Source organism: Clostridioides sp. ZZV14-6150 (assembly GCF_020657875.1).
GTDB lineage: Bacteria > Bacillota > Clostridia > Peptostreptococcales > Peptostreptococcaceae > Clostridioides.
The window spans coordinates 1-57671 of the sequence record NZ_JAGWDA010000017.1 but is presented as its reverse complement, the minus strand read 5'-3'; the positions used below and the strand labels follow the sequence as shown (position 1 = coordinate 57671).

52 protein-coding genes, 1 pseudogene, 2 riboswitches and 1 other annotated feature (1 of these 56 running past the window's edge) are annotated in these 57671 nt (G+C 27.6%); of the genes and pseudogenes, 41 read left to right on the top strand and 12 right to left on the bottom strand.

What is annotated here, in order from left to right:
• A protein-coding gene (locus KGF41_RS17280; RefSeq protein WP_227828280.1) for a bifunctional metallophosphatase/5'-nucleotidase crosses the window boundary here: on the top strand, positions 1-1065 show its 3' portion. Its footprint begins 303 nt before the window's first position; only the last 1065 of its 1368 coding nucleotides appear in the window; the start codon falls outside the window, past its left edge; it ends in the stop codon at positions 1063-1065.
• Positions 1066-1331: 266 nt separating this feature from the next.
• On the opposite strand, the gene KGF41_RS17275 is transcribed toward KGF41_RS17280, so the two are convergent.
• The 4 genes from KGF41_RS17275 to KGF41_RS17260 form a co-directional block, all read right to left on the bottom strand.
• Entirely contained in the window at positions 1332-1547 is a 216-nt protein-coding gene (locus tag KGF41_RS17275) for a hypothetical protein (protein ID WP_227857014.1), read from the bottom strand.
• A gap of 75 nt (positions 1548-1622) precedes the next feature.
• Entirely contained in the window at positions 1623-1976 is a 354-nt protein-coding gene (locus KGF41_RS17270) for an ABC-2 transporter permease (protein WP_227854843.1), read from the bottom strand.
• Complete coding sequence (locus tag KGF41_RS17265) at positions 1973-2830, bottom strand: ABC transporter ATP-binding protein (protein WP_227828282.1); 858 nt, start codon at positions 2828-2830, stop codon at positions 1973-1975. The genes KGF41_RS17270 and KGF41_RS17265 overlap by 4 nt, the downstream gene beginning before the upstream one ends.
• Positions 2823-3206, bottom strand: a complete 384-nt coding sequence (locus KGF41_RS17260; protein ID WP_227850578.1) for a GntR family transcriptional regulator — start codon at positions 3204-3206, stop codon at positions 2823-2825. Before KGF41_RS17260 ends, KGF41_RS17265 begins: the two co-directional genes overlap by 8 nt.
• 467 nt (positions 3207-3673) lie before the next feature.
• Here KGF41_RS17260 and KGF41_RS17255 point away from each other — a divergent pair, with 467 nt between their 5' ends.
• The 12 genes from KGF41_RS17255 to KGF41_RS17200 all read left to right on the top strand — a co-directional run bounded on the left by KGF41_RS17255 (position 3674) and on the right by KGF41_RS17200 (position 14866).
• The gene (locus tag KGF41_RS17255) at positions 3674-4354 is read left to right on the top strand and encodes a DUF881 domain-containing protein (RefSeq protein WP_227828284.1); all 681 of its coding nucleotides are present in this window, start codon (positions 3674-3676) and stop codon (positions 4352-4354) included.
• On the top strand, positions 4347-5726 hold the full coding sequence (locus tag KGF41_RS17250; protein WP_227828285.1) for a GspE/PulE family protein: 1380 nt from the start codon (positions 4347-4349) through the stop codon (positions 5724-5726). Before KGF41_RS17255 ends, KGF41_RS17250 begins: the two co-directional genes overlap by 8 nt.
• 151 nt (positions 5727-5877) lie before the next feature.
• Positions 5878-6963 carry a type II secretion system F family protein gene (locus tag KGF41_RS17245; RefSeq protein ID WP_227828286.1) on the top strand — a complete coding sequence of 362 codons (1086 nt, stop codon included), beginning with the start codon at positions 5878-5880 and terminating at the stop codon, positions 6961-6963.
• A 52-nt stretch (positions 6964-7015) separates the two neighbouring features.
• Entirely contained in the window at positions 7016-7366 is a 351-nt protein-coding gene (locus KGF41_RS17240) for a prepilin-type N-terminal cleavage/methylation domain-containing protein (protein ID WP_227857013.1), read from the top strand.
• Positions 7367-7506: 140 nt separating this feature from the next.
• Entirely contained in the window at positions 7507-8358 is an 852-nt protein-coding gene (locus tag KGF41_RS17235; protein ID WP_227828288.1) for a pilus assembly protein PilM, read from the top strand.
• Positions 8359-8802 (top strand): hypothetical protein, encoded by a 444-nt coding sequence (locus KGF41_RS17230; protein WP_227828289.1) that lies wholly within the window; start codon positions 8359-8361, stop codon positions 8800-8802.
• A 14-nt stretch (positions 8803-8816) separates the two neighbouring features.
• A complete protein-coding gene (locus KGF41_RS17225) occupies positions 8817-9401 on the top strand; it encodes a hypothetical protein (RefSeq protein ID WP_227828290.1) in 585 nt (194 codons plus the stop codon).
• Between the two features lie 252 nt (positions 9402-9653).
• Positions 9654-10694, top strand: a complete 1041-nt coding sequence (locus KGF41_RS17220) for a YecA family protein (RefSeq protein WP_227840313.1) — start codon at positions 9654-9656, stop codon at positions 10692-10694.
• A gap of 80 nt (positions 10695-10774) precedes the next feature.
• On the top strand, positions 10775-11140 hold the full coding sequence (locus KGF41_RS17215; protein ID WP_227828292.1) for a hypothetical protein: 366 nt from the start codon (positions 10775-10777) through the stop codon (positions 11138-11140).
• A gap of 4 nt (positions 11141-11144) precedes the next feature.
• A complete protein-coding gene (locus KGF41_RS17210) occupies positions 11145-11462 on the top strand; it encodes a hypothetical protein (protein WP_227828293.1) in 318 nt (105 codons plus the stop codon).
• 47 nt (positions 11463-11509) lie between these two features.
• Positions 11510-13114 carry an FAD-dependent protein gene (locus KGF41_RS17205; protein WP_227857012.1) on the top strand — a complete coding sequence of 535 codons (1605 nt, stop codon included), beginning with the start codon at positions 11510-11512 and terminating at the stop codon, positions 13112-13114.
• A 123-nt stretch (positions 13115-13237) separates the two neighbouring features.
• A complete protein-coding gene (locus tag KGF41_RS17200; RefSeq protein ID WP_227828295.1) occupies positions 13238-14866 on the top strand; it encodes a Na/Pi cotransporter family protein in 1629 nt (542 codons plus the stop codon).
• A gap of 181 nt (positions 14867-15047) precedes the next feature.
• On the opposite strand, the gene KGF41_RS17195 is transcribed toward KGF41_RS17200, so the two are convergent.
• The gene (locus KGF41_RS17195; protein WP_227857011.1) at positions 15048-15884 is read right to left on the bottom strand and encodes an alpha/beta fold hydrolase; all 837 of its coding nucleotides are present in this window, start codon (positions 15882-15884) and stop codon (positions 15048-15050) included.
• 453 nt (positions 15885-16337) lie between these two features.
• Here KGF41_RS17195 and KGF41_RS17190 point away from each other — a divergent pair, with 453 nt between their 5' ends.
• From KGF41_RS17190 to proC, 5 genes are all read left to right on the top strand, one after another.
• Complete coding sequence (locus tag KGF41_RS17190; protein ID WP_227828297.1) at positions 16338-17687, top strand: glucose-6-phosphate isomerase; 1350 nt, start codon at positions 16338-16340, stop codon at positions 17685-17687.
• Positions 17688-17840: 153 nt separating this feature from the next.
• Positions 17841-18920, top strand: a complete 1080-nt coding sequence (gene htrA, locus KGF41_RS17185) for a serine protease HtrA (protein ID WP_227828298.1) — start codon at positions 17841-17843, stop codon at positions 18918-18920.
• A 346-nt stretch (positions 18921-19266) separates the two neighbouring features.
• On the top strand, positions 19267-20175 hold the full coding sequence (locus KGF41_RS17180; RefSeq protein ID WP_227828299.1) for a trans-4-hydroxy-L-proline dehydratase activase: 909 nt from the start codon (positions 19267-19269) through the stop codon (positions 20173-20175).
• 4 nt (positions 20176-20179) lie between these two features.
• Positions 20180-22549 (top strand): trans-4-hydroxy-L-proline dehydratase, encoded by a 2370-nt coding sequence (gene hypD, locus KGF41_RS17175; protein ID WP_227857010.1) that lies wholly within the window; start codon positions 20180-20182, stop codon positions 22547-22549.
• 306 nt (positions 22550-22855) lie between these two features.
• A complete protein-coding gene (gene proC, locus KGF41_RS17170; RefSeq protein ID WP_227828301.1) occupies positions 22856-23659 on the top strand; it encodes a pyrroline-5-carboxylate reductase in 804 nt (267 codons plus the stop codon).
• A 252-nt stretch (positions 23660-23911) separates the two neighbouring features.
• On the opposite strand, the gene feoB is transcribed toward proC, so the two are convergent.
• Together feoB and KGF41_RS17160 are read right to left on the bottom strand one after the other, a co-directional pair.
• On the bottom strand, positions 23912-25858 hold the full coding sequence (gene feoB, locus KGF41_RS17165; RefSeq protein WP_227850573.1) for a ferrous iron transport protein B: 1947 nt from the start codon (positions 25856-25858) through the stop codon (positions 23912-23914).
• A 17-nt stretch (positions 25859-25875) separates the two neighbouring features.
• Entirely contained in the window at positions 25876-26094 is a 219-nt protein-coding gene (locus tag KGF41_RS17160; RefSeq protein ID WP_227433680.1) for a FeoA family protein, read from the bottom strand.
• Between the two features lie 206 nt (positions 26095-26300).
• Here KGF41_RS17160 and KGF41_RS17155 point away from each other — a divergent pair, with 206 nt between their 5' ends.
• From KGF41_RS17155 to rgaR, 17 genes are all read left to right on the top strand, one after another.
• Positions 26301-26810 (top strand): Gx transporter family protein, encoded by a 510-nt coding sequence (locus KGF41_RS17155; protein WP_227828303.1) that lies wholly within the window; start codon positions 26301-26303, stop codon positions 26808-26810.
• 77 nt (positions 26811-26887) lie between these two features.
• A complete protein-coding gene (locus KGF41_RS17150) occupies positions 26888-27049 on the top strand; it encodes an aspartyl-phosphate phosphatase Spo0E family protein (RefSeq protein ID WP_021386276.1) in 162 nt (53 codons plus the stop codon).
• A 181-nt stretch (positions 27050-27230) separates the two neighbouring features.
• On the top strand, positions 27231-27896 hold the full coding sequence (locus KGF41_RS17145) for an MgtC/SapB family protein (protein WP_227828304.1): 666 nt from the start codon (positions 27231-27233) through the stop codon (positions 27894-27896).
• A 66-nt stretch (positions 27897-27962) separates the two neighbouring features.
• Positions 27963-29747 carry an oligoendopeptidase F gene (gene pepF, locus KGF41_RS17140; protein ID WP_227850572.1) on the top strand — a complete coding sequence of 595 codons (1785 nt, stop codon included), beginning with the start codon at positions 27963-27965 and terminating at the stop codon, positions 29745-29747.
• Positions 29748-30003: 256 nt separating this feature from the next.
• Positions 30004-30837 (top strand): phosphate ABC transporter substrate-binding protein, encoded by an 834-nt coding sequence (locus tag KGF41_RS17135; protein WP_227828306.1) that lies wholly within the window; start codon positions 30004-30006, stop codon positions 30835-30837.
• 253 nt (positions 30838-31090) lie between these two features.
• A riboswitch (cyclic di-GMP riboswitch) is annotated at positions 31091-31174 on the top strand.
• Positions 31175-31749: 575 nt separating this feature from the next.
• The gene (locus tag KGF41_RS17130) at positions 31750-32427 is read left to right on the top strand and encodes a response regulator transcription factor (RefSeq protein ID WP_227828307.1); all 678 of its coding nucleotides are present in this window, start codon (positions 31750-31752) and stop codon (positions 32425-32427) included.
• A 78-nt stretch (positions 32428-32505) separates the two neighbouring features.
• Positions 32506-34521, top strand: a complete 2016-nt coding sequence (locus KGF41_RS17125; RefSeq protein ID WP_227850571.1) for a sensor histidine kinase — start codon at positions 32506-32508, stop codon at positions 34519-34521.
• 49 nt (positions 34522-34570) lie between these two features.
• The gene (locus KGF41_RS17120) at positions 34571-35251 is read left to right on the top strand and encodes a response regulator transcription factor (RefSeq protein ID WP_227433687.1); all 681 of its coding nucleotides are present in this window, start codon (positions 34571-34573) and stop codon (positions 35249-35251) included.
• A gap of 340 nt (positions 35252-35591) precedes the next feature.
• The gene (pstC, locus tag KGF41_RS17115; protein WP_227433688.1) at positions 35592-36509 is read left to right on the top strand and encodes a phosphate ABC transporter permease subunit PstC; all 918 of its coding nucleotides are present in this window, start codon (positions 35592-35594) and stop codon (positions 36507-36509) included.
• A gap of 1 nt (position 36510) precedes the next feature.
• Entirely contained in the window at positions 36511-37335 is an 825-nt protein-coding gene (gene pstA, locus KGF41_RS17110; RefSeq protein ID WP_227828309.1) for a phosphate ABC transporter permease PstA, read from the top strand.
• 18 nt (positions 37336-37353) lie between these two features.
• Positions 37354-38118: a phosphate ABC transporter ATP-binding protein PstB gene (pstB, locus tag KGF41_RS17105; RefSeq protein ID WP_227828310.1), complete on the top strand. Its 765-nt coding sequence runs from the start codon at positions 37354-37356 to the stop codon at positions 38116-38118.
• Positions 38119-38145: 27 nt separating this feature from the next.
• Positions 38146-38799, top strand: a complete 654-nt coding sequence (phoU, locus tag KGF41_RS17100) for a phosphate signaling complex protein PhoU (protein WP_227857009.1) — start codon at positions 38146-38148, stop codon at positions 38797-38799.
• A 159-nt stretch (positions 38800-38958) separates the two neighbouring features.
• Positions 38959-39831 carry an FUSC family protein gene (locus KGF41_RS17095; protein ID WP_227433692.1) on the top strand — a complete coding sequence of 291 codons (873 nt, stop codon included), beginning with the start codon at positions 38959-38961 and terminating at the stop codon, positions 39829-39831.
• A gap of 83 nt (positions 39832-39914) precedes the next feature.
• Positions 39915-41351 carry a [Fe-Fe] hydrogenase large subunit C-terminal domain-containing protein gene (locus tag KGF41_RS17090; protein ID WP_227828312.1) on the top strand — a complete coding sequence of 479 codons (1437 nt, stop codon included), beginning with the start codon at positions 39915-39917 and terminating at the stop codon, positions 41349-41351.
• 48 nt (positions 41352-41399) lie between these two features.
• Complete coding sequence (locus KGF41_RS17085; RefSeq protein WP_227828313.1) at positions 41400-42227, top strand: polysaccharide deacetylase family protein; 828 nt, start codon at positions 41400-41402, stop codon at positions 42225-42227.
• A gap of 326 nt (positions 42228-42553) precedes the next feature.
• Positions 42554-42818: a binding site (T-box leader), on the top strand.
• Positions 42819-42894: 76 nt separating this feature from the next.
• Positions 42895-45561 (top strand): valine--tRNA ligase, encoded by a 2667-nt coding sequence (locus tag KGF41_RS17080; RefSeq protein WP_227828314.1) that lies wholly within the window; start codon positions 42895-42897, stop codon positions 45559-45561.
• Positions 45562-45981: 420 nt separating this feature from the next.
• Positions 45982-46692, top strand: a complete 711-nt coding sequence (rgaR, locus tag KGF41_RS17075; RefSeq protein ID WP_227828315.1) for a two-component system response regulator RgaR — start codon at positions 45982-45984, stop codon at positions 46690-46692.
• A gap of 256 nt (positions 46693-46948) precedes the next feature.
• On the opposite strand, the gene KGF41_RS17070 is transcribed toward rgaR, so the two are convergent.
• Both KGF41_RS17070 and KGF41_RS17065 read right to left on the bottom strand, forming a co-directional pair.
• A complete protein-coding gene (locus tag KGF41_RS17070; RefSeq protein WP_227433697.1) occupies positions 46949-47272 on the bottom strand; it encodes an AzlD domain-containing protein in 324 nt (107 codons plus the stop codon).
• A complete protein-coding gene (locus KGF41_RS17065; RefSeq protein ID WP_227828316.1) occupies positions 47265-47978 on the bottom strand; it encodes an AzlC family ABC transporter permease in 714 nt (237 codons plus the stop codon). The genes KGF41_RS17070 and KGF41_RS17065 overlap by 8 nt, the downstream gene beginning before the upstream one ends.
• A gap of 761 nt (positions 47979-48739) precedes the next feature.
• On the opposite strand from KGF41_RS17065, the gene KGF41_RS17060 reads away from it, so the two are divergent.
• Together KGF41_RS17060 and KGF41_RS17055 are read left to right on the top strand one after the other, a co-directional pair.
• Entirely contained in the window at positions 48740-49765 is a 1026-nt protein-coding gene (locus tag KGF41_RS17060; RefSeq protein WP_227841239.1) for a S8 family peptidase, read from the top strand.
• A gap of 129 nt (positions 49766-49894) precedes the next feature.
• Positions 49895-51193 carry a bifunctional folylpolyglutamate synthase/dihydrofolate synthase gene (locus KGF41_RS17055; RefSeq protein ID WP_227828318.1) on the top strand — a complete coding sequence of 433 codons (1299 nt, stop codon included), beginning with the start codon at positions 49895-49897 and terminating at the stop codon, positions 51191-51193.
• A 136-nt stretch (positions 51194-51329) separates the two neighbouring features.
• On the opposite strand, the gene KGF41_RS17050 is transcribed toward KGF41_RS17055, so the two are convergent.
• Positions 51330-51575: a TIGR03905 family TSCPD domain-containing protein gene (locus KGF41_RS17050; RefSeq protein WP_227433701.1), complete on the bottom strand. Its 246-nt coding sequence runs from the start codon at positions 51573-51575 to the stop codon at positions 51330-51332.
• A gap of 148 nt (positions 51576-51723) precedes the next feature.
• Between KGF41_RS17050 and KGF41_RS17045 the strand changes: the two genes are divergently transcribed.
• The gene (locus KGF41_RS17045) at positions 51724-52590 is read left to right on the top strand and encodes a YncE family protein (protein ID WP_227433702.1); all 867 of its coding nucleotides are present in this window, start codon (positions 51724-51726) and stop codon (positions 52588-52590) included.
• A gap of 3 nt (positions 52591-52593) precedes the next feature.
• On the opposite strand, the gene KGF41_RS17040 is transcribed toward KGF41_RS17045, so the two are convergent.
• Both KGF41_RS17040 and KGF41_RS17035 read right to left on the bottom strand, forming a co-directional pair.
• Positions 52594-53130, bottom strand: coding sequence for a DUF4364 family protein (locus tag KGF41_RS17040; protein WP_009891708.1), 537 nt, complete (start codon positions 53128-53130; stop codon positions 52594-52596).
• Between the two features lie 190 nt (positions 53131-53320).
• Positions 53321-53524, bottom strand: coding sequence for an alpha/beta-type small acid-soluble spore protein (locus KGF41_RS17035; protein WP_003422115.1), 204 nt, complete (start codon positions 53522-53524; stop codon positions 53321-53323).
• 290 nt (positions 53525-53814) lie between these two features.
• Here KGF41_RS17035 and KGF41_RS17030 point away from each other — a divergent pair, with 290 nt between their 5' ends.
• From KGF41_RS17030 to KGF41_RS17020, 3 genes and pseudogenes are all read left to right on the top strand, one after another.
• Entirely contained in the window at positions 53815-54579 is a 765-nt protein-coding gene (locus KGF41_RS17030) for a polysaccharide deacetylase family protein (RefSeq protein ID WP_227828319.1), read from the top strand.
• A gap of 390 nt (positions 54580-54969) precedes the next feature.
• Complete coding sequence (gene prdC / locus KGF41_RS17025) at positions 54970-56283, top strand: proline reductase-associated electron transfer protein PrdC (RefSeq protein ID WP_227857008.1); 1314 nt, start codon at positions 54970-54972, stop codon at positions 56281-56283.
• 442 nt (positions 56284-56725) lie between these two features.
• Positions 56726-56811: riboswitch (cyclic di-GMP riboswitch) on the top strand.
• Positions 56812-57396: 585 nt separating this feature from the next.
• Positions 57397-57671, top strand: a pseudogene (locus tag KGF41_RS17020) (cell surface protein); the annotation flags it as partial.

The following is a 57671-nucleotide window of genomic DNA, read 5'->3' as shown; positions in this document are numbered from 1 at the left end:
GAAATGAAAGAATTGGGATATGATTCTGTAGTTCTTGGAAATCACGAATTTGTATCTAACTCTAAATTTTATTTAGACAATATGATATCTGATTTTAATAAACAAGGTATTGATGTATTATCAGCTAATACTTATAAAAAAGATGGGAGTAGTTACACAAAGCCATATATAATAAAAAATATTAATACCCCTAAAGGTAATGTTAAATTAGGTATTTTAGGTCTTACAATAAAAGAAGTTGGAGAGAGTGTGGATTCTAAATCTTTGGAGTTAAAAGACCAAGGAGGTTATAATGGTGAGCTATATATGAATGATTTAGTAGATGATGCAAATAAATGGGTCGATGTAATGAAAAAAGATAAAGCAGATGTTATAGTTGCTGTAGTACATTCAGGTGAGAAACCTAAAAAACCTAAAAATCCAGGAAATAGAATACAAGAATTGGCTCGAAATGTTGATGGTATTGATGCAATAGTAGCTGGACATACACATGTTCAAATTAAACAACATGACTATAAAAATAATTTAGGAGAAAAAGTTATAGTTACACAACCAGGAAAACATGGAGAATGTGTTTCTAAAATTAACTTTAAACTAGAAAAAAATAATGATAAATGGAATGTTGTTGATAAATCTAGTGAGTTATCCACGTTTGAAAAAAATCAAGAAATGGATAGAGTTAGTGAATTTTTTGGAAGTATTTTCAGTCTAGATAGCAAAACTAAAGAAATTAGCTTAGGGAAATTGCTTCCTTTTAAATGGGATAAACTATATATATTTGAACCATATACACCTGTTGAAACAATATATAAAACTGTAGGATATAAATGGAGAAATATCATACCAGCAGATAGTGAGGATATAGTACAAATGGTATTTATGAGTAATAAAAAACCTATTTGTTATATATATGGTGACTCTAATAAGACAGGATTAAGTTTAAAGGTTGATAAGTCTGAATATAAAGATAGTATTATAACAGTTTTACCTAATGATAATTTTAAAGTTCAAAAAGATGAAAAAACTTTTAAAGTGAATCTTGAACATATCAAAACGGATATATAAATAACTCATAGAAATTCTATGTTTACATAAAATATTTAATCTTCTCTTACTACTTTTTGTAAGGATTCAATTAGAAATTTTATTATGATTGAATTTTTACAATGTACAGAAGATTTATTTTTAAATATATGTACATAAATGTTTGAAATTTTTATATAATTATATTGGAGAAATATTTTAATTTATAAATAAAAGGAAATGAATTAGTAAAAATTCATTTCCTTTTTCTATTTTAGATTTTAACTTTTGATAAATTTATATTTACACTATCGTCTACTTTCGTATAGTAAGAAAGATATTTTATAAGAAACTACTAAAATAATAAAACTAGCAATAAGCCCAAGAATAGAAAATATACCTTGGTTGTATATTATAAAATCTATTACAAATGATATTTTATCAATCAATGAGGTCATTAAAACTAATGTCAATACAATAATATATGGAATTAATGACCAAAATCTTGCTTTTAGGTATCCCATCTTAAAAAAGATAGGTATTTGAACTCCTATTATAGCAGAAAAAACTAAAAAAGAGGTACTTATTCCTAGTATAATTTATTGAATATCAATAGATTTACTTTTAAAAAATAATACGACTATTGAAAGTATAGTAATTATAAATACTGTTAATACAAAGTTAATTAAAATGAAAATATAGCGACCTAAAACTATATCTCTTAATTTAATTGAAAGAGTACCATATAGGCGACTTAAGTTGTTTTTTTCTTCTATGGCAAAAACGTTAGAAATCATAAGGGCAACAAACCAAGAACAAGTAATATAAAGTGTTAATGTTGATGAGCCCATATATGAAAAAAGCATTATAACAGGTAACAAAACTAAATTCATATTAAAATAAGATTTCATTGTAAAAATATCTAGTTTAGTAAATTTAATTGAATCGGTCATCTTACTACACCTCTCTTGCTAACTTTTATAACTATATCATCAATAGTAGCAGTATCTATGATACAGTTATTATATTTAATAGTATCATTTGTATGAATTAATCCATCAAATCCAATATCTGTTTCACGTAGGCCAATAATATCTTTTTTAAGTGTTTCTGTTAAATCTTTTGGTCTTCCTTTAATTAATCTAAATTTTTCTAATAAATCTTGCAAACTTCCAGTATAAAATAATTCTCCATTATTTATAAAAGTAATATAATCAGCAACTTTTTCCAAATCAGTAGTAATATGTGTAGAAAATAACACACTTCTATCTCCATCTTTTATGTAGTCCTGTAGAATTTCCAAAAGTTCATCACGAGTTACTGCATCAAGTCCACTTGTTGGTTCATCAAGTATAAGCAACTTAGCATTATGAGAAAATGCACATGATAACATAAGTTTCATTTGCATACCTCTAGATAATTCACTTATTTTTTTATTTAGAGGTAAATTAAATCTGGTTATCATACTTTTAAAAATATCGTGATTCCAGTCTTTATAAAAGATAGATATAGCTTTTTCAGTATCTCTTATTGTCCAATTATCTGCATAAAATATATTATCAAATACAACACCAATATTCTGTTTAATAAGATTTTCATTTTTAACATTGTCCATATCAAAAACTAAAATCTCTCCTTCATCTTTTTCTAACATATTTAGAATTAATTGTATAGTTGTTGTTTTACCTGCACCATTTGGGCCAATTAATCCCATTATATATCCCATTGGTAAGGTAAAATTTATATTTTTTAGATTAAAATCATTAAAGTTTTTACTAACACCATTTAGTTCCAAATAATTATTCACCTTTTTCCACCTCCAATAATAATCTCAAAAGACTTATAATTTCTTTATCTGTCATAGACGCTCTTTGTGCTGCTTGTATTGCATTATTAAGATTTGATTCTACTTCTTGTATTAACTGTTCACGAATAAGTTCAGAACTACTTGACATAACAAAAAATCCCTTGCCTTGACGGCTCATAATAAAACCTTCTTGCTCAAGTTCATTATATGCTCTAGTAGTAGTCAAAACGCTAATCTTTAAATCTCTTGCTAGTTGTCTAAGTGAAGGTAGAATTTCATTTTCTTTTAATTCTCCTGAAAGAATTTGTTTTTTTATCTGTTCTTTAATTTGTTCATAAATGGGTAAGTTAGAACCATTTGAAATAATTATATTCAAAAAAACACCTCTTTAACTGTATATTTTCATACAAGTACAGTATAAACAGTTGGATGTTTTTTGTCAATATAAAAAATTACAATACACATTTACAATAATAATCTATATGTATGTACTTATTTTGAAAAGTTTTTAAATTAAAGTGTGTAAGCTGAAAATAAAGTATGTAAGCAAAAATATTATCAATATACATTTTAAGCTTAGTTTATATTTATTTAGCTAGACATTATACTTTAACAGATATTAAAAGTATAAGTTATCTAATTAAATTATATACTTTTTACTGTTTATAACAGAATCCTTTATATTCAATGCTAGTAGGGTGGGGACATAAGTATAATGTATGATATTATATACTAAAGATGAATTTTAACATATAACTTTGATATAATAAGCATATGTAAATGTTTAATATTTAATTAAAGAAAATTATCATATAAAAATAAATTTGTAAGGAGTAATACAGTATGAAAAAACAATATGTGTTTATAATACTAGCAAGTACTATTTTAGGTATGCTTGTTGGAACCATATTTAGAGATTATAGCAATGAAGAAACAGTTTATACAAGTAAGGATAAGTCAATAAGAAAAGAAATAAGAATAACAAGAAAATCTATAAAAGAACTGGCAAAAGAGAAAGATAAATTAGATAAAGAAATTAATTCGATGAAGAAAAATCAAAAGAATTCTAATGAAATCTCTAAAATAGAAAGTCTTAGGGAGAGTCTTTCATATTCAGATGTAAACGGTAGCGGAATAGTATTAAGTATAGATGCCATAGATGAAAAAACAGGAAACATTGCCAATAGCATAGACTACAATAAAATCTTAGTAAAAGTCATAAATGAATTAAAAGCAAATGGAGGAAAATACATAGAAATAAATGGTCAAAGAATTAATCAGTACTCAGAAGTTGTACTTGCAGGTAGCCATATAAATATAAATGGAGTTCCAGTAGCACAACCCTATGAAATAAAATGTATTGGTGATAAAGATAAACTATCTAGTTACATAGACAAAGGTAGTAAATATTTAGATAGTGTACAAAGTACTTATCCAATGAAAGTTAGTATAAAAGCTGAAGAAAATATCTCTATGAAAAAACTGAAAATACCTAATAAATTAAAGTATATAAAGGGTGATTAAGATTATATTAGAGGAAAGCAGTTTACCAATGTTAATACCAGAAAAACTTGCAAAAAAGTATAATGTATTTCCAGTAGAATTTCAAGATGACAATCTAGTAGTAGAAATAGAAGATGAAGATATATATGCACTGCAAGACTTGAGATTAGCAACGGGGAAAGAAATTATATTAAAAAAAGAAAGAAGAGAACTTATAAGTGAGAAGATAGAAAAATATTACAATAACTTTGAACTTGATGAAAATTATGCAAAAAGATTATTTGAAAATCTTCTAGAAAAAGCTATAAAAGAGAACGCAAGTGATATACATATAGAACCATTTAAAGAACATTTGATAGTTAGAATGAGAGTTGATGGAGAGTTAAAAGAAATATCAAAGTTTTTAATAGATGTTTATCCAGCATTAGCTACAGTTGTTAAATTAAAGGCTTCAATGGACATAACAGAAAAAAGGCTTCCTCAAGATGGAAGAGTAGACATAAAGCTAGATGATAGCTTAATTGACATTAGGGTTTCATCAATCCCAACTGTATATGGTGAAAAAATTGTTTTGAGAATACTTAATAGAGATACTTTTTTAAAAGATAAATCAGAACTTGGATTTTCAGAAGAAGCGATAAACTCTATAAATCGTATAATAAGTAAAAGAGCTGGAATATTATTAGTGACAGGACCTACAGGGAGCGGAAAGACTACTACAGTATATTCCTTACTAAATGATTTAAAGGGTATAAATAAAAATATAATGACTATAGAAAATCCAGTAGAATACAAGATGGATGGAATAAGTCAGATACAAGTAAATTCAAAAGTAGGGTTGAGTTTTGATGTAGGTCTTAGAGCTATATTAAGACAAGACCCAGATATAATAATGGTTGGAGAAATAAGAGATGCAGAAACAGCTAAGATAGCAGTAAGAGCCGCTATAACAGGACATTTAGTTATAAGCACTTTGCATACTAATGATGCAGTATCTGCTATAGCTAGACTATTGGAAATGCAAATTCCACCATACCTTTTAAATGCATCTCTTATAGGTGTGATATCTCAAAAGTTGGTTAGAAAAGTTTGTAATCATTGTAGCCATGAGATTATGATAAAAGATGATTTTAGTGGAGATGTAAATACTAAAGTAGCTGTAGGATGTGAGAGATGTAATGATAAAGGTTATTTTGGGAGAACAGCAATTTATGAAATTCTAGAAATTAATGATGATATAAAAACATGTATAAGGGATATGAAGGATTCTAGTATTGTTAAAGAAGTAGCACGAAAAAATGGAATGATAACATTTGAAGATAGCTGTAAAAGGCTAATAAATGAAAAAATAACAACATTAGAAGAATGTTTAGTGGTAAATGAAATAATTTAGTTAAACAGTGTAACCAAATTTCATACAATCGATTTTAATTAAAAGTCTCGATTGTAAATTGTATCTAGATAAAATAAAATTAACATATTAAATTAGAAAATATCGAGCCTATTTAATTATAATTAATATAATTTGGAAGGAATTATAATACATGAAAGTATCTAAAAGTATATTTTATAATTTAGACAAGATTCATTTAGTATTAAACAAGATTAGTAATAAAGAGCTTAGAGTAATTTGCAAAGAGATAGGTATTTTACTAGAATCTGGATGTGAAATTACAAATATATTTCAAATTATTGAAGGACAATCTAGCAAAAAAGTAAAAAGTTTGTTTAATACAGTATCAAATCATATTCAAAATGGAAATTCTATAGCAGAATCATTTCACATCACAGGAACATTTTCTAAATTTTTTATAAGCATGATAAAAGCAGGGGAAACTAGTGGAAACTTAGATGTAATAATGAGCGATTTATCTAATTATTATGATAAAGAATATAAATTAAAAACAAAAATAATAACTATTTTAATCTATCCAATGATACTTATCATATTATCAATAATATCAATAATATTTATCTTTATATTTGTGATACCAAATTTTCAGGTGGTTTTTGCCAGTAATGGGATTGAACCACCTTTCATAACTAAGATTTTAATAGGAATTTCTATGATAGTTACAAATTATCTAGGTTATTTAATACTTAGTTTTATATTGATTTTAATAGGAACTATTTATTTTTTTATAATGAATAATAATCTAAAAAAATTAATTAATTCATTTAAATTCAAAATACCTTTTTTAAAAGGCATTAATCAATTAGTAGCTACAACCAGATTTTCAAGAGCGTTGTCTATTTTACTTAGTAGTGGCATACAAATAGTGGATGCAATAGACATGTCAGCAAGTGTCATAGATAATGAATTCATTTATGAGAGACTAGAGATTTCTAATAATTATATAAAAAAAGGAAATAGTATAGGTAAGTCTTTGAATCTAGCAAATATTTTTCCTAAGTTATTTGTTTCAATGGCAAATACAGGTGAAGAAAGTGGAAAGCTAGATAAGAGTCTAGATGTAATAAACAGATTTTATGAAAATGAATTAAATAATAAAATAGAGCAAATAATGAAATTTGTAGAGCCTGTAATAATTGTATTTATGGGATTGATTGTTGGAGTTTTTATTTTATCAATGGTTATTCCTATGTTTGATGCAATTACTAGTTTCTAATATAAAAATAAATTTTACTAAATAAAACTTTTAAAAAGGAGAGAAAATTTAATTGATAAATAAAAAACGAAAAGGGTTTACACTTGTTGAAATGATTGTAGTAGTAACAATTTTAGGGGTTATATCTAGTATAGCATTAGTTAAATATAGTAAAGTTCAAGAAAGTGCCAAGATGAATGCAGACTATACAAATGCAGCTAATATAGTAACTGCAGCTAGTATGGCTATTAATGATGATGAAAATATAGCAGAATCTCTAAGCGTAGAATCACTTAAAGAAAAAGGTTATTTAAATACTGTTCCAGTTCCTCAAAGTACATCAGGTAAGTTTGAACTTGTTATAAGTGATAATGGTACAGATATAAGTGTAAATGTAAATTCAAAACAATTTTATCCAAGATAATATTTGTTTTTATACGTTTTTAGTATCAAATTATAAAGATATTTTTAGTATTCAATTGTAAATGTAAATATATTAAGTTTAATTAAAAAATATACAAGTTATTATTACTTAAGAAGGAGATGGTTATAATTAAAAAATTTTTGACTTTAGAAATAAATGATGATTATATAAGGGCTGTATTTTTAAGAAAAAACTATAAAAAAATCTTTATCGATAAATCTAGTATAAAAGAAATTGGTTTTAATATTAAAAATGACAGTGATGAGATTGAAAAAACTAGTTATGTAGAAAACGTAGTTAAATTAGTAAAAGATGATATAAATAACCTAAAAAAATCATACAAAAATTTGCACTTTAATATTCAGACTCAAGATATAGTTATTAGAAATATTGAGATATTGAATACTAAGAAAAAAAGAGATATATTAAACATGATAGAATTTGAGATAACCCAATATATTCCAATAAATATAAATAACTATTCAATAAAATATAAAATTATAAACTCTAGTAATGATAAGTTAAATATACAAGTAATTCTTTTTCCTAAAAATATTATACAAGTAATTAAAATCATTTCAGAAAATCTAAATATGAACCCAAAAGCTATAAACATAAATTTTGATATACTACAAAAACTTATAAGTTTAAATCTAATAGATAATTTTATAGAAGATGGAGTATTTATAGAATGTAAAAGGAATCAATTTATTATAAACATAACAAAAAACAAAAAAATAGAAGAAACATATCTATTATCAAAAGAAATAAAATCATATGACTCAGTAAAAAAATTAATAAGTAGATTTAAATATATTTACTATTATGGCATAGAAAATTGTTTTATAGATGAGTATCTTAAAGACACAGAAAAAATTGCTGAAGTAAATCCATTGAAATTAAAAAATAAAGTAAGGGTGGAAAATAATTTTGATAAGGATTTAAGAGATACTAGTATAATTTATATAAGTAGTATAGGGATGATTATTTAAATGAAAGCTTATAAAACAATAAATTTTTTAAATGGATTTAAAGAAACTAAGCAATATAATAAAATCTATAAAATAACGATAATCTTAATTTTAACATGTGTTTCATTAAAAATGTTTATGTATATGAAATCTATAAATGAATTAGAAAATTATATAAGTCACAATAAACCCATAAATGAATCGAAATATACTGTACCAAAGCTGGAAAAAACAAAAGAAAAGTTTTCTAGAATAAAGCTTGATGAAATAAAAAAAATATATAAAATAGTTGGAACAGATAACATTACTAAAATATCTATAGATAAAAATAAAATGGAGATGGAAGGCGTGTGTGATAATCTAGATATTTTAGATGATTTAAGAAAAATAAATTACATAAAATATTACTACATAGACAGCATTATAAGAGATGGAGAATGTTATAAATTTAGAATAAAAAGTTAGACAGGTGATTAATTTTGAAATTAAATAAGAGAGAAAAAAATCTGATAAAAATATTGCTAATATTAATTATTGTATTAGTAGTTAATGTAATGTCCAGACCTCTAGAAGAGAACCTAACTAATTTGAAGAAAGAAAAACAAAATATAGTGAATGAAATAAAACGACAAGATAATTATAAAATGAAGGATAAAAAGCATAAAGATAATAGATATGTAAAAAATGTTGAATTAGATAGCAATACAGAATTAAAAAATAATTTTAATAATTCATTTTTAGATAAAAAAACAAATAAAGATATAGTATTATTAGTAGAAAATGAATTGAGAGATATTGTAAGTGTGGAATATATCAATCAAGAAAGTAGCTTAGACAACTACAATAAAAAACAAACTAATTTAGAAGTAAAAGTTAATGGGGAACTTGAAAATGTGTTGAAACTTGAAGGTGTAATGAAGAACTTAAAGTTACATAATAAAATTGAAAAAATAGAAATTAATAAATTAAAAACAAGTAATCTTGAGGTCAAAAATCTTTCAAATGAATATAAACAAGAAAAAAGCAATCTTGTAGAATGTAAAATGACAATTAGAGTCACATAACAAAAAAGAATAGATAAAGTAAAAAACTATTATCAATTCATAAAACTTTATAGAAGAATTAGTTTTACGATAATCCATTTCTGTAAGAGGGATTGTTAGTGATTTTATCGAAATCCTAATTAAAGTGAATATATTGTACCAAAATATAAGTAAATTTGAGATAATATTTGCTTATACTATAGATTGATTGATAAAAAAATGGTATAATAACAAATTGTACTTTAATTTAATAATAAGGGAGTGGAAGTCATATTGTTAGGGAGAAATGAGCTATGCCCTTGTGGAAGTGGCAAAAAATACAAGAAATGTTGTTTAAATAAAGATATTGTTTCAGAAAGAGCAAGCAGAAAAACTGAACTTTCACAAAAGCAATATACAGATTTATATTCAAAATTATATGATTATTCAAGACATGATAGATTCAAAGATGAATGTGAAAAAGCTAAAGAAATGTTTTATATAATGCAAAATGATAATGTAAATGAAAAGTTTGAAAGATTTTTTAATACGTATTTAATACAAGACCACATAATGGAAAATAAAAAGGTCATGACGGTTGGATTTCTTGAAGAGAATGGTGCAAACCTAAGTCAATCAGAAATTGCAATATTAAAAAGTTTGTTTGAATCCTATGTAAGCATTTACGAAGTAAAAGAAATTTCTACAGGAAAAATAGTTTTAAGAGATTGTTTAAGTGGGAAAGAACTTTACACAGAAGATGTAAAACTTCTAAGAAGCTTTAAAATCGGAAGCTGTATGATAGCTAGAATAATTGATGTTGAAGGAACTAATATATTAATAGATGTAACTATAAGTATATCAAATGAAGTTAAAGATATAATTTTAAATGATGTTATGAATTTATTCAATCAATATGAAGACTTATATAAAGATATGAAGACGTTCTTAATTTATCATACACATGTATTATATAAATATATACAACAGCTTTTAGACCCAAGTATAGCTGAATATTTAAAAAGAGAAAGAGATAGGAATAATAATAAAAAAGTTAATTCAGAAGGTGAATTAGCTGAAGTAGAATGTAAGGTTTTAGATACTCTTAAAGAAAATGTGGAAAAAGAAAATATAGATGCATGTATAGAGTTCTGGAATGAATATAAGAAAAGTCATGAAAATATAAAAGGAGCTGAAAGTGGTTGGGCAGCTGCGGTCGAATACTATGTTAAGAAAGAAGCAGGACAAGCTATAACTCAAGTACAAATATCAAAAAAATATGATATAAGCTCTAGTACATTAGGAAAAAGATACAAAGATTTAAAAATATCTTAATTAATTATAAAAAGCTTTAAGTCATAGATAAAGAATCTATAGTATAATATATGTATAATGTGTAGAAAGAGGTATTAATAATGAGTCTTAGTTTAGGAAATGCAATTGCTGTATCAACAAACTTTATAAAATCTAACCCAGCAGTACCTGTATACGACGGAGAAGAAATATATGCAGTTATTTATCATATAGAAATAGGATATAATAATGGTGTATCACCTGATACTAAACAATATATAATAATAGACTATAAAGAGTTCGATTTACCTATGGATAGAAAAAATGAACTAATAGAAGTTGCTAAAGAGTACTGCAAATCTAAAGATATTGTAGAAAATGAAAATCTTGAAATAAATCTTTTGGATAATGAAGAAGCAGAAAACTTCTTAGAAAAAGTATTTAATAACATGAAAGTTATAAGAGGTCTTATAACTAAAAGAGGATAAGTTAATGGAGTTTATTGGGATAGAAAATATAACACCATATGAAAACATATATGAATTTAGTATATATAAATACGATGATGAAATCACTTTAGGTAGTGAAGAGTTATATATATGTGAATTAAGGGTTATATTAATTAAAGTGAATTCTTTATACGTTGAAAGATTGAATAAATCGGTTGAAGCGATGGTTTTAGTGAAAAATCTAAAAAAGGATTTGGATAAAGAACTTATTGTAGACAAAATAAAGAAATTTGTGCTAGACGAGATTTGGGTAGAAAATCTAGTAAAAGAGAATATAGAAGTTATATTTGTAGAAAGCTAGGAGTAACCCTAGCTTTTTTATATTACAATCTAAGAGAGGAAAACAATATGTTAAGGGTATCTAATATAAAACTTGAAATCGATAAAGATATATCTTTATTAAAAGATATTGTACTTAAGAAGTTAAGAATAAAAGAAAAAAATTTAATAAAATACAGTATATATAAAGAATCTATAGACGCTAGAAAAAAAGGAAAGATGGAATTTGTTTATTCTGTAGATGTAGAAGTTAGAGATGAAAGTAAAATACTAAGCTCAAAAATAAAAGATGTAACAAAGATAAAAGATGTAAAATATGTAAATGTAGCTATGGGTAATAAAAAATTAAATAATAGACCTTTAGTAATTGGAAGTGGACCAGCTGGCTTATTTGCAGGGCTTATTTTGGCTCAAATGGGTTATGAACCAATTCTACTTGAAAGAGGTCTTGATGTTGATAGTAGAACTAAGGATATAAGTGATTTTTGGACAACTAGAAAGTTTAAAAATAATTCAAATGTTCAATTTGGAGAAGGTGGAGCAGGAACTTTTTCAGATGGGAAACTCACAACTAGAATAAAAGATATACGATGTAGAAAAGTGCTAGAAGAATTAGTTCAGTTTGGAGCACCAGATGAAATATTATATTCACATAAGCCACATGTTGGTACAGATATATTAAAAAGTGTAGTTAAAAATATAAGAAATGAAATAATAAATCTAGGTGGACAAGTTAAATTTGATTCAAAAGTGACAGATATAGTTGTATTAAATAATTCTATACAATCTGTAATTGTAAATGATAGCGAAAAAATAGATACAGATGCAGTTATATTAGCTGTTGGGCATAGTGCAAGAGATACTTATGAGATGTTGCATTCAAGAGGTGTAAAAATAATTCAGAAACCATTTGCAATAGGAGCTAGAATTGAACATCCTCAAGACCTGATAAATAAAGCACAGTATAAGGAATTTTATAATCATCCTCGATTAGGAGCTGCTGATTATAGACTTATAGAGCATGTCTCAAATGGAAGAACAGCATATACTTTTTGTATGTGCCCAGGAGGCAGTGTCATAGCATCTGCATCAAATGATTTTGAAATAGTTACAAATGGAATGAGTGAACATGCAAGAGATAAAATAAACGCTAATAGCGCATTTCTAGTAAATGTACTTCCTGAAGATTTTGATAGTGATAATCCACTAGCAGGGGTTCATTTTCAGCAAAAATATGAGAAATTAGCTTTTGAATTAGGTGGTAAAAATTACAATGCTCCAGTTCAACTTGTTGGAGATTTTATTAATAATAAGACTTCTGAAAATTTAGGAAGTGTTGAACCATCATATAAACCTGGATATAAGCTTACAAATTTGAATGAATGTTTGCCTAGTTTTGTGATAGAAACTATGAGAGAAGCATTTATCTCTCTTGATAAAAAATTAAATGGATTTGCAATGCATGATGCAGTTTTAACTGGTGTAGAAACTAGGTCATCATCACCAATAAGAATAGTAAGAGATGAAAACAGTTTGGAATCAATAAGTGTTAAAAATTTATATCCTTGTGGTGAAGGTGCTGGATATGCAGGTGGAATAGTCACAGCGGCAGTCGATGGTATAAAATGTTCAGAAAAAATAATACAAAAATATGCTAATAGCACAAAAATTTAACATAAATTTAATGATTTTTTAATATTTAACATGAATTTAACATTACTACTCCTATAATTTGATAAAATACAATAGGTTATAAAATTTTTAAATATAGTAATCTCTTTACAAGGAGGAAATAATTTGAACATTATAATAAGTCTAATGGGTGGATTAGGGCTGTTCTTATATGGTATGAACCTTATGGGAGAAGGTCTACAAAAATCTGCTGGGACAAAATTAAAAAAGATAATAAAATTACTTACTAGTAATCTATTTATGGGAGTTTTAGTAGGTACAGGAGTTACAGCAGTAATACAAAGTTCAAGTGCTACTACTGTAATGGTTGTTGGTTTTGTAAATGCAGGAATAATGACTTTAAAACAAGCAATAGGGGTTATAATGGGTGCTAATATAGGTACTACTGTTACAGCCCAATTAGTATCTTTTGATTTAACTGGAATGGCTCCAGTAGCATTAGGTATAGGTATTATACTTTATTTATTTGGAAATAAACCTAGAATAAAAAATATAGCTGAAATACTTATAGGTTTTGGGATATTATTTACAGGTATGGATTTTATGAAAATGGCAGTTGAGCCATTAAAAGACTATCAAGGATTCACTGATTTACTTGTTACATTTGGTAATTATCCACTACTTGGACTATTATTAGGGTTTGGTATTACAGCAATAATACAGAGTTCAAGTGCATCTATGGGTATGTTGGTTGCATTAGCAGCAGAAGGTTTAATCCCATTGGCAGCAGCATTACCAATTCTTTATGGTCAAAATATTGGTACATGTGTAACTTCATTGTTATCAAGTATTGGTGCTAATAAAAATGCACGAAGAGCAGCTATGATGCATTTAATCTTCAATGTTTTGGGAACAGTAATATTCTTAGTGTTGTTGAATAAACCAATTGTAAATTTAGTTACAAGTTGGGACCCAAGTAATGTTGCAAGACAAATAGCTAATACACACACATTGTTTAATATTATATCTGTCTTAATACTTCTACCATTTACAAAGATTATCATAAAACTAGCAATTAAGCTTGTTCCTGATAAAGCTGGTGACGCAGATGAAGATGAAGCTAAGACTATTAAATATATAGATGATAGAATGATAGAAACTCCTTCTATAGCTCTTGCTAATACGATAAAAGAAGCACTTCGTATGGGAGAAAAAGCTAAGGAAAGTTTAAATGCATCTATGGAAGCGTTAGTAGAACATTCAACTGAAAAAATAGATAAGACATACAGACGTGAAAAACTAATAAATGATTTACAAAAAGCTATTTTAAATTATTTGCTTAAGCTTTCAAAAGCACCTTTAGATGATCATTCCAGAGAAGTTGTGGATACCTTATTTAATACAGTTAATGATATAGAAAGAATTGGTGACCATGCTAAAAATATAGCTGAATTATCTCAAGTTGCAATAGATTCAAATATTTCTTTCTCTAAAGAAGGACAATCTGAACTTGATATTATGTACAATAAAGTCGTTTCATCATATACTTATGCCTTAGAATCAATGAGAACTGATAATGTAGACTTGGCTTATAAAGTTATAAAAATTGAAGAGCAAGTTGATATAATGGAGAAATCTTGTAGAGCTAATCATATGTATAGATTGAATAATAACTTATGTAGTATAGAGAATGGTGTTATCTATTTAGATGTAATAAGTAATCTAGAGAGAATTTCTGACCATGCTGTCAACATAGCACAACAAGTTATAGCTAAAAGGTTAGGAAAGGATTAAAAATAATATCTTAAAATGATGTAAGAATTAAAATAAAGAATAAACAAAAAATAAACTCTAGATGATAGTTTAGAGTTTATTTTTTTATTGATTAATTACTGAAAATCCAATCATCTTTATTGTATAACTGTTTATTGTTTACCATATTTTAATCAACCTAAGTAAATAGGATTCTAGTTTTCTAAACTAAATACTTTGAAAGAAATTTCTCTGATATTTCAGCAATTTCTTTATATACAAATTTATATAGATTATGTGGATAATCAAATAATTCATATTGAGCAATTTTAATATTATTTAAATATTGTAAAGGATGGTTTATCCAACTCTGTTTTTCTATCCCAGTTCCTTCTCCATTTGATATAAAGAAAAGCATTGGAATCTGTAAATATGGATTGTCCCTTTCTATTAGAGCAATCGTATTTCTTAAATTTTTGGCTTCACTAATCCAATTTTGATTGGCAAGATTATGATATAACACGTTTTCAAGCTCTTTCCTTTCTATTAATGGAATACAATGTTCTTCTACTAATTGCTCTATTAAAGCGTTGGTTGTTACTTTTCTGAGGTGTTCATCATTTGATAGCTCTATTAGTTTATTTGTAGCATCATCTATGTTAAAGTCTCTATTATAGCATTCTGGTGTTGCGGGATCAATACCAATAATACCAGCAATTTCAGAAGGATTTTGCTGTCCCCAACGGAGAGCCTCTAAAAATCCCACACTATGTGCTACTAGTACAATAGGTGTTTTTATTCCTAACTCTTGTAGTATGCATCTGTACTCATGAACAACAACATTTATATTTCGGTTATTCTCAGATAAATCACTATGTCCATAGCCCAGTTTTTCGATTCCAATCACTCGATAGGTTTTTGCTAACGTTTTTGCTAAAGACATATATTCAAAATTTGGGAAAGGTATGCCTGAACCTGATAAAAGCACTAAAGTAATGGAACCTTGACCATATGAATATATAAAATTCTTCTTACCATTTATTTCAATAAATTTTTTCATGAGAACTGTACCTCCAACTTAAGTTTATTTACATTTACCTATTGAGTATGTATAAAGCATATTTCAATCAGTTTAAACAAAACATTATTTTTTGTCAATCCTTACTGTAGTGTATTTTAATTCTTTATGAAATCCAGATAGGTATTTGAAGATATAACATCTAAAAATCATTTAAAGAATATGTTGTAATAGATGACAAATACCTTATCCATCCAGTATTTGGGAGTCATGTGCATCTAAAAGGAAGTTTGAAAGTGAGATAAAACCTATATTTGGTATAATTTTATTTAATTAAAATTTTATAATTGGCAAATAGTTGTAATATTTAGAAGAATCGATTTCCTAATAATGCTTGAGGATATATGTATTATTTTGTGGCAAACTTTTTAAAAAAACACCTAGATTTTGTGTTATAATCTCTGTAAAACGCATATGCTGAAAAGAGGGATTTAAATGGGAAAAATAAATTTTGATTATAGTAAAGCTACGGAATTTTTTTGCCAAAAAGAAATAGATGTCATGCAGCCGTATGTAGATGTGGCACATGATATGTTACATAATAAAACTGGTTTAGGAAATACTTTTTTAGGATGGATAGACCTTCCTAAAAATTATGATAAGGAAGAGTTTGCTAGAATAAAAAAATCTGCTGAAAAGATAAAGTCTGACTCAGAGGTTCTTTTAGTAATCGGTATAGGAGGCTCTTATTTGGGTTCAAGAGCTGCTATAGACATGGTAAGTCATTCTTTTAGAAATGGGCTTAAAAAAGAGCAAAGAAATGCTCCTGAAGTATATTTTGTAGGTCATAATATAAGTTCAACATATATTATGGATTTACTAGATGTAATTGAAGGTAAAGATGTTTCTGTAAATGTAATATCTAAATCAGGTACTACTACAGAGCCAGCTCTTGCTTTTAGAATATTTAAAAATTATCTAGAAAAAAAATATGGAAAAGAAGAAGCTAGAAAGAGAATATATGCAACAACAGATTCAAGTAAAGGTGCACTTAGACAATTAGCTACAGAAGAAGGGTATGAGACTTTTGTAATACCAGATGATGTAGGTGGTCGTTTTTCTGTATTGACAGCTGTTGGATTACTTCCTATTGCAGCTGCAGGACTTGATATTGATGCCATGATGAATGGTGCAAATGATGCTCGTGAAGCATTTCAAAATTCTGACTTAAAAAATAATGACAGTTATAAATATGCTGTAGCTAGAACAATTTTACATAGAAAAGGAAAAGATGTAGAGTTATTGGTTAACTATGAACCTCAACTACATTATGTGAGTGAGTGGTGGAAACAACTTTATGGAGAAAGTGAAGGAAAAGAAAATAAAGGCTTATTCCCTGCTTCTGTAGATTTTTCAACAGATTTACATTCTATGGGACAATATATTCAAGATGGAAAAAGACTTTTATTTGAAACAGTACTTAATGTTGAAAGTTCTAAGAGAAATATAACTATAAATTCAGAAGAAGTAGATTTAGATGGTTTAAATTATTTAGCAGGCAAAACTGTAGATTTTGTAAATCATAAAGCTTTTGAAGGGACTTTATTAGCACATACTGATGGAAAAGTGCCTAACTTAGTAATAAATATACCTCAATTAGATGAGTATAATTTTGGATACTTAGTGTATTTCTTTGAAAAAGCTTGTGGAATAAGTGGATATTTACTAGGAGTTAATCCATTTGACCAACCAGGAGTAGAAGCATACAAGAAAAATATGTTTGCTTTGCTAGGAAAACCAGGTTATGAAAAGGAAAAAGAAGAATTAGAAAAAAGACTTAAATAATTTTAGATAGTTAAGGTTTAATTAAGATTAGAATAATATAATGAAATCATCGAAAGAGAGTTTACTCAAAATAGATGATTTCATTTTTTTATGGAAAATTGGGAAAAATATATTTTGATAATTTATATTATATTAGATAGGGAGTGGTGTGAGATGTCAAGAAGAAAGAAAGGTATAAGTTTAGTAATATTAGTCGCTATAATAAGTTCAATACTTAGTAGTTTACTAACAATAATTTTAGTTAAAGATAATTTAGGAAGTAAATCTACAGGAAGTTCTACACCTATAGTTGTAAATGATGATGGAAAGAGCCAAAATATTTATCAAGCAGTTGCAGAAAAGGCAACACCATCTGTTGTAGGTATTACGACAACTAGTGTCGATACTAGTAATATGTTTGCAATACCAACTGAAACACAAGGAGTAGGAACTGGGATTATAGTAGATTCAAATGGATATATACTTACTAATTCTCATGTTATATCAGATGGTCAAGCAACTAGTGTTAATGTTTTATTTAATGATGGTTCAACAACATCAGGTAAAGTGGTATGGTTTGACCAACAACTTGATTTGGCTATAGTTAAAGTTGATAAAACTGGATTAACACCAGCTGAATTTGCAGATAGTGATAAAGTAAAAGTTGGAGATATATCAATAGCAATAGGTAACCCACTTGGACTAGACTTCCAAAAGACAGTTACTCAAGGGATAATAAGTGGATTAGATAGAACTATACAAACAGAAAAAACTAATATGACAGGATTATTACAAACTGATGCAAGTATAAATGCAGGAAATAGTGGAGGGCCGTTGTTAAATCAAAAGGGTCAAGTAATTGGTATAAATACAGCAAAAGCTTCTCAAGCAGAAGGGTTAGGATTTGCGATACCAATCAATACAGCTAAAAGCATAGTTGAAGAAGTAATAAAAACTGGAAAATATGAAAAAGTAACTTTAGGTATAAAAGGAACAGATGTATCAAATTATGAAGCAGCTACAGGTACAAAATTAAGTACTGACAAAGGAGTATATGTTGCAGAAGTGATATCTGGTTCATCAGCAGAAAAAGCAGGAGTAAAAGTAGGGGATATTATAACTAAAGTAGGAGATGCAGATATAACTGGTATGAATGACCTTAATAAAAAGTTATATACTTTCTCAAAAGGTGCTAGCACAAAACTTACATTAAATAGAGGCGGAAAAGCAGTAACAATAAATGTAAAATTCTAAATGTGACTAGAGAAACAGAGACTACATGGTAAAGTGTAGTCTCTATTTTTATTTAATTTTTATAGTATATATATCTAAATTAATTAAAATAACATATTGTTTATAGAGATTATCTATATTTACTTATAAAAATAAAATTAATAAATATTTAAATTTAATTTATAAAATCAATATAAATATCATAATAAAATAAAAATTTTTAATATTACTAAAAAAATATAGACAAAATAATAACAAATATAGTATTATGTAATTGTAGAAATGCTTTTCATAGAAATGACCTATGAAGATGAATTACATAAAGATGAAAAAAATGAAATGGATATTCTTTAGGGGTGAAAAAATTATGAATCCATTAGTTATAAATTTACAAAAATGTAGTATACATGATGGTCCAGGGATAAGAAGTACAGTTTTTTTTAAAGGATGCCCACTTGAATGTGTTTGGTGTCATAATCCAGAAAGTCAAACATATACAAAACAAGTTTTGTATAATGAAGAGAGATGTTCAAGATGTGAAGCATGTGTAAATATATGTCCTCACAAAGCAATTTACAAAGGTGAAACGAAAATATGTCTAGACCAAGATAAATGTGAGTTTTGTGAAACTTGTTTAGATTATTGTATAAACAATGCTAGAGAAATAGTTGGTCAAGAGTATTCTGTTAAAGAACTGGTTAAAGAGATAGAAAAAGATAGAATTTTCTATGAAGAATCAGGTGGAGGAGTAACTTTATCAGGTGGAGAAGTAATGGCTCAAGACATGGATTTTATTTGTGGAGTAATAAACATGTGTAAATCAAAGGGAATTCATGTAGCAATTGATACTTGTGGATATGCAAAGTCAGAAAATTATGAAAGAGTTGCTAAATATGCAGATTTGTTCTTATACGATATTAAACTTATTGATGAGGAAAAACATATAAAATTTACAGGAAAATCAAATGATTTAATACTTAAAAATGTTAAACTTTTGAGTGAATCAGGTGCTAATATAAATATAAGAATACCATTAATTGTAGGAGTAAATGTAGATGATGAAAATTTAGAGGTTAAAAAAATGATAGAATTTTTAAAGCCTTTGAATATAAAAGATGTAAGTCTTCTTCCATATCATAATATTGGTAAACATAAGTATGATAAAATTTATAAAAAATATGAAGGAGAAGAGTTACAAAGACCTACTGAAGAAAAATTAGAAGAAATAAAAAGGCTGTTTGAAGCAAGTAATTTCAATACTAAGATTGGGGGGTAATAAAATGTCAAGAGGAACTTTTGAAAGAACTAAAAAATTAAGAGAAGAAAGTGTTAATGCAGAACCACACATATCTATTGAAAGAGCAGTACTTATGACAGAAGCTTATAAAAAATATGAAGGAAGTGTAGAAATTCCTGTACTTCGTGCTTTATCATTTAAACATTACATTGAAAATAGAACTCTTAGTATAAATGATGGAGAATTAATAGTAGGCGAAAAAGGAGATTCACCTAATGGAGCACCAACATATCCAGAAATTTGTTGTCATACAATGGAAGATTTAGAAGTAATGCATAATAGAGACATAATAAATTTTAGTGTGTCTGAAGAATCTAGAAAAATACATCAAGAGGAAATAATACCTTTCTGGAAAAAGAGACAAACAAGAGATAAGATAATAAATGCTATGACACCTGAATGGTTAGCAGCATATGAAGCAGGTATGTTTACAGAGTTTATGGAACAAAGAGCTCCAGGACACACAGTTTGTGGAGATACAATATATAAAAAAGGATTTTTAGATTTAAAGAAAGATATAGAAGTAAGACTAAAAGAATTAGATTTCCTTAATGACTTAGATGCATACAACAAAAAAGCTGATTTAGAAGCTATGGCAATCGCTTGTGATGCAATGGTTATATTAGGAAAGAGATATGCTGAAAAGGCAAGAAAAATGGCAGAAGAAGAAACTGATGAAGCTAAGAAAAAAGACCTATTGTTAATTGCTGAAACTTGTGATGTTGTACCAGCTCATAAGCCAGAAACTTATCATCAAGCTATACAAATGTACTGGTTTGTTCATATAGGGGTTACTACTGAGCTTAATATATGGGATGCATTTACTCCAGGAAGACTAGACCAACATTTAAATCCTTTCTATGAAAGAGATGTAGAAAATGGAATATTAGATAGAGAAAAAGCACAAGAATTACTTGAATGTTTATGGGTTAAATTTAACAATCAACCAGCACCACCAAAAGTTGGTATAACATTAAAAGAGAGTAGCACATATACAGACTTTGCAAACATAAATACTGGTGGAATAAATCCAGATGGTCAAGATGGTGTTAATGAAGTTAGTTATATAATACTTGATGTTATGGATGAAATGAAATTAATACAACCTAGTTCAAATGTTCAAATAAGTAAAAAGACTCCTCAAAAATTCTTAAAGAGAGCGTGTGAAATATCAAGAAAAGGATGGGGTCAACCAGCATTTTATAATACTGAAGCAATAGTTCAAGAGCTTATGGAAGCTGGTAAAACTATAGAAGATGCAAGACTTGGAGGAACTAGTGGTTGTGTTGAAACTGGATGTTTTGGTAAGGAAGCATATGTTTTAACTGGATATATGAACATTCCAAAAATACTTGAATTAACATTAAATAACGGTTATGACCCAATTGCTAAAAAGCAAATAGGTATTAAAACTGGAGACCCTAGAGATTTTAAATCTTATGAAGAATTATTTGATGCATTTAAAAAGCAGTTACATTATATGATTGATATAAAAATACAAGGAAATGCTGTAATAGAAAATATATGCGCAAAACATATGCCTTGTCCACTTATGTCTACAATAGTTGATGATTGTATAGCAAAAGGAAAAGACTATCAAAGAGGTGGAGCAAGATATAATACTAGATATATACAAGGTGTTGGTATAGGAACTATAACAGATAGTTTAACAGCAATAAAATATAATGTATTTGACAAGAAAAAATTTGATATGGATACATTACTTAAGGCACTTGATTCTAACTTTGAAGGATATGAAGCTATACTTAACATAGTTTCAAATAAAACTCCTAAGTATGGAAATGATGATGATTATGCTGATGGAATAATGGAAGAAATATTTAATGCATATTACAATGAAGTAACTGGTAGACCAACTGTTTGTGGTGGAGAATATAGAGTAGATATGTTGCCAACTACTTGCCATGTATACTTTGGAGAAATTATGGGAGCAAGTGCAAATGGTAGACTTTGTGCAAAACCAGTTTCAGAAGGAATCTCTCCAGAAAAAGGTGGAGATACTAATGGACCTACAGCAGTTATAAAATCTTGTGCTAAGATGGACCACATAAAAACTGGTGGAACATTGTTAAATCAAAGATTTGCGCCATCAGTAGTGCAAGGTGAAAAAGGATTAGACAATATGGCTAATCTGGTAAGAGCATACTTTAATATGGATGGACATCATATACAATTCAATGTATTTGATAAAAATGTATTACTGGAGGCTCAAAAGAATCCTCAAGATTACAAAGACTTAATAGTTAGAGTTGCAGGATATAGTGACCATTTCAATAATTTAAGTAGAACATTACAAGATGAGATAATAGGTAGAACTGAGCAAACATTCTAGGATTGTTTGTAAATGAAACTTCTTACTATATAAAAATGTAACTGGTATAATAGTATATATATTACTAGATAACATTTTAAAAAATTTTAGATTAATTCTGAGCTAACTTTCTGGATGGGAAGTTAGCTCGTTGAGTTTAATGAAAAAATCGTTAAATTTATATTTAATAAACTATATTAAATAAGTAATTTATAATAATCATAATAAAATTATATTTTATAATAACTAAGATAATTTTAAGCAGTTAAAATATTGTAAATTTAGCTACTTTAAAATAAAAACTAATAGAAAAAGAGGAGATTTGATATGAAAACTTTAGGATTTATTGGTTCAGGAAATATGGGAAGTGCAATGATAGGTGGTATAGTAAAATCAGGATTAGTAAAAGCAGAAGATATAACTGTATCAGACTTAAGTCAAGTTGCTTTAGATAAAGTAAAAGAACAATTTGGAATAAATACTACAACTGATTCAAAGGTAGCTGTTGCAAATTCAGATGTAGTGATAGTAGCACTTAAGCCTAATATATGTGAAAAAGCTTTAGCTCCACTTAAAGAATTAATAGATGCAAGTAAAATAATAGTATCAATAGCAGCAGGAAAAACTATAGAAACTCTTGAAAGCATTATAGGTTCAGATAAAAAGATAGTAAGAGTAATGCCAAATACTCCAGCACTTGTTGGAGAAGGTATGTCAGCTCTTTGTAAAAATGCAAATGTAACTGATGAAGAATTGAATATGATTAAAGCTCTATTTGAATCATTTGGAGAAGCAGAAATAGTAGCAGAATATTTAATGGATACGGTTACAGGTATTAGCGGTTCTTCTCCTGCATATGTATTTATGTTTATAGAAGCTATTGCAGACGCAGCAGTACTAGCTGGTATGCCAAGACAGCAAGCTTATAAATTTGCATCTCAAGCCGTTATGGGCTCTGCTAAGATGGTTCTTGAAACTGGAAAACATCCAGGTGAATTAAAAGATATGGTTTGTTCTCCAGCAGGAACTACTATAGAAGCAGTTAGAGTGTTAGAAGAAGAAGGATTTAGATCAGCAGTTATAAAATCTATTGTTGCTTGTGTAGATAAATCTAAAGATATGAGCAAATAATTGATTTTAGATATATACGTTTTTTCGCATTAGCTTGAAGCAATAGAAATTTGCCTAGACGAAAATGAAAATGTTAGTCTAAATTAGTTAGAAGAATACAGCTTTTTTATAAATTTTATAACTTTAAAATAAAAACGGTATAGCACTTAATTATGCTATACCGTTAATTATTCCAAAAAATTTTCTTATGAATCTATCCTTTAGAAGATAATACCATAATTTATTTACTTTTAAATATAAGATATCTATATATTAATGTATACTACTTTTTTTGTTATCATCTTCATCTATTGAGCAAGAATTAGAACCTGGACATCCAGAGCAACCAGAACATCCACTACAGCTACTTCCATTTTTTGTAGATTTAAATTTATTAAACAAAATTAAAAATGCAAGAACTATGATTATTCCACCAACTAAAGCTTCCATTATTGAATTTCCCATAAATAGTACTCCACCAATGCTTTTAACTATAAAAGCCATTATCCATGCTAATATAAATTGATATGCAAATGATGCAAACATCATCTTATTGCCATATTCTTTTTTCATAGTTGCAAGAGCAGCTATACATGGAGTATATAGAGCTGTAAATATTAAGAATGTATATGCAGTAACGCCATTAAATATTGTTGGCAATACAACAGTCAAATTACCATATAGTATATTCAAAGAGTTTACCACGATTTCTTTTGCTCCAAGACCACTTAAGATAGCAACTGAAGTTCTCCAGTCATCAAAACCAAGAGGTTTAAATATAGGAGATATAATATGCCCTATAGTAGCTAAAAAGCTTACATTTATATCTTCTGTAAATCCAAATACATTAAATGAAGAAAGTCCCCAAATAACAACTGACATTGCAAACATTACAGTAACAACTCTTATTAAAAATCCTTTTGATTTATTCCAAGTATTTTTAATAAGTGCATCTATAGTAGGTATTCTATATTCTGGTAACTCTAATATAAATGGTTCAGCTTCTGTCTTAAAAGCTGTTTTATTTAAAAATAGTGCAACCACAATTGCCATAACTATACCAACTAAGTATAATGATGTAGTTACTAAAGCAGCATTGTGTGGGAAAAATATAGCTACAAATAATGCATATATAGGTAGCTTTGCTCCACAAGTCATAAGTGGTGCAATAAGAGCTGTAACTCTTCTGTCTTTTTCACTTTCTAGTGTTCTAGTTGCCATTATAGCAGGAGAAGAACATCCCATACCCATAACTATAGGTATAAAAGCTTTACCAGATAGACCAACCTTTCTCATAACCTTATCCATCAAAAATGCTGTTCTTGACATATATCCACTATCTTCAAATAGAGATATACCAAAGAATAATGTAAATATTAAAGGGAAGAATGGTAAAGTACCACCAACACCTCCAATTATACCATCAACAATAAGTGATTTAAACCATGGACTAGAGTTAGCTAACATATCACTAACAGGTGTAGAGATATAAGCCTCTATAAGGCCTGCAAAGCCTTCTTGAAGTGGACCTCCAACCCAATCAAAGGTGAACTTAAATAAAAGAAACAATACACCAATAAATATAGGATAGGCTAATATAGGATTTAAAACTATATTGTCTATTTTATCACTGATAGATTTTTTGTGTGTATATGTAGTCTTTGTACATCTTGATAAGATAGATTCCAACTTCTTATATGTTTCTGTTTCACTTCCAAAGTCTGTTCGATATTTAAATGATTTTTTAGTAGCATCTTTAATTTCTGCTTCTATTTTTTCTACGCCATCTTTCTTTTTTGCGATGATTGGAACAACGATTACTCCAAGTTCTTCACTTAATTTTTTATCGTCTATATTAACACCTTTAGATTCTGCAATATCTAACATGTTAAGCAGTATAACTATAGGTTTATTAAATTGCATAAGTTGAGTTGTTAAGTAGAGATTTCTAGATAAGTTAGAAGCATCTACTACATTTACTATTACATCAACATCTTCATTTTCTAAATATGACTTAGAAACCTTTTCTTCATTTGAGAAAGTATCCATTGCATATATACCAGGTAAATCTACAACCTTTATTTCTTTCCCAATAAATCCTTCTTTTTTTTCAATAGTAACACCAGGCCAGTTACCAACATACTGATTTGATCCTGTAAGCAGGTTAAAAACAGTAGTCTTACCAACATTCGGGTTTCCTAATAATGCTACATTAATCACGGGTAGCTCCTCCTCTATTATTGTAAAGAAATATTTTTAGCATCAGATTTTCTAATAGCTAGGTCAAATCCTCTAAATCTAATTATAATTGGGTCTCCAAATGGGGCAACCTTTTTAACTTCTATTTCAGTACTATTTATACATCCAAGTGCAAGTAATCTTTTAGATAATTTAATATCTCCATCTATATTATTAATAAGTCCTTTTTCTCCTATTTTCAAATCGTAAACAGTCATTATTAACACCTCCTAATGAAATTCATTATCATTAAAATTGTAACAAGTATGATACAAAAAGTCAAGGATTATAGGGGGAATTACAAGTTCAAATTACTGATATTTATTTTAAATATATTATAGAATATTTTAGTCTAAATTAGGTGTTTTTATATATTTTGTATTATAATGTAATATGATATATAAAATTTGGAGGAGTTAACTTAATGAAAACTAGAAAAATGACATTTTTAGGTCTTATGATAGGATACAGTCTAGCCTTATATGTGTTAGAGACATATATACCAAATCCTCTTATAGTTATATTTCCAGGAGCAAAATTGGGTTTGAGTAATATTATAACTTTAATTTCATTAATGTTGTTAGGTGTCAGAGATACTGTTATAATTGTTACTATCAGGGTAATTTTGTCATCAATATTTGCAGGTCCTCTATCTTATCTTTTATTTAGCATAGGAGGAGCTTATTTGAGCCTTTTATTTATGTATTTAGCAAGTAAAATAAAGGGATTATCAATGATAGGAATAAGTATTTTAGGGGCAATAGGGCATAATATAGGTCAATTAATAGTTGCAAGTTTAATAATAGAAAATATACTTGCTATAGGATACTTGCCATTTATGTTAATGGCATCATTAGTAACGGGTATGTTTGTAGGATTAGTATCTAGGTATACAGTACCCAAATTAAAGCATTTTTATAGTAAGTTTTATTGACATAATATTGACAAAATATAATATTGTTTGATAAAATGTATATAAAAATATACAAATTTGTAATAGTGGTGATTATTATGGCGAACAATGAATTAGAAACGTTAAAAAATGAAATTGAAGCAGTTAGGGAAGAGATAAATACATACATAGAATATCCAGAAATATTTCAAGAAGAGCTCGTAGAATCAAGTAAGAAAATAGATATATTAATAAATAAATACATGTACTTAAGCAAATAGCCCACGGTTGTGGGTTTTTTTGTATTAAAAATTAACAGATATTACTATTTCTCATATCTTAATAATAATATTAAGATATAAGATATTATCTCTGATATAGAAATTATCTGTATGATATGATGTGTGATGTGGAAGTTATTTATATGATATAAATTATAATTGGGTCGGGAGGTTTTATATTATGGGCGATATAGGAACTAAGGAGATAGCAATAAGATTATTATTAGCATTAGTTATAGGAGGCATAATAGGGCTAGAGAGAGAAAAGATAAGGCAGTTTGCAGGATTTAGAACACATATATTAATAGCAATAGGTTCTTGTATTACTTCAATAACTTCAATCCAGTTATTGTCTGACTATAGTTTATATACAAATGCTGACCCAGCAAGAATGCCTGCTCAAGTACTGTCAGGAATTGGTTTTTTAGGTGCAGGAGCAATTCTAAAGAACAAAGGTGGAGTGAAGGGGCTTACTACAGCCGCAGGTATGTGGGCAACTGCATGTATTGGTATAGCAGTTGGTTATGGTTATTATGAGCTAGCAATTTTGGGATGGTTGTTTGTAATGATAGCATTATTTGTGCTTAGGATACTAAATACGTTTCTATTTAGCCAAGAAAAAAATGTATTGATATTAAAAATAAATAATTTAGATTCAATACCTTTTTTATATGATAAATTTGAAAAAAATCAACTTATTGTAAGGAATATGGAAATAGAATGTCGTAGCGAAGAATATTGGAAAGTTAACTTTTTTATATCTTATGATAAGAGAATACACTTACATGATGTTATGAAAGAAATAAATATGATAGAAGGAGTAATAAATGTAGATTATTTGGACTAAAATATATACAATATATTTTGTAAAGCAAATAAAATATAAAAATGAATTAAAATAGAGGTGTATAATATGGGAACTGATAGAAGTACAATAGAAGAAAAATACAAATGGAAAATAGATAAGATGTACTCTACTAAAGAAGACATTGAAAAAGACATAAGTAAAGTAAAAAATCTTATTCAAGAAGTAAAAGAATACAAAGGTAAACTTTCTGAGAGTAAAGAAAATTTATACAAAGTATTAAGTATCTCTGAAAATGCATCTAGAATCATCCAAAATCTATATGTATATACTCACATGAAACAACATGAAGATACTAGAATCAATGATAATCAAGGAAGAGCCACTAAGACAGAAATGCTATCAACTGATTTAGGAGTGGCTACTTCTTATATAGTTCCAGAAATACTGTCTATAGAAGAAGACAGATTAAATGAATATTTAAAGGATGAGAAGTTATCATTTTATACCAAATATATAAAAGATATATTGAGAGATAAACCTCATACTTTGAGTGAAAGAGAAGAGGAAATACTTGCAGCTACATCTGAATTATCAACAGTTCCAGAAAGTGTATATGATATGTTAGCATATGCAGATATGGAATTTCCTGAGATAGAAGATGAAAAAGGTAATAAGGTTAAACTTTCTCATTCAAACTATTCTTTATTTATAAAAAGTAAAAATGGAAGAGTTAGGAAAGAAGCCTTTGAAGGAGAATTTTCTACTTATGGAAAATATAAAAATACATTTGCTTCAACACTTTATGGTGGAATAAAGTCAGAGATATTTTATGCAAAAACTAGAAAATATAATTCAGCAATAGAAGCATCTCTATTTTCAGATGATGTAAGCTTAGATGTTTATAATAACCTTATATCAGCAATAGATGAAAGTCTTCCTATTTTGAATAAGTATGTTGAACTTAAAAAGAAGTTCTTAGGATTAAATGAAATACACATGTATGACTTATATGTTCCTCTAACTGATAAATTTGATATGGATATACCTTATGAGAAAGCGCAGAGTATTATATTAGAAGCACTTAATCCTCTAGGCGAAGAATACTTAAAAGTTATAAAAAATGCATTTGAAGAAGGTTGGATTGATGTATATGATAATGAAGGTAAAAAAGGAGGAGCTTACTCTTGGGGAAGCTATGATTCGCATCCTTATATACTAATGAGTTATAAAAATGACCTTAATTCTCTATTTACATTAATTCATGAATTAGGTCACTCTGTTCATAGCCATTATTCGAGAACAAGTCAGCCATTTTTATATTCAGATTATAAAATATTTGTTGCAGAAGTTGCATCTACATTAAATGAATTACTTCTTATAAATTATTTATTAGAAAATTCCAAGTCTAAAGATGAAACTATATATCTATTAAATTATTATTTAGAGCAATTTAGGACTACAGTTCATAGACAAACTATGTTTGCTGAATTTGAAAAAATTGTACATGAAAGAGTAGAAAGTGGAGAGCCTCTTACTGCTGATGAATTTACTGATATATACTATAAATTAAATGAGAAGTATTATGGAAAATCTGCAATAGTAGATGAGCAAATAGGGATAGAGTGGGCAAGAATTCCACATTTTTATTCAAATTTCTATGTGTATAAGTATGCTACAGGATTTTCTGCTGCAAGTGCGTTAAGTCAACAGATACTTTCGGAAGATAGTACTGCTGTAGATAGATATATAAACTTCTTAAAAAGTGGAGGGTCAGAGTATCCTTTAGAACAATTGAAATCTGCTGGTGTAGACATGACGAAAAAACAATCTATAGAAGAAGCTTTAAATGTGTTTGCCAGTTTAGTTAATAAACTAGAAAAAGAATTATAAAATATGATAAATTAATAGATTAGATAAAAAAATATGAGAATATTATACGATGTATTATACTAGTATTGATTGAAGATTACTTAAAAAAATTAATCTAATTTTAAATATACTATATAAAATTAAATCTTTACATGCATTTAACAATATTTACATTTACTTAACCTCGCTCTAATATTCACTTAACAAAAAATATGTATTATTAAAATATAGCAAATATGAAAACAAAAAAATTAAAATATAAGCGGGGGTAAGTAAAATGTTCAAAAAGAAAATAGGAGTTCTTTTAGCTAGTACAATATTGGTTGGAGTCTTAGCAGTGGGATGTGGTTCTGACTCTGGAGGTTCAGGAGACTCAAGTAAAGTTTCTGTTTCAGGTTCAACTTCAATAGGTCCTCTTATGGAAACTATCGGAGAGAAGTTTCAGGAAAAAAATCAAGGTGTTAGTGTAGAAGTACAACAAATTGGTTCTTCTGGAGGTATAAAAAATGCAATAGAAGGAACATCTGAAATAGGTATGAGTTCAAGAGATTTAAAGGATGAAGAAAAAAGTGCTGGATTAAAGGAAACTAAGATAGCAATAGATGGGATAGCATTAATAACTAATAAGGACAACCCAGTAAAAAATCTTACAATGGACCAAATAAAAGGTATATACACAGGAAAGATAACTAACTGGAAAGAAGTTAACGGAAATGATGCACCAATAGTAATAGTATCAAGAGAAGAAGGTTCAGGAACTAGAGATGGATTCCAAGAAATTGTAGGATTCAAGTCAGAAGAATTAACTAAAGATGCACAAATAAGTGATGGTTCAGGAAATATAAAAACTACAGTTGAAGGAAATAAAAATGCTATAGGATATATATCATTTGGATATGTTGATGAGAAAGTAAATAGTTTAAAAGTAAATGATGTTGATGCAACTGATGCTAATGTAATAGCTAATAAATATCCAATATCAAGACCATTTATATTAGTTAATAAAGAAGATAACTTATCAGAAAAAGGTAAAGCTTTGATAGATTATATATTGAGTGATGAAGGACAAGCACTTGTCTCAGAAAAAGGATTCATTAAAGTTAATCAATAAGATAAAGTTAATCATTAAGATAAAAATTTAACATAAAAAATATATGATACCCTGCAAAGTGAGCTTATAAAAATGCTACTATAACTTGCAGGGTATTGTCTATTATTGATGATAGAAATATAAACATTTTTAAGTAAAAAATATATACAGTTAGTACATTATATTTAAAAAATATGTAAATATTGACAAGATAATATTACAATGTTAGAATAGAAAGGAAATTTATCAGGACAATTTAAACACGTTTAATGAAAATATTTTAGAAACTGAGAAGTATACCTTATTATTGGGCATCTAGAGGTATATGGAGTTAGTGGTGCAACCGGCTATGAATATAATTTTATATTGCATAGCTTTTTTTGTTTTAAATTTAACATAATTGATATAAAATTTGAAAATGATAAGTATTAATAACTTTACTTATATGTATAAATGGCTATATTTAGCCAAAGTAGCCCTTTGTTGGAAAAGGGATATTTTTAAAAAAATATAATGCAATTATAATGAAATGATAAAAACTTTATAATTAATTAAAATACATAATATAATTTTTTTATAACAATATATTTACTAAAATAATACAATTTATTTTATATTATAACCATATAAACCGTATAAATCAATACTCAAGCTGGCTAATGGACAAGTTTCTATAAATATCTTATCTTGATGATATATAATGACTTTAAGTTCCATTTTCCAACAATCGGAGACTTTGATTAGTATTTAATAATGAATGCTTAATATTTAAGACAATGTTCAAGAATTATTCAAAAATACTTAAGTTTTATAGTCTAGTTTGTAAAGATATTATAAAATAATAATATTAGTTAGATAAAAGGTAAAACATTATAATTTGTAATACTTATAACTTTAGATTATGATTAAAATATTTTTGAATGGAGTGGTGTAATGTATAACTTATTGGTTGTAGATGATGATATTGATATTTTAAACATAAATCAAATTTACTTTTCTAACATAGGTTTTAATGTATACACAGCAGAGACTGCCAAAAGTGCAATGAAGATAGTAGACAATATAGTTTTAGACTGTATAATACTAGATATTGCATTACCAGATTTAGATGGATATAAAATATGTAATGCTATAAAAGAAAAGGTTAACATACCTATAATATTTTTATCTAATTATGAACATGAAGAGGAAAGAGTTCAAGGTTTTTTATCTGGAGGAGACGATTACATAACAAAACCGTATAGCTTAAAAGAACTTGAACTTAGAATCTATGCTCGAATGAGGCAATATAAAAACATTACATCAGTTCCTAATGTATTAAAGTTTTCATCTTTAGTAATAAATGTAAATTCAAGAAAAGTAACATTTGATGAAAAGAGTATTGACTTAACCACCATGGAGTTTGAAATACTATTATTTTTAGCTGAAAATAAAGAACAAGTATTTTCAAAAATAGAGATATATAATCAAGTTTGGAAAATGCCTGATGTTGGAGACCAACATACTGTACAAGTTCATATTGCACAGATGAGGAAAAAAATTAATTCTTTAAGCAGAGAGCATCAATATATTCAAACCGTATGGGGAAAAGGATATAAGTTTGTACCATAAGCAAGATAATGTAAGCAATAAATAATTCTTGTTTTATCATTTAATATTACTACAAAAGAAAGAGATGTGGTTAATGCAATGAAAAAGTCTAATGTATTAAAAGGAACTCTCATTGTATTGATAGTCTCTCTGTTGGCAATAACAGGATTAAATTTTCTGTATAAATATGATAATAAATATACATATAAGTCTATTAGAGCGAGTGATGGAATTTTAACTATAGATGAGGATACCTTTTCTAAAAATAAACTTGTTTTTTTAATAGATGATTGGGAATTTTACAACCATAAGATATTTAAGCCAAAAGATTTTATAGAGAAACACATAAAACCAGAATACATTTTTATAGGACAATATCCAGATTTTTCTATGAGAAAAGAAAAACAGTCGCCATATGGAAATGCAACTTATCGCATGAGGATAAAAAATGAAGGTAAAGACAAAGTACTAAGCCTAGAACTTCCAGAAATTTTTTGTTCAAGTGAAGTTTGGATAAATGGTGAGATGGTCTCTAAATTGGGAGATATAGGTACAGAAAGATATAGACCTAAAATTAAAAATACAGTAGTAAGTTTTGTTGCAAAGAAAGATACAGAAATTATAATCAATGTGTCCAATTTCTCACATTATTATAGCGGTTTGTATTATCCACCTGCATTAGGAAAAACAAAAGATGTAAGTAATATGATATTTTATAGATTACTTTTTTATAGTATCATTTGTTTTACAACTATTGCAATAGCTATATTTTCTCTAGCTGTTTGGGCACTTTCAAAACAAAGCAAGCTATATTTATACTTTGGATGTATGTGTATTTTTTTTGCTATACATGTGTCATACCCTTTTATACATTTAATGGGGTTTCCTTTAGTGAATTTTACATATGCAGTTGAAGATTCATCATATTTTATAGCAGTTTTATGTATTATTTGTATAAATGGAAACATATCCAAAATTGAGAGAAATAAAGTATATAGATTTTTAATTTTACCATTAGGAATTACTATGTGTATCATATCCATTGTGATACCAGTTATTCTTCTTCCATATGATATATACTTTGTTAATATCTATGGAAAATTAATAGACATATATAAATACGTTGTATTTATTTATATATTGATGTCTTCAATAGTTTCAATTTATAAAAAAACATACTCTGAGCAATTAAGCTCCTATATTTTAGTTTCAGCAGACATAGTGTTTGGTGTCAGTATATTATTTGATGTAGTGACTAGTAATAGGTTTGAACCTATATTTACAGGATGGCAAACAGAATACTGTGGGTTTTTAATAGTTATTTTATTTTCTATTATGATGATAAATAGAAATAGAATAATAATAAAAGAAAATGAAAAACTCACACAAAATCTTGAGCATGAAGTTGAAGTAAGAACTAATGAACTTACAACACTATTAAATGAACGTAAAAAATTCTTGGCAGACGTAGCACATGATTTAAAGGCACCTGTTTCAGCTATACAGGCATTTATAGATTTAATAAAGGTTGGGAATATTCATGTAGATGAAGAGACAAAAACCTATCTTTATGCCATAAACCAAAAATCAAATGAAGTGCAAAATAGAGTACGTAGTTTACAAGAATTTACATCACAAGACAAAAAAATTGGCCTTAGTGAAAAAATATGCCTAAATGACTTTATTAAGGAGGTATATGAAAATAATTTACCAGATACACAAGCATGTGGTGTAAATTTTGAAGTTTATATATTAGATAAAAAAATATATGCAAAAGTAAATAAAGAAAGATTGGCTAGAGCATTTGAAAATTTAATTTACAATGCTTTAAGCTTTACTCCATTTGATGGGAAAATAATCTTGTCAGTGAATAAAGAAGATGGATTTGCAATTATTAAAATTTCTGATAATGGCAAAGGGATACCAGCAGAAAATATACCAAAGATATTTGACCGATTCTTTACAGAAAGGGACAATAGTACTTCAAAAGGCCAAGGTTTAGGATTATATATTGTTAAATCCATTATAAGAGAACATGATGGAGAGATTTTTGTAGATTCAGAGTTGGGAAAAGGAACTGTTTTTACAATAAAATTAAGTTTATGTTTTTTATAATAAATGGTTATTTAATATAAAAGAATAATGATATTTAGGAGTGATTATAATGCAAACTAAGATATTAATAATAGATGGAGACAAGAATAATTGCCAGGAATTAAAAAATTTCTTGGAGCAAAAAGGAATAAATGTAGATTTGGCGTATAACTGTGAAGAAGCTATTGGAAAAATATTTAGCAATAAATACGATTTGATATTTTTAGAAATAATCTTAACTGATGGTGATGGATGGACTTTATGCAAAAAGATTAGAAATGTAACTACGTGCCCGATTGTTTATATGACTTATATAAATGAAGACCAAAGTATTTTAAATGCTTTAAATTCTGGTGGTGATGATTATTTAATTAAACCTTTAAATTTAGAAATACTATATGCAAAGGTAAAAGCAATTTTAAGAAGAGTAAATTCATACATAAATAACAATGAAAGTAATACAAGATTAGAAGAATACAATAGAACAAGTGGAGTAATAAAATTAGAAGATAAAATAATAAAATTAACTCCAACAGAAAATAAGTTGTTGAACTATTTTATAGAGAATCCGGAAAAGACCTTAACTACTAAAGAGATATATGAACATGTATGGTTAAATGATTATCTAGAGGATAATTATAGTGTAGTAGTTGCAGTAAATGGACTGAGAAAGAAAATAGAGAAAGATTACAAAAATCCTCAAAAAATCATAACAATAAGAGGAGCAGGATATTACTTTAATAAGGAATAATAAATATATAGATTATAAAAGGTTAAATCTAGTTAACAAATCTTAATAGCAGATATAAATAATAAATTACGTGTAGTACGTATTATTACTTATATCTGCTATTTTATTGTCGTCAAATATAGTTAAATTGTAAAGTAAATGTCAAATATAGTCCAAAAAGTAAAATTAATGTTAAAAAAGTGAATATAATTTTACACTTGTTTAACTTAAACCTAATATAGATTTAACTTAAAAAAAGTAGAATAAAAATATAGAAAATTTAATAATGACGAACTTATAAAAATTTAAATTTTAAATACAGAACGAAAATAAATTAGGTATATTTTAATGGGAGGATATTATGATAGTAAAATCTAGGTTAGTAGGTTTAGAAAAAAATGACAATAATGGAAATAAGACAAAATATATAGTTGAAAAAGTAGCAAAAAATATATTTCTACTAAGTGCTTTAGTAGCAGTTGCAAGTTTACTTTTGATAATAGGATTTGTATTTTATAAAGGGTTAAGACCTTTTATATTTGAGGGATACTCATTTATAGATTTTTTAACAGGTGCAGATTGGGTTCCTTCAGCTAATAAGTTTGGAATATCATCTATGATAGCAGCATCAATAGTTGCTACAATTGGTGCACTTATAATAGGAGTACCAATTGGAATATTAACATCTATATTTATAGCAGAAGTAGCACCTAAAAGATTAGCAAAAATAATGTCACCAGCAGTTGAACTTCTAGCAGGTATACCTTCAGTGCTGTATGGAGTGTTTGGTCTTGCAGTAATAGTTCCAATGATACAAAGTATATTTAATCTTCCAAAAGGACAGAGTTTATTAGCAATAATAATAGTATTAGCAGTAATGATGTTACCAACAATAATATCTGTATCAGAAACAGCTATAAGAGCAGTACCAAAAGCATATAAAGAGGGTTCATTAGCACTTGGTGCATCAAAAATAGAAACAATATTTAAAGTTGTATTACCGGCTGCAAAGTCTGGAGTATTAGCTGCAGTAGTATTAGGAGTAGGAAGAGCTTTAGGAGAAACAATGGCAGTAATACTTGTTGCAGGAAATTCACCAGTTATGCCAACTTCTATAACAGATAGTGTAAGACCACTTACAACTAATATAGCACTTGAAATGGGATACGCATTTGGGACACATCAAGAAATGTTATTTGCAACTGGAGTAGTATTGTTTACATTTATATTAATTTTAAACTTAGTTTTAAATAAACTTTCAAATAAGGCGGTAAATTAAGATGAGAAAGTTCAGAGAGAATATATTGAAATTATTAGTATATCTATCAGCATTATTTACAATAGTATCACTGGTAGTTATAGTAGGATTTATATTTATAAAGGGAATCGGAAATATGAATTTTAATTTCTTATTTAGTAATTATTCAGCATCAGGTGATGGTGGTATCTTCCCAATGATAATTACAACATTATATACTGTAGTGGTTTCTATAGTTGTAGCAACTCCAATAGGAATCTTAGCAGCCATATATTTACAAGAATATGCTAAAAAAGGAAAAGCAGTTACAGCTATAAGATTTGCAACTGAAAGTTTGTCAGGAATACCATCCATAGTTTATGGATTGTTTGGAGGAATTTTCTTTGTAGTTACCTTAAAAATGGGATATTCAATAGTTGCAGGGTCACTTACAGTTGCAATAATAATATTACCAGTAATAATTCGTACTACAGAAGAAGCTTTAAAGACAGTTCCTCAATCATATAGAGAATCATCTCTAGCATTAGGAGCTACTAAATTTCAAACTTTATATAAAGTAGTACTTCCAAGTGCAGTACCAGGAATTCTATCAGGAGTAATATTGTCAGTTGGTCGTATAATTGGAGAATCAGCTGCCATACTACTTACAGCAGGTACTGTAGCTAAGATGCCAGGAGGAATATTTGATAGTGCAAGAACACTAACTGTACACTCATACTTACTAACTAAAGAGAGTGGAGACATAGCAACAGCAGCTAGTATAGGTATTGTTTTAATAGTAATTGTATTAGTATTAAATATGTTAGCAAGATTTGTTGCTAAAAAGTTAAATAAGGCTAATTATTAAATTTAAGAGGTGTAAATGATGGAATTAATCAATAAAATAAAAATGAGTGTAAAAGATTTGGATTTATTTTATGGCGACAAGCAAGCTCTAAATAAAATAAATATGGATATAAAAGAAAATAAAGTTACTGCTTTAATAGGTCCATCTGGATGTGGAAAATCTACTTTTATAAGAACATTAAATAGAATGAATGACCTAATAGAAAATGTAACAATTACAGGGAATATTTCTGTTGATGGAGAAGATATCTATACTTCAGATGATGTTATAAACCTTCGTACAAAAGTAGGAATGGTATTTCAAAAACCTAATCCATTTCCTATGAGTATATATGATAATGTTGCATATGGACCTCGTACACATGGATTAAGAGATAAAAAGCAACTAGACAAGATAGTAGAGGAAAGTTTGAAGGGAGCAGCTATTTGGGAGGAAGTTAAAGATAGGCTTAAGTCATCTGCATTAGGATTATCTGGAGGGCAACAACAACGTATATGTATAGCAAGAGCAATTGCTATGAGACCAGAAGTTATACTTATGGATGAACCTACATCTGCTTTAGACCCAATTTCAACATTAAAAGTAGAAGAACTTATAGAAGATTTAAAAAAGGACTATACAATAGTCATAGTTACACATAATATGCAACAAGCTGCTCGTATATCAGATGAAACAGCTTTTTTCCTAAATGGAGAGGTTATAGAATTTAGTGATACAAAAACTATGTTTACTACTCCTGTGGATAAAAGAACAGAAGACTATATAACAGGTAGATTCGGTTAAAATATATAACTATAAAGGAGTTAAACAATGGTCAATAATAGTTTAGATATAAGTATTGATACTTTAAAAGAACAGACAGTACTTATGATGGAAAAATGTGAAGATGCAATAGAAAAGTCTGTAACTTGTATGATAGAGAAAGATTTAGAAGGTGCAAGAAAAGTAGTAGAAGATGATGAAAAAATAAATAAATTGAGAGAAGAAATAAGAGATAAAAGTATAGAATTAATAGTACTTAAACAACCAATGGCAAGGGATTTAAGATTTATTTATTCTTTGGGAAACATATCAATAGAATTAGAAAGAATTGGAGATTATGCAGCAAATATAGCTAGAGAAATGTTGAAAATAGGTGGAGAAGCGTATATAAAAGAGCTAATAGATATTCCTAAAATGGCAAAGGAATGTAAGAATATGATGTCTCAAACTAGAGAAGCTTTAATATCATTTGATGCAAGTATAGCTTATAATGTTGGAAGTAAAGATGACATTGTAGATGATTTGTATGAGCAAGTACAAATTGATTGTTTAAAAATAATGCATGAAAATTCAAATACGATAGACCAAGGAGTAAAACTTTTACTTATAGGAAGATACCTTGAACGAATTGGAGACCATATAACAAACGTATGTGAAAAAATAATCTTTGCAATTGAAGGTAAAATGGTAGAGATAGGATAAAAAAAACTGCTTTATAGCAGTTTTTTTTATTGTCTAAATTAAAATGTAATTGTTAAAAAGATGCGATTAATGGGTAAATTTAAAAAATTGTGATATACTAGGAACATATTAAATATGAGGATGCGTATTTTATATAAGGTGCTTTTAGGAGGTGGAAATTTGAAACTTCAAAAGATGGGTATGAGGACTATAAAGACAGGAATTAGTGTAACTTTATGTATGCTTCTTGGTAATTATTTAGTTGAGAATATGTTTTATTCTCTAGTAGCATGTATAATTTCTGTTCAGGACACAGTGAAAGGTTCTTTAAAGACAGGAATCAATAGAGTAGAAGGTACTATTTTAGGTGGTATAATAGGATTTTTATTTGCTATCACCAAAGCGGGAGACCCATTTTTATGTGGTCTTGGTGTAATGTGTTCAATATATCTATGTAATCTGTTTAAAATAAAGTCAGTAGTTGTTGCCTGTGTCACTTTTCTAGCCATACATCTAGGTGTGGGAAACAATGACCCCGTATACTATTCTTTACACAGGGTATTAGATACATCTGTAGGAGTTTTATTTGGTGTACTCGTTAATTATTATGTTGCTAGACCAAACTACCTAAATAGTGTTATAGATGAGTTTAAAAAAATAGAAGAACTTTCAATGTTGCTTATTGAAGAAAAAATACTTAGAAAAGAAAATCTAGACGTAGAAAAATTTGAAGAAGAAGTAGAGAAATTGGAAGAAATATATTCAAAACTTATCGATGAGTTAGACTATAGTTTAAGTGAAACCAATATAGAAAAAATAGAAAATGCCTTAAGGATATGTAGAGAAATCCACTTTCACATGCAATCTATAGAGTTACTAGAAAACAAACTCTATTTAAAAGAGCATACATATAAGTACCTTAAGAAAACATATGGTGTGGATGAACTGGATTGGAATGTAGATGAAGAAAAAAGTCCAGTATTTAACTATCATTTAATGAAAATAATGCTTGAAATAGAATTATTGAAAAAATTAAATAAGTCATATCAATAATAGTCAATAAATAATAAATAAAAAATAGTATCTTTGTAAATATTAAACATATATAAGTTTAATTTACGGAGGTACTATTTTTTATGAATACTATAAATGAAAATTCTAAAATATTAGAAAGATACAAAATGAAGCTTTTTGGAGAACTTGTAAAGGCAGTATGGAATGAGGATACAGAAGATATTGAAAACTTGCCTGAAAAAATTTTAAGTGAAGACTTAAAAGAAAATTTAGATAGTCATTTTGATAAGCAATTTGATAAAGATACTATGGTGAATTTAATCAGGGTAACTATGGGATTAGATGTAACAGGAGATACAGATAAAAACCTAAAAGATGCACTGCACGAAGCTGTAAATTTAGATGAAGTAAAAAGACCAATAATATCTATAATATCAGATGCTTGTAAATATTGTGATGAAAATAATAAAGAAGATGAGTCATGCAAGATAAGAAATAAGCATATTAATTGTAATGAGGAAGATACATGTAGTGCCTGTGGTGATTGTGTGTCAAGATGTAAATTGGGTGCAATATCAGACAAGATAGAATTTATACCGATGATAAAGCTATTAAAAGATATAAAGAGTCCTGTATATGCAATAGTCGCACCAGCTTTTGTAGGGCAATTTGGAAAAGATGTAAGTCCTGGTAAGTTAAGAACTGCATTAAAAAAGATAGGATTTGAAGATATGATAGAGGTTGCTTTAGCAGCAGATATGCTTACTGCAAAAGAAGCATATGACTATTATGAGCATATGAAAAATGATGAAGAAGGATGCTTTATAACTAGTTGCTGTTGTCCTATTTGGGTTAGCTTAATACAAAATAGTTTTCCTCAAATATTAGATAAGGTATCACCATCTGTGTCACCTATGATTGCTTGTGGTAGAGCTGTAAAAATTTTAAATCCAGAGGCTAAAGTTGTATTTATAGGCCCTTGTATGGCAAAGAAGAAAGAAGCAATGTTGGAAGATATAAAGGATGCGGTTGATTTTGTGCTTACATTTAAAGAATTACAGGAAATATTTGATGCATTAGAACTAAATCCAGCAGTAATGGATGAAAGTAATAGAGTAGAAGCATCTCTTTCAGGTAGAGTTTATGCTAGAACAGGGGGTGTAAGTAAAGCTGTTAAATTATCAGTTAGAAGAATTGATAAAAATATAAAGTTTAAAGAAAAAGCATTTGAAGGAACAAAAGAATGTATGGATGGTCTAAAGAAAGTTTTAAATAAAGAGATAGAGGCTACTTTCATAGAAGGAATGGGTTGCGTAGGAGGTTGTGTGGGAGGTCCTAAGCGTATTTTAAGTGTAGAAGAAGGTACTAAGAATGTCGATGAATACAGTGAAAGTACAAATATGGAAACACCATTTGATAATTTAAATGTGCTACAATTTTTAACTTCTATGGGAATAAAGAGAGTAGAATCATTGGGAGAAAAAGAAGAAGAACAAGTAAAGAAAATATTTAGTAGAGACATAAAAAGTAATAAGAAGGACAATAAATATAAAAAATAATTTTCTTAAGTTTGAGTTTATGTTTTTATAAAAAGGGAGATATGGGGGATGAAAATTAAAGATAATAAAACTGTTTTTCATGTAATTATACGTGTATTTCTTGTAGCTATTTTAATTCTAACTGGGACATTATTAGAAGAAAAAATTAACAATGTTCCAGTTGAAAATCTCAATACAAAAGATAAAACTACATTAGAATTACTTTCTCAAAATAATACTTTAGGAGAAATTATATATAAAACATCTCAAGAAGAGGGGAAAGGACCAGGAGCTACATCTGAAAAAGTTGCATACATAACAATAGATGATGGACCATCAAAATATACAAATGCATTGCTCGATATTTTAAAAGAAAATGATGTCAAAGCGACATTTTTTATGCTTAATCAAAATATGAAAAACCACAAAGAAGAGGTGAAGAGAGTCTTAGAAGAAAAAAATTCAATAGGATTTCATAGTGTAAGTCATGATATACATAAGTTGTATAAGAGTCCAGAAATAACAGTTGGAGAATTTAACACATGTAATAAAACACTACAAGATATAACTGGTCAAAGCTCAAAATTAATAAGGCTACCATATGGAAGTAAGCCATATATGCCAGAAGGTTCATACGATAAGCTTATGGCAAATGATTACCTAATTTGGGATTGGAATTTAGATACGCAAGACTGGAAATCGTCCACAAGTCAAATAGTTAGTAATATCTTATATTATGGAAGAAAAAGAGATGAATTAGTAGTATTAATTCATGAAAAAGAACAAAGCGTAAATGCTTTAAATAATATGATAAGAATTTTAAAAGAAAGAGGATATACTATATTGCCAATCACAGAGAATGTTATGCCTAAAAACTTCTGGCAAGAAAACCTATAGTAAATTTTTAAAAATATAAAATACAATAAAGCATTTATAAAATATAATACATAACTTAATGACATTTAAAATATTATAGTTAAAATGTCATATAGGAAAATAGCATATAAAGTGAAGCTAGCATAAAATTGATAAAATAGTAGCAAAAATGTCAATAAAGGAATAGAATAATTATTGACTATATAAAACAAAATAATGTAAAAAACATAGTATAGATTATAATAATTAGCATAGAATATAAAAAATAATAATTAAGAAAATTCAGAAAAAATAAAATAAAAATAATTGACAAAGAGAATAATATTTGTATATAATAATATATAATATTAAAGACTAAGAAGAAGAGGAGTAAGTAAATACTACTAAAAGAGAGGAAAATTCACTGGCTGTAAGATTTTCTAAGTATAAGGTTTACTGAATGTAGCTTTGGAGTTTCTAAACTGAACTATTAGTAAGTTTAGACGGTTAGAATCGTTAAATTCTTTGAGAGTCAAAGTTATTAAGATTGTCATTAACTATTAATTTAATTATATGTTGATGAATTTTTAAACTTTGGAATTAAGGTGGTAACGCGAGCTTTTCGTCCTTTTAAAAGAGGATGAAAGGCTCTTTTTTATTCACAAAAATATTTTAAAAATTTATTTATAAAAATATAGGAGGCAATACAATGGAAAATACGAACTTATCAAAAACTTATAATCCTAAAGATTTTGAGGCTAGGCTATATAAAAAATGGATGGATGAAGGGTATTTTAAATCTAAACCAAACCCAGATAAAAAACCATTTACAATAATGATGCCACCTCCAAATATAACAGGGCAATTGCATATGGGACATGCGCTTGACCATACTCTTCAAGATATACTTATTAGATGGAAACGTATGGATGGATATGAAGCTTTTTGGCTTCCAGGAACTGACCATGCTTCTATAGCAACTGAAGTTAAAGTTGTTGAAAGAATAAAAAAAGAAGAAGGTAAGACTAAATACGAAATAGGAAGAGAAGAATTTTTAAAGAGAGCTTGGGCATGGAGAGACGAATTTGGAGGAAAAATAGTTAATCAGCTTAAACAATTAGGAGATTCTTGTGATTGGGATAAAGAAAGATTTACTATGGATGAAGGTTGTAATGAAGCAGTTATAGAGTTCTTTGTAAACCTATATGAAAAAGGGCATATATACAGAGGAAATAGAATAATAAACTGGTGTCCAGACTGTAAAACTACTTTATCAGATGCAGAAGTTGAGCATGAAGAGCAGGATGGAAACTTTTATCATATAAAATATCCATTAAAAGATAGTGAAGACTTCTTGGAAATAGCTACTACTAGACCTGAAACAATGATAGGGGATACTGGTATAGCTGTAAATCCAGAAGATGATAGATACAAACACTTAATAGGAAAAACAGCAGTACTTCCATTAGTAGGAAGAGAACTTCCAATAGTTGCAGATAGTTATGTAGATTTAGAGTTTGGAACTGGTGCTGTTAAGATGACTCCAGCTCATGACCCTAACGACTTTGAAGTAGGTTTAAGACATAATCTTGAGCAATTAAATACAATGAATGAAGATGGAACTATGAACGAAGTTTGTGGAAAATATGAAGGCATGGATAGATTTGAGTGTAGAAAAGCCATCATAGCAGACTTAAAAGAACAAGGATATCTAATCAAGATAAAAGAACATAATCACAATGTAGGAACTTGTTATAGATGCCATACAGTAATTGAGCCTAGATTATCAGAGCAATGGTTTGTTAAGATGGAAGAACTTGCAAAACCAGCTATAGATATTCTTAAAAAAGGAGAATTAGAATTTGTTCCAGACAAGTTTGATAAAACTTATTTACAATGGTTAGAAAATATAAGAGATTGGTGTATATCAAGACAATTATGGTGGGGTCATCAAATACCAGCTTACTATTGTCAAGAGTGTGGAGAAATAGTAGTTGCTAAAAAAATGCCAGATAAATGCCCTAAATGTGGAAGCACTCATTTTAAACAAGATGAAGACGCACTAGATACTTGGTTTAGTTCTGCATTATGGCCTTTCTCTACCCTAGGATGGCCAAATAAGACAGATGCATTAGATTATTATTACCCAACAAGTGTACTTGTTACAGGATACGATATAATATTCTTCTGGGTAGTTAGAATGGCATTTGCAGGTATGTTCTGTATGAATGAAAAGCCATTTGACCATGTATTAGTTCATGGCTTAGTAAGAGATTCTCAAGGTAGAAAAATGAGTAAATCTTTAGGAAATGGTATCGACCCATTAGAAATAATCGAGCAATATGGAGCTGATGCACTAAGATTTACATTAACAACTGGAAATTCCCCAGGAAATGATATGAGATTCTATATGGAAAGAGTAGAATTTGCTAGAAACTTTGCTAATAAATTGTGGAATGCATCAAGATTTGTATTTATGAATATTGATGAGGAGATAATTAAGAATATAAATAGAGAAAATGTAAAAGATAATTTAACTCTAGCTGACAAATGGATAATATCAAGAGCCAATAATATTGTAAAAGAAGCTACTAATAACATGGATAAATTTGATTTAGGAATAGCATTACAAAAGATATATGATTTTACTTGGTCAGAATACTGTGACTGGTATATTGAAATGGTTAAACCTAGATTATATGGAGACGATACAGACGCTAAGTCTGCTGCTTTATATACATTAACTTATGTACTTGAAAAAATATTAAAATTATTACATCCATATATGCCATTTATAACAGAGGAAATATATACTCATCTTCCTACTGTTGAAGGTTGTATAATAGTATCTGAATGGCCAAAATATAATGAAGAAGATAATATGGCTGATGAAGAAGAAATGATGAGTTTATTAATGGAAGGTATAAGAAGTATAAGAAATGTGAGAGCAGAAATGAATGTACCACCTTCTAAGAAAGCTAAATTGATAATAGTACCAAGTGAAGATAAGATAGAAACTATTGAACTTGGTAAGGATTATTTTATAACTTTAGCATCTGCTTCAACTGTTGAGATAGCAAAAGACAAATCAAATGTACCAGAAGATGCAGTTGGTGTAGTTATTGATGGTGTTGAAATATTCATACCTCTTAATGAATTAGTTGACTTTGAAAAAGAAATTGAAAGGCTATCTAAAGAAATGAAAAAGTTAGAGGGAGAAATAAAGAGAGTTAATGGAAAACTTGCAAATCAAGGATTCTTAGCAAAAGCTCCTGAAAGCTTAATAGAAGAAGAAAAAGCTAAAAAAGAAAAATTTGAAGAAATGATTAAGTCTGTTGAGGAAAGATTAGCCAATTTAAAAACTAAAGTAAAATAAATGTGTAGGATAAAAACATACAAAGAGTACTAAATATGTATTCTTTGTATGTTTTTCTTTCTATGTAGATAAATATGATGTTATAATTTTTTAGAGATATATGATATTTTTATCTTATTATGACTATATTAATTTTATATTTTTGAACTTTATAATCAATAAAAAATTGATATATTATAATATTTAATATAGGATAATAAATACATGTTGCATTTATTTTCCTATATTTTTTTATGTTGTATAGTTGAAAAAATATATAAATTTGTCAAAAAATAAGTTTATATATCAAAAATAATTGTTATAAGTAATTTAATCGACAATTTAAATTTATATCAAAATTTAAATATAAAGCTAGCTAGATACAGTTTGTAAATTGAAATAAAGTAAACTAAATGATATTTTAGATTTGGAGGTGATATTATGTTTAGGGTAGTTATATGTGATGACGAAAAAATACAAAGAAGCATACTAAAAGAGTTTGCAGAAAAACTGTTGTCTGAAAGGTGTCTAAATTATCAAATATTGGAATTTTCCTGTGGAGAAGATTTACTCTCCAAATACCCAGAAAAAATTGACATTATATTTTTAGATATCCAAATGAAAGATATTAATGGAATTGAGGTGGCTAAAAAAATAAGAAAGTTTGATGAAAAAGTAGAGATTATATTTACAACAGCTTTTTCAGAGTATGCCCCACAAGGTTATGAAGTTCGTGCTTATAGGTATTTAGTAAAACCTATAGACTATAGTAATTTCGCAATGGGTGTAAATCTTTGTATTGATAACCTTCAAAGAAAGAAGGAACGTTATATAGTTTTGTACAACAAAAAAGGATTTAACAGAATACTGATAGATTCTATTTTGTATGTTGAAACTGTAAAGAGAGATTTAGTTGTACATACATCAGGTAGAGATTATAAAGCTAATATGAGTATGAAACAAGCGGAAAAGTTATTGTGTGAAAATGGCTTTTTTAGATGTCATACAAGTTTCATTGTTAACTTGAGAAGAATAGAAGATATTGGAGACAATATGATTACTATTAATGAAAAATTTATACCTATTAGTAAGTACAGACTCAAAGATTTAAAAGCAACACTAACAAGCTTGTTATGTGATATAATGTATTAATTTTGAAAAAGGTAAAGAAATATGGTAAAAAATATTTAGTGTCATCACAAAGCTATTGATTCAAAGCTGTCTTAATGTAGAAGAACTTTTCTATATTAAGACAGTCTTTATTATGTAAAATGGTAATTTAGCAGTTATCAATATTGTTTTATATGTAAGGTATGCTAATTATAATATGTATTAATTTAATTTTTAAATATTAACTTCAATATAATGTATTTTATATTTTGTACTATATCATATGTTGTATATAGTATTATAATATAATTCCAAATAAAAATATGGATATTGCACCTACAGCTATTGATACTGCAATAGACTTAAATTTATAAGCTACTAATAGTACTATTATACCTGAAATAATCTTAGGATTAGTAAATGAAAGGTATAGATTATCTCCATTAAAGAAAATATCTTTTGCTATTAGTGAACTAAGTATAGCAATAGGTATAAATTTCATGATATCTTTAATAGATTCAGGCATATCATTTTTTGAGAATATTATCATAGGTAAAATTCTTGGAATATAAGTAACAATTGCCATGCCTAAGATAACGATAATTATGTAATTATTATTCATAGTAGCCTTCCTTTCTATGTGTTAATTTTTGAATATAAAAACCAAATAAAGAAGATAAAATTGATGCTATTATAATAACTAAACTATTCTTAAAGAAAGTATATAAAACTACTGATAATAATATAGAAAGTATAGAAACAAGTACATATATTTTATTTTTAATTTGATTAACTATTAGAGTAATGAACATAGCTGTTAATAGAAAGCCAGCAACAGAATCGCTTATATGAACAATCTCTCCAAGAAATGCGCCCACGAAGCAACTTACAGCCCATACTAATATACAAAGGTTATTTAAGTATAAAGCATGTGTATCAGTCCAATTTCCATAAGTATATTTTTCTAAGTTTATAGCAAATGTTTCATCTGTAACACCATGACAAAAATACATTAAAAATTTCATGTTCTTATTTTTTATGTGCATATGTAAGTTAGAGCTCATTAGGAAGTTGCGAAGATTCAATATAAATGTAGTTAAAATTATCGAAGTAATACTTCCATTTGAAGCGAGCATAGAAGCAGCTACAAATTGTGAGCTACCAGCAAATACTATAAATGACATAAATAATATATAGAAGGCTGGTAGACCTGCTTTTTGAAGCATAATACCACAAATAAGTCCTAAGGGAATATATCCTAGAAATATTGGGATTGATGCTAGAAAGCTTTCCTTTAAGATTTCTCTTTTTGACATGTCTTTTTTCAAATACAATCACCCCTTAAAAATAATGAATATTTATAAAATTCTATAAATAATTGCTTCATTTTATTATAGCTATTTTAGCTAGTTATATCAATGCTTAAGATAGTAGCATGTAAGTATCAAAAAATCCACTTATAGTCTGTAGAACTTATGGTAATGATTTAATAAATAGTTTAATTCTATTAAAAGATTTCCTTTTATGCAATTTATTTATTGAAATATGATATAATGTATTAGGTATGTGGTATTATTTAACATGCAAGAGAAATTTTATTTGATTGGATTTTTTAGATACTAACAAAATATAGTTTTTTAATATTATTTTTTAATATTACTTACTGATATTAATTTTTAGAATAGTGCTTAAATGGGTTGTACAACATATAAAGATAATTATTCCCCCTAGATAAATAAAATTAAGATATATAATATTTAAATTACAAAATATGAAATATAATTAATAGTTAATTGTGAATAATGAATAACAAAATATACAAGGGGATTGTCTAATAGAAAAGACAATCCCCTTTTTACAAATAATTCTAAATTGTGATATAAATCTAAAAATTTTATCGTAATATTTAACAATTTAATGACAATAATTGATATAATTAAGATAAATTAAGTATATAGTGTACTTATTTTATGTTTTTAGCAACAAATAGAGCATTTAAAAGATAAATTGTGCCACTTAAATTAAGGTTTAAGATGAACTATTAATGTAGATATATTAAAAACTTTTAGTAATGGAGAATATATGTGATATGAATAATAAAGTTAAGGTTGCAGTATTAGATACAGGAATAGATAAAGAACATGATTACTTAAAAGATAACTTAGTTGGAGGAATTGCTTTTGAATGTATACATGACTATATTTTTATATCAGACAAATTTGATGATGAAGATGGTCATGGAACTGCTTGTGCATCAATAATCAAAAAGGAGTATGAAGATGTAGAGCTATTTGTGATAAAAATTTTAGGTAATAAAGATAGTATTACAAATATAAAGGTTCTTGAAGAGGCATTAAAATACCTTTTGGATACTAATATAAGACTGATTAACTTAAGTTTATCAGTTATAGGTGTAGAAAGTGTTAAGGGCTTATTTGAAGTTTGCTATGAATTGTTTAGAAAAGGAAAGATAATAGTATGTTCCTTAGCTAATAACTTTGACTTGAGTTATCCAGCTATGTTTAACAATGTCATAGGTGTAAGGGCTTCTACTTTGGATATAGAGAATTCTTTTTGGTACAATAAAAAATATGATGTTCAATGTGTTATGGATAGTAATTCATATATAAGTTGTGATATAAATAATTCTTTCAGATTACCACCAAAATGTAATAGTTATGTAGCTGCAAAATTTACTGGGAAAATAGCTAAAATATTGTCAGAAGAGCCAAACATAACAATATACGCGTTAAATAAAAAACTCGAGTCTCTAGCAACCAAAAATTGTTGGAGTAGTTGTGATTTAGACAAGTATAGTAGGATTCCAGATTTTAAAGTGGATTTATATGATAAGGAAAATGCTCTGCTTGTGGAAGTTGCTGATGTTATTAGAGAGTGTTTAAATACTGAAGCTGATAATGAAAAATTATTTCAATGTAGCCTTTTTAATAAAGAGATAGGATTAGTTTATGATAATTGTTTTAATCTATTAGAAAAATTAGAGAACAGATTTGATTTGAAATTTAATTATATGGACATATCAAAATATGACTTAGTTTCCATATATACATTAACTGAATTAGTAGAAAGATATACAAATACAAAAGATAAATAAAAATTTATGAACCAAATTTAATGTAGAAGGTGTTAGATTATATGTATTCTTTGTCAGTAGATTAAAAGTGAAAAATATACTATAATTAGATAACATAAAATAAAATGCCAATACAGGGGGAATTAGATAATGAAATATGAAGAAGCATTAGAATATATATCACAAACCAATAAGTTTGGTATAAGATTAGGTTTAGAGAATATTGGGAAATTATTAGAACTGTTGGGAAATCCACAAGAAACTTTAAATATAATACATGTAGCTGGAACTAATGGAAAAGGTTCGGTGTGTTCTTTTATTTCTAATATACTAAGAGAAAGTGGATATAAGGTCGGCCTATACACATCTCCATATCTAGAAACTTTTACTGAGCGTATAAGAGTAAATGGAGAGAATATACCACAAGAAGATGTTGCTAGAATAATTGATTTAATAAAAGAAAAGATAGAAGTTATGGTAAGCCAAGGTTATGCATATCCAACTGAATTTGAAGTAGTTACTGCAATGGCATTTTATTACTATTCAGAGCAAAAAGTAGATTTTGTAGCTTTAGAAGTTGGATTAGGTGGAAGATATGATGCTACAAATATAATAACAAAATCACTTGTAAGTGTAATAACATCTATAAGTTTAGACCATACAGGAATACTTGGAGATACAATAGAAAAAATAGCATATGAAAAAGCTGGTATAATAAAGGAAAATGGAGTAGTACTTGTATATGACCAGACTGATGAAGCAAAGGATGTTATAAAGTCAGTTTGCAAAGAAAAAAATGCAAAATACATAGAAGTTAATTTTGACAATATAAATATAAAAAAATCAAACATAAACTTTCAAGTGTATGATTGTAATGTAATGGGAGAAACTTATAAGAATCTTGAAATAACGTTGATAGGTGAACATCAAATAAATAATTCTATATTGGCAATGAGTGTACTAAAATATCTAAAAGATACAAAAAAATTAGATAATGTAAGTGAAGAATCTATAAGAGAAGGTCTCATAACTACTAAATGGCCAGGAAGAATAGAAAAGATAAAAGAAAGTCCAATTTTTATAATAGATGGAGCACATAACGAAGATGGAGCAAAATCTTTAGCAAAAGCACTTGATAAACATTTTAAAGATAAAAAACTAACTTTATTAATAGGTATGTTGGAAGATAAAGATATTGATGGTGTTTTGGACATACTAATGCCTAAATTTAGCAAAGTAGTGACAACAACTCCTAATAATCCAAGAGCTATAAATTCAGATATATTAAAAGAAAAAATATTAAAATATGTAAGTGATGTAACGTCAAAATATGAAATAGAAGATGCAGTTAATTATACATTGGAAACATCAAATAAGGATGATATTATAATAAGTGCAGGTTCTTTATATATGATAGGCACAGTAAGAACTTTGGTAAAGAAATTATAATCTTATAAAATAAATACATATAAATATATAGATAAAAATAAAAGACATATAAAGAGGAGTTGGCTAAAATAATAGACAACTCCTTTTTTAATAAAATCAGTTTTTAGATGAGTGTATTACTATATATTATCAATATCTAGATAGATTGACGAATGGCTTTAGATAATTGGTCTGGGCAAGAAGTACCTTTACCTCCACAATCAATACCATTTAATTTATCAGCAATTTCAAGAGCATTTTGACCAATTATTAAACTCTTAAGCCCTAATAAATTTCCATTACATCCGCCTATAAACTCAGCATCAACAATCACATTATTTTCATCAACTTCAAAAAACATCTCTCTACAACAAACACCACTTGGGTTAAAAGTAACCTTCATAAAAAAGACCTCCATTAATTATTATTTCATTGTGTCAACATCAATAATAATACCAAATATATGTATAATAATGCAACTATAAAGCATAATACAAGCTAATAAAATAATATATTATTGTAGTATATGTATTGTAGAGAGGAGGGGTTATATGAAAATCTATATTTCTAACTACCTATCAAAGAGCATTAGTATAGTTGATTATTCTACGCTTGAACTAGAAAAAGAAATAGTATTAGAGGATAATATATATCCACATCATTTTTGCATAGAAAAGGAAAAAAATTTGATATACATACCTAGTTCGAGCAATGGAATACTATATGTTTTAGACTTAAGTAATGATAAAATAATTGATACTGTTTCTATAGGAGGAAGTCTTAGTCAAGTTATGCTTAGTGATAATGAGTTATTTGTAGCAAATGAAGATTCAAATAGCATATATGTATTGGATAAAAACACATTAAATCCAATAGGAATCATTGGCGTTGATAATATGCCACATGGATTTGATTTTGACAGAGAGAGTAAAAAGCTATATGTACCATGTATAAATTCGATAGTATGTATAGACACAATAAATAAAAGTATACAAAAGAAAATCAATATGGACTTTAGAGCATGGCATATAGCACTTGATAAACAAAAGAAAGAAATGTATATATCAACACTTGATGGAAAGCTTGTAATAGTTGATGAAGTAAGTATGGATATAAAAAAGGTATTATATGAATTCTTATTGCCAGTAGAAATAAGGTTTAATTATAGTGGGAAAAAAGTTTATGTTGCTGACTTGGGTTATAATAATGTAAGAATTTTGGATTATACAACAAGTAAATATATTGGAAATATTGAAATAGATGGAATTCCTCAGGGATTAGAAATATCTAAAGATGAAAAGTTATTATTTGTATCAGATACTCAAGAGAACTCAGTTAAAGTCTATGAAACTGCAAATAACAAATTAATAAAGGTAATCAAGGTAGGAAAAGAGCCTACAACTATAGTTTGTTTGTAGGCCTTAATGTATGTCTCTTATAAGTAAGTCGATAACTTCAGCATACATATAAGATGCATTGTTTTTCCAATTGTTACAAATAAGTTTTGCTTGTTTCTCTGATGAAACATTTAGATTTAAATCTATTAAGTTAGATTGATTTTCTATGACTCTAAGATTGACAATGAATTCATTATCACTTTGTTTTACGAAGCTAGATTTTACTTGAGTATCTGCTAGTAAATTTTCTTTATTAGAATCTATATACTTGTCTATTTTTTCAGTAACACTAGTAGGTATTCGATTAAAAAAGTATTCTAGACTTTCTACGCCTCTTTGAGTAAGAGCATAATATTCTCTGTCAGAGTCTTTATATGTAGTCAAAAACTTAGATTCCATAAGCTGAGATAAAAGTTGTTGTAATGAAAAGTAATTCATCATTTCAGTCTCTAATACTACTTGAGTTATTTGAGAATTAGTTAAGTCCATTTTAATTTTTTCCAATATATACAAAATTAAAAGTTTGTGATAAGCTAATTCTTCAGATGAGTTTTCAAACATAAATATCATCCTCCGTCAAACTATTTCTATATATAATATATTAAACTAATTTATACAAAATTAAAAGAATAATTTGTATAGTATCATTAATCTTTAACAAATTATATAAAATTAATTTTATAAATGAAGACAAGAAAACAGGGCTACCAATCGGCAGCCCTGTTGATACCCAGGTGTCAAAATTTACTATCTATTTTCCAGCCATTTGTCTTTCAGCCATTTCAACTAATTTCTTAGTCATGTATCCACCAACATATCCATTTTCTCTAGCTGTTAAGTTACCTTTGTCTATGTTTTCATAGTTAGATAAACCTATTTCGTTAGCTATTTCTAATTTCATTTGATTTAAAGCTGCTTTTGCCTCTGGCACTACTGTTCTGTTTGAATTTGACATAGTAAATTTCCTCCTTAAATAATTAGTTTATGATGTCTAACAACACTTTTATTTATGTGATGTTAATACTAATTTCTCCAAAATAAAAATAATATATACAGAAAAATAAAGGTAAAAATGTAAAAAATATAAAAAAATTAAAAAAAGTAGTATTTTAAAGAGGTTAATTGGTCTAATATAGAGTTTATTTTTTTATTTGTTGTCCTATAAATTAAATATTACAGTACTTTTTTGAGCTAAAAAAAAATAAATTTTAAATATAGAAGAATTTATTTAAAAGGGGGAATAGTATGAAAAGAGAAGTTAAGAGAACTAAAGCTTTAATATATAGTGTTTTATTTTTTTCATTGTTATTGGTATTAATATTTGCTCTTGTTTATGGAATAAAATATGTATGCTCTAAATCTGATAACTCAAAAATGCCTATATATAGAGTTGATACAAATGAGAAAAAGATAGCTCTGAGTTTTGATGTTGCTTGGGGAACTGATAACATGGATGATATTCTTAAAATTTTAGATAAACATAACATAAAAGCTACTTTTTTTCTAGTTGGTAGTTGGGTGGATGATAATGAAGAAATTGTTAAAGCTATAGATGAAAAAGGACATGAGATTGGAAATCATTCAAATACTCATGCTAATTTAAAAGAAATATCAAAAGAGGATATAACAGAAGAAATAGAAACTACATCAGAAAAAATATTTAATATAACAGGTAAAAAGACCAATCTATTTAGACCTCCTTTTGGAGACGTAAACAATAAAGCTATGGACATTTGTGGAGATTTAGGTTATAAAGTAATTAAGTGGGATGTAGATTCGATAGATTGGAAAGAACTTGGCCCAAATCATGTAATTGAAAAAGTAATAAAAGAAGCTCAGCCTGGTTCAATAGTTTTATTTCATGCTAATATAAATGATGTAGATAACTATTTGGATACCATAATAAATCGACTTAAAAAAGATGGATATAGCTTAGTAAAAATATCTGATTTATTATATAAAGATAATTACATAGTTGATTCTAATGGAGTACAAAAACCAAAAAATTAATAATCAATAAATGTATATTTTTAGTAGTGTTGTGGAAAATTGTATAGTATATGTTAGAAAAGTGTCGATAAAAAGACGGTGTCTATTTTTTGACACTTTTTTATGCATGTATGTAATATCAATAATTATAGATTAAATCAGTAAAAAAAGCGTCTAATAATTGACTTTTTTTTATTGAGTTTAAATGATTAAATTGAACTACAAACGCTGTAAGATAGTATTTTCAAAGGGTATAACTTTGTTTAAAAGTTGGCATAGAAATTGCTTTGATAATAAGCGATATGTTCTATAGAAATAAACAATATGTTAAAGTCTTGTAATAGAAAAACAAGATTAATATTATTTGAACAGCTTATAAAAAAAATTAATATATTTAAGGGGGCGTACTAGTTGAACAAACTATATTCTATTTTATTAAAACAACACGTTGGTGGTCCAGATAAGCCAGTAGTAAGTGTTGGAGATGTAGTAAAAAAAGGAACTCTAATCGCAGAACCAGCTGGATTAGGAGCAAATATTTATGCCAGTGTTAGTGGAAAAATAAGTGAAATAAATGACCAAGCTATAGTAATTGAAGCTGATGAAGCACAAGATGATACTTTTGAACCATTAAAAGGAGAAAGTATACTTGATTTAATTAAAGAAGCTGGAGTTGTAGGAATGGGTGGAGCAGGATTCCCTACTCATATAAAATTAAATATAGATTTAAAAGGTGGAACAATATTAGCAAATGCAGCTGAATGTGAACCTTTACTAGCTCATAACATAAAAGAAATAGAAGAAAATCCAGAAATAGTTTACAAAGGTATAAAATATGCTATGGAAGTTACTAATGCTGGAAAAGGTATGCTAGCAATAAAGAGCAAACATCCAGAAGCAATAGCAGCATTCAAAAAAGTAATAAAATCAGGAGATAATATAGAGGTTGCTGAACTAGTTGATATGTACCCAATGGGAGAAGAAAGAGCTATAGTAAGAGATGTTCTAGGAAAATTACTTGAGCCAACTCAATTACCTTCAGAAGCTAATGCAGTAGTAATAAACGTAGAAACATTAACTAGAATAGTAGAAGCTGTTGAGCAAAAAAGACCAGTTATATCTAAAAATATAACTGTAGTTGGTCAATTAAACAGTGGAAAAGAATCTATAGTATTTGAAGATGTGCCAATCGGAACTACTGTTGGAGAATTAATTGAAAGAGCTGGTGGAATAAAAGGTGAATATGGTGAAATAATCCTAGGAGGACCTTTCACAGGAAAAGCTACTACTTTAGATACTCCAATAACTAAAACTAGTGGTGGTATAATAGTTACTATGCCATTTGTTAATGAAAAGAGAAAGATGGGTCTTTTAGTCTGTGCATGTGGACCTAACGAAGAAAGAATGAGAGACATAGCAGCTAAAATGGGCGTTACTGATATAGTATCAGTTCAAAAATGTAAACAAGCTCAAGAAATAAAAGGTGCATTAAAATGTGAAAATCCAGGACACTGTCCAGGACAAGCTCAAAAATGTATAGAATTTAAAAAAGCTGGAGCAGAAGTTATATTAATAGGTAACTGTACTGACTGTAGTAATACAGTAATGGGTTCTGCACCAAAATTAAAATTAGGTGTATACCATATCACTGACCATGTAATGAGAACAGTTAATCACCCATTAATAAGAAGAATAAAAGGTGACGTAAGATTAAAAATAAAATAATTAATTAATGTAAAGCCATATAATAAAAACATCTTTAGAAGTGAATCTTAAAAATTACTTCTGAGGATGTTTTTTGATGTAACATATAAGTTAAATTGATAAGATGTGCAAATAAGATGGAAAAAATAGACAAAAATTCATCTATATTGTATAATAATGACAATAGCTATTAAAATTATATCAGACAAAAATAGTAAAGCTCAAATATGTGATTTGTATTGACATATCTAAATTAAATTTAGTCAACTATCCAAATAGAGTAAAAGTTTTTGTGTTATTTAAAGATACTCTATGGTATCTTTTTTAGTATAAAAACGAATTTTTGTCTTATATTAGAAAAATTATCTTGAAATATTAGTTTGTATTTTAATACATTCATAAAAAGTGCACTTAAAGAGTTAAAACATTGAACAAAACATTAAAAAAATAAAAATTACAAAAACCTATTTATAGAAACTGTGAAGTATATCTTAAATTTGGGCACTTAAGGGATATATGGAGTTAGTAGTGCAACCTGCTATAAATATAAATAGGAGTAACTTTTAATTATCAAAAATATATAAACAGACATAATAAAGTACATAAATCATAGTAAATATAGATATAAAATATATTTTTGAAATAGCTCCCTACATTCATAAAGAGTGTAGAGTGGTAGAACATCTGCCCAAAACTCCTTTAATTGCTGGAAGTTCCTAAAGCTAACTAAACCACAACATAATCATGAAATAAGGATAGGTGTGATAGAGTATCTATTTGATAGATACTTGACGGTTACGAAAGTAGAAAAAATTAGTTAGATAGCATAAGGTTAAACCCTAAGTGCCTTAAAAATGGATAATCAGCAGGTAAGCTTCGAAAAGAAGAAACTTCAACGACTAGAGAGAAATCTCGTACCTACAAGTGTGGGGAAATGGGGAGTACCTAATTATTAGGTAATGATATAGTCTGTGCTTAATAGAAATATTAAGAAGTTCATTAGAGAACTGGTTAGGATTAACGACCCTAATTGAACATGCTAAAGATGTATTGTGGAATCAAATCTATACAATAATATAATATTTTGAATTATATTAGATAGATACAATATATATTTTTAGTATCAGGAGAATTTTGAAATTAAAAATTAAAAAATCAAGTATAATTAGTTTAGCCATCGCTTTGAGTATGGCATTTACTACATTTACACCAATAGTATCTTATGCTGCTGAAATGAATGGCAAAGATGTAGTATTTGATGGGGAGAAGCCATCAGATGGGCAAACTCCAGAAGGAGAACAACCATCAGACGGACAAACTCCAGAGGGAGAACAACCATCAGACGGACAAACTCCAGAGGGAGAACAACCATCAGACGGACAAACTCCAGAGGGAGAACAACCATCAGA

Bases quoted from the DNA above. Each gene is read 5' to 3' on its own strand.
- phoU (WP_227857009.1), top strand. From the start codon at position 38,146: ATGGTCAATAATAGTTTAGATATAAGTATTGATACTTTAAAAGAACAG.
- KGF41_RS17255 (WP_227828284.1), top strand. From the start codon at position 3,674: ATGAAAAAACAATATGTGTTTATAATACTAGCAAGTACTATTTTAGGT.
- KGF41_RS17080 (WP_227828314.1), top strand. From the start codon at position 42,895: ATGGAAAATACGAACTTATCAAAAACTTATAATCCTAAAGATTTTGAG.
- KGF41_RS17040 (WP_009891708.1), bottom strand. From the start codon at position 53,130: ATGTTTGAAAACTCATCTGAAGAATTAGCTTATCACAAACTTTTAATT.
- pepF (WP_227850572.1), top strand. From the start codon at position 27,963: ATGGGAACTGATAGAAGTACAATAGAAGAAAAATACAAATGGAAAATA.
- KGF41_RS17215 (WP_227828292.1), top strand. From the start codon at position 10,775: ATGAGTCTTAGTTTAGGAAATGCAATTGCTGTATCAACAAACTTTATA.
- KGF41_RS17060 (WP_227841239.1), top strand. From the start codon at position 48,740: ATGAATAATAAAGTTAAGGTTGCAGTATTAGATACAGGAATAGATAAA.
- pstB (WP_227828310.1), top strand. From the start codon at position 37,354: ATGGAATTAATCAATAAAATAAAAATGAGTGTAAAAGATTTGGATTTA.
- htrA (WP_227828298.1), top strand. From the start codon at position 17,841: ATGTCAAGAAGAAAGAAAGGTATAAGTTTAGTAATATTAGTCGCTATA.
- KGF41_RS17035 (WP_003422115.1), bottom strand. From the start codon at position 53,524: ATGTCAAATTCAAACAGAACAGTAGTGCCAGAGGCAAAAGCAGCTTTA.
- KGF41_RS17045 (WP_227433702.1), top strand. From the start codon at position 51,724: ATGAAAATCTATATTTCTAACTACCTATCAAAGAGCATTAGTATAGTT.
- KGF41_RS17055 (WP_227828318.1), top strand. From the start codon at position 49,895: ATGAAATATGAAGAAGCATTAGAATATATATCACAAACCAATAAGTTT.
- KGF41_RS17145 (WP_227828304.1), top strand. From the start codon at position 27,231: ATGGGCGATATAGGAACTAAGGAGATAGCAATAAGATTATTATTAGCA.
- KGF41_RS17150 (WP_021386276.1), top strand. From the start codon at position 26,888: ATGGCGAACAATGAATTAGAAACGTTAAAAAATGAAATTGAAGCAGTT.
- KGF41_RS17180 (WP_227828299.1), top strand. From the start codon at position 19,267: ATGAATCCATTAGTTATAAATTTACAAAAATGTAGTATACATGATGGT.
- hypD (WP_227857010.1), top strand. From the start codon at position 20,180: ATGTCAAGAGGAACTTTTGAAAGAACTAAAAAATTAAGAGAAGAAAGT.
- KGF41_RS17135 (WP_227828306.1), top strand. From the start codon at position 30,004: ATGTTCAAAAAGAAAATAGGAGTTCTTTTAGCTAGTACAATATTGGTT.
- KGF41_RS17070 (WP_227433697.1), bottom strand. From the start codon at position 47,272: ATGAATAATAATTACATAATTATCGTTATCTTAGGCATGGCAATTGTT.
- pstC (WP_227433688.1), top strand. From the start codon at position 35,592: ATGATAGTAAAATCTAGGTTAGTAGGTTTAGAAAAAAATGACAATAAT.
- KGF41_RS17195 (WP_227857011.1), bottom strand. From the start codon at position 15,884: ATGAAAAAATTTATTGAAATAAATGGTAAGAAGAATTTTATATATTCA.
- proC (WP_227828301.1), top strand. From the start codon at position 22,856: ATGAAAACTTTAGGATTTATTGGTTCAGGAAATATGGGAAGTGCAATG.
- rgaR (WP_227828315.1), top strand. From the start codon at position 45,982: ATGTTTAGGGTAGTTATATGTGATGACGAAAAAATACAAAGAAGCATA.
- KGF41_RS17085 (WP_227828313.1), top strand. From the start codon at position 41,400: ATGAAAATTAAAGATAATAAAACTGTTTTTCATGTAATTATACGTGTA.
- KGF41_RS17130 (WP_227828307.1), top strand. From the start codon at position 31,750: ATGTATAACTTATTGGTTGTAGATGATGATATTGATATTTTAAACATA.
- KGF41_RS17270 (WP_227854843.1), bottom strand. From the start codon at position 1,976: ATGACCGATTCAATTAAATTTACTAAACTAGATATTTTTACAATGAAA.
- KGF41_RS17275 (WP_227857014.1), bottom strand. From the start codon at position 1,547: ATGGGATACCTAAAAGCAAGATTTTGGTCATTAATTCCATATATTATT.
- KGF41_RS17205 (WP_227857012.1), top strand. From the start codon at position 11,510: ATGTTAAGGGTATCTAATATAAAACTTGAAATCGATAAAGATATATCT.
- KGF41_RS17160 (WP_227433680.1), bottom strand. From the start codon at position 26,094: ATGACTGTTTACGATTTGAAAATAGGAGAAAAAGGACTTATTAATAAT.
- KGF41_RS17125 (WP_227850571.1), top strand. From the start codon at position 32,506: ATGAAAAAGTCTAATGTATTAAAAGGAACTCTCATTGTATTGATAGTC.
- KGF41_RS17030 (WP_227828319.1), top strand. From the start codon at position 53,815: ATGAAAAGAGAAGTTAAGAGAACTAAAGCTTTAATATATAGTGTTTTA.
- KGF41_RS17090 (WP_227828312.1), top strand. From the start codon at position 39,915: ATGAATACTATAAATGAAAATTCTAAAATATTAGAAAGATACAAAATG.
- KGF41_RS17210 (WP_227828293.1), top strand. From the start codon at position 11,145: ATGGAGTTTATTGGGATAGAAAATATAACACCATATGAAAACATATAT.
- KGF41_RS17120 (WP_227433687.1), top strand. From the start codon at position 34,571: ATGCAAACTAAGATATTAATAATAGATGGAGACAAGAATAATTGCCAG.
- KGF41_RS17155 (WP_227828303.1), top strand. From the start codon at position 26,301: ATGAAAACTAGAAAAATGACATTTTTAGGTCTTATGATAGGATACAGT.
- pstA (WP_227828309.1), top strand. From the start codon at position 36,511: ATGAGAAAGTTCAGAGAGAATATATTGAAATTATTAGTATATCTATCA.
- KGF41_RS17190 (WP_227828297.1), top strand. From the start codon at position 16,338: ATGGGAAAAATAAATTTTGATTATAGTAAAGCTACGGAATTTTTTTGC.
- KGF41_RS17245 (WP_227828286.1), top strand. From the start codon at position 5,878: ATGAAAGTATCTAAAAGTATATTTTATAATTTAGACAAGATTCATTTA.
- KGF41_RS17050 (WP_227433701.1), bottom strand. From the start codon at position 51,575: ATGAAGGTTACTTTTAACCCAAGTGGTGTTTGTTGTAGAGAGATGTTT.
- KGF41_RS17230 (WP_227828289.1), top strand. From the start codon at position 8,359: ATGAAAGCTTATAAAACAATAAATTTTTTAAATGGATTTAAAGAAACT.